Below are 57,671 nucleotides of genomic sequence, written 5' to 3' on the forward strand. Positions count from 1 at the left end.
TGGTTCTAAAGTAAGTGGGAAATTACAAGCTTTAACTAACTTACTTCCAAAAGTAGATAAGCTCATCATAGGTGGAGGTATGGCCTTTACTTTCTTAAAAGCTCAAGGTTATGATATAGGAAATTCTCTTTTAGAAGAAGATTTAATTGAAGAAGCAAATAAAATCTTACTCAAAGGTAAAAATCTAGGGGTAAAAATTTATCTTCCTGTGGATGTTACAGCAGCACAAACTTGCTCTCAAGAAGCAGTGATGAAATACACCCCTGTACAAGAAATTCCTGCCGGTTGGATGGGACTTGATATAGGTCCTGCTAGTGTAAGATTATTTAAAGAAGCACTTTCTGATGCTCAAACTATATGGTGGAATGGACCTATGGGGGTTTTTGAAATTGATAAATTCTCAAAAGGTAGCATTAAAATGAGCCATTATATTAGCGAATCTCATGCAACAACTGTAATAGGTGGTGGTGATACTGCTGATGTTGTGGCAAGAGCAGGTGATGCTGATGAGATGACTTTCATTTCAACTGGCGGTGGAGCATCATTAGAACTTATAGAAGGCAAAGAGCTTCCTGGTGTAAAACCTTTAACCATAAAGGATAATGAATGATTTTTGCAGCAAATTTAAAGTGCAATCATACAAGATCAAGCTTTGAACTTTATGCTCAAGAATTAAATCAAAATTTAAACAAAGAAGATGAAATTTTCATCTTCCCTCCTAGTATAGCTTTTTTAAAAGAAAATTTTTCCTTTCAACAAGGCGCGCAGAATTTCTACCCTTGTGAAAATGGAGCCTATACCGGAGAAATAGGTAAAATTCACTTAGAAGAATTTAACATCAAGAGTGTTTTAATCGGTCATTCTGAAAGAAGAACTTTAAGTGAAGATGAAAGCTTTTTAAAGGCTAAATTTGATTTTGCAAAAAATCTTGATTTTAACATCATTTATTGCATAGGTGAAAGTTTAGAAACTAAGAATGCCAACAAAAGTTTGGATTTTTTAAAAAAACAAATTGAAAATATTGACTTATCTTATAAAAAACTTATTATAGCTTATGAGCCTATTTATTCTATAGGCACAGGAGTTAGTGCTAATCTTGATGATATTAATACCATACTTAATTTTTTAAGAGAATTTACTAACGCTAAGCTTTTATATGGTGGAAGTGTTAATCAAAGCAATATTAAAGAAATTTGTGCTTTAAAAAATTGTGATGGAGTATTGATAGGTTCAGCTGCATTAAATGCAAATGATTTTTTAAATATGATACAAATAGCTAAAGGTTAAAAAATGTCTTTAAGCAATGAAGAGTTAAAAAGCATATTAGAGCATAAAATCGCTCTATTAGAAAACTCACACAAAGAAGAAAAAAATATCTCATTAGAGGCTGTAAATTCTATCATTAAAATTTTAGGTTTGCCAAGTGATTTTAACCCTTTGGCACATAGATATTTCCAACTTCACACCCCACCTAGCCTTATATGGCTTCATTTAAGCGAATGTACAGGGTGTAGTGAAAGTTTGCTTAGAACTTCATTGCCTGACTTTTTAGATCTGATTTTTGATTTTATTTCTTTAGAATACCATGAAACCTTCATGAGTGCAAGTGGGCATCAAGCAGAATCGCATTTAGAGGAAGTTTTAGAAAAAAAAGATTTTCTTTTAGCTGTTGAAGGTGGGGTTTGTGCTATAGATCCTTTTTATCTAACTATAGGAGCACATGGTGAAAATGGATATGAAATTTTACAAAAATGTGCTAAAAATGCTAAAACAATCTTTGCTATGGGAACTTGCTCAAGCTATGGAGGAATTCAAGCTGCACATCCAAATCCCACCAAAAGCATAGGAATTTCTAAAGTCTTAGAAGAAAAAGTAATCAATATACCAGGTTGTCCCCCAAGTGATGTAAATATCATCGCAGCGCTTTGCTTTTATATATTATTTGAACAAGACATGGCTTTAGATGAGCAAAATAGACCTTTAGCCTTTTATGGAAAATGCTTGCATGATTTATGTGAAAGAAAAGCTAAATTTGAAGCAGGAAATTTTGCTCAAAGTTTTGATGATGAGAATATAAAACAAGGCTATTGTCTTTTTAAAGTAGGTTGCAAAGGACCTTATGCTTACAATAACTGCCCTAAGGTTAAATTTAACTCCAAAACCTCTTGGCCAGTAGCTGCAGGACATGGCTGTATTGCCTGTAGTGAAGAAAATTTTTGGGATGATTTTGGTTTTTATGAAAAACCTATGAGTAATGAATTTGCTTATAATGATTTTTCTATTATATTAGATGATAAAATAATTCATAATAGTTCTATCAACGAGCTTAATTCAGATAATATTTTACTAGATTTAGAAAGCGAAATTAGTGGGATTTTTTATCAAAATGATACAAAGATTAATTTTTTAGATTTTAGTTTTGAAGCTAATCCTAAAGTTTTTTTAAATAATTTCGCAAAAACCAAAATGGCTATGACTTTAGTACAAAATTACCAAGAGCAATTTAAAACATATTATGATTTTATACAAGAAAATTATGATGATGAAAGCAAAATTAGCAATAATATCTTAGATTTATTTTATTTTATCTATCCAATTATTAGCGGAAAAAAATTAAGCCATTTAGATGAGTTTTTAGATCTTGCTTTAGCTTATAAGTTTAAACATCCTAGCAAATTTGATTTTAAAATCACAATTAATGAACAAGCAAAGCTTGATGTTTCTAAATCTATGCGTATGCCTTTGATTTACATTTTAGGTGGCTTAGATAAAGAAGCTATTGCTTTTGGATTGATTTTTTCTTTAAAAGAACATTTAAAACAAGCTTTAAAAGCATGCAAAAAAATACACAATAAAAAGCAAATTTTAATATGTGCAAAAAATGAAAAATTATTAAAATTATTTTGGGATTTAACGAGCATTTAAAGACTTAATGTTAAAATATTTATCTCCCTAATATTTGAAATTTGCAAAGTATAAAAACTTTGCAAATTTGTTTAAGATTGAGTTATTTTGACGATATAACTTTATCTTGACTTGAAAGGAATGTTATGCAAATTTCTAGTTATAATTCTCAAAATTTTTCTATGGATATTAAAACAAAAAATGGCAATCATCTTTCTTTTTCCATGTATGACAAAAAAGAAGCAAAATTAGACAAAGATGGTAACTCGGCTTCTTTAAGTCTTAGAAATCAATTTGGTTTTTCATTCTCATATAATGGAACCAAACTTTCACAAGAAGAAATTGAAGAAATAAAAGAAGCAGTAGCTAAAGTACAACCACAAATAGATGAATTTATGAAAAACTCAAGAGTAGGAACCTTAAAACCAAAAGAGCTTATCACCACTGCAATGAAAATCGGCAATGCCTTACCTGAACCAAAAAATGAAGAACATAAAAAAGCTACTTTACATGAATTATTTAACACCATGGATAAGAGTTTAAACAAAGAAATAAATAAAACAGACCTTGAAGATATTAAAAAGCAAATTTTCCAAGATAGTGCTAAATTATTAGAAGAAATTTGGGAACAATACAACAAGCAAAAAGAAGAAAAAAAAGAAGATAACAAAGAATTTGGATTTTATGCTTAAAAAGGAAATGCAATGGAAGTAAAAGATATTTTAAAAAGCATGCTAGAACTCCAGCAAAAATTAAACGATGATACCAATGGCATAGGTTGGGAAAATGGTTATACTAAAGAGGGTAAATTAATTAGTTTTAGAAGATGCATTTATATGGAGTGCGCTGAGCTTATTGATTCTTTTGCTTGGAAACACTGGAAAAGCATATACACTCCTGCAAACTGGGACAATGTACGCATTGAAATAGTGGATATATGGCATTTTATTTTAAGTTTGATTTTAGAAGAATATAAAGAAAAACAAATCAATGATAAAAATTTTATCGCAGAAGAAGTTTCTTCTGTAACTTTTTTTGATGATTTTTGTAAAGAAACTTCCAATCCAAATGAAGCAGATATTTATGGAATTTTAAATGATATTGAACTTATTATCCATAAGTGCAGTGGTTTTGATTATGATTTAGGCGAGCTTTTGGGTGTGTATTTTGTTTTAGCTAGAAAATGTGGTTTAAATTTCTATGAACTTTATAAAATCTATATTGGAAAAAATATTTTAAATCAATTCAGACAAGAAAATGGCTACAAAGAAGGTACTTATAAAAAAACATGGAATGGCACAGAAGATAACGAAGTTTTAAATCGAATTTTAAAAGAAACACTAGATTATAAAGAAATTTATCGAAAACTTCAAGAAAATTATAATCAAATAAAATGAACATATTATATCTAAGCTTGCAAGATTTTCTTAGCAAGCCATTTTTAAAATTTTCTCTTTTGCCTTTCTTAATCAGTGTAATTATTTTTGCTTTTCTTATATATTATAGTTATGATATATTTTTTTCTTATATAGAAGATGTAGTTAGCGGATCTTTTATGGCTTGGTTTTTTAGTTTTTCCATAGTGCAATTTTCACTTGCATTTTTGAGTGCCATAGGTGGGTTTTTTATAGTGATATTTGCCTCAGTGTTTTTTACCATGCTGATAATTTCTTTTTTAACTCCTTATATTGTTAAAAAGATTAATCAAAAATATTACAACTATCCCATACAAAAAGCAGTAAATTCTTTAGAAGTTTTACTTAAAACATTCAAAATTATACTCATTTCATGTGTGTTATTTGTGATAGCTACTTTCTTGTTAATTATACCTTTTATTAGTATTGTGATTTATTATGGAGTATTTTATTATTTATTTCACAAACTTTTATTATTAGACGTATTAAGCAATGTTTTAGATAAAAACAACTTTGATGATTTTTATAAAGACTCATCACCTTTATACTTTAAAATCATCACTCTAATCTTTTTTGCTTTATCAAGTATTCCTTTGCTTGGTTTATTTTTGCAAGTATTTTATGTGATTTTTCTAACTCACTTAAGTTATCAAAAAATTTTAAAACTTAAAGCTAGTAATAATGGATGAAAGAATTAAAAATTTCATCCTTTCTCAAAAACTTTTAAATTTAAGTATGCTTGATGAGGATGGTGGAGTATATTGTGCAAACTGTTATTATGCCTTTGATAGTCAAAATTTAGCTTTAATCTTTGCTAGTGAAGAACGCACTAAACACGTTCAGCTTGCTCACAAAGCACCCAAAGTAGCAGTTAATATAGCATTAGATACAGATATTATTAATCTCATTAAAGGAGTGCAAATTAAAGCTCTTTTTCAAAAAGCTACCAAAGAACAAGAAAAAATATATTATGAAAAATTTCCCTTTGCAAAACTTGCAAAAGCTTGTGTTTTTGCTCTAAATATACAATGGGCAAAATACACTGATAACAAAATTCTACTCTCCAAAAAATTAGAATTTTTTATTTAAAATAATATTAAAAATATAATATTTTTTAATTAAAATAAACATTTTTTATAATTATTTAAATGTTTTTTGAATAAAATCTTATAAATTATTATAATCACAAAGCTAAAAATTAGCTTTCCAAGGAGAAAATATGCTCTCTTCAGCAAAAAAATATCTACTAGGTAATTTTTCTAATAAAATAGCCTTTTTGGTTTGTATCTTTGTTGTAGTTTTACTATGCGTTTTAGGTATTTTTAACTATGTTAAGTCTAAATCCAATAGCCATACACTACTAGTTCAGTTTCAACAAAAAGTTGCCTTTGATGTGAGTAAAAGATTTGATTTATATGCAAGCGACAGACGCAATGTGATTAATTCCTTAACAAAATACATTAAAGAAAATAAAAACAATCTAACACCAGAACAATACACTAGTTTACTAAAATCCATAGGAGATTCTTTAGGTTTTGACTTAACTTATGTAGGCTTTGAAGATGGTAAAATATACAGATCCAATGGAAACAACCAAACTCCAGAAAGTGGATATGATCCTAGAGCTAGAGGTTGGTACAAAGAGGCTAAAGAAAAAAAAGAGTTAATTGTTACAGAACCTTATATATCATCTAGTATGAAAAAACCTACAATTTCTTATGCTAGTCCTATTATAGAAAATGGAAAAGTTATAGGAGTAGTGGCTGCTGATTATGATTTGAAAAAATTCTCAGAGGAAGTTTTAGCCATAGGTAAAACACCTTATTCACATGCAGCGGTTTTGGCTCATGATGGAACTTATCTTTTTCACACTGATTCATCTAGAATTTTAACATCGACTGAAATTAGCAAAGATATTATTTCAAGTTATTTTAAAACACCTGAAGGTTTAAATAAAACTCTTTCTAAAGACATTTTCAAAGTTCAAACTAAAGAAGAAGGAATTAAAGCTTTAATTTGTAATGGTAGTATTAATCCAAAATATACTATTTGTAGTATAGCTGATTATGACTTTTATAGTGACACAGCTAAACAAACACTAATAGAACAAATTATTATTTCATTAATTGCTATTTTCATAACTTTAGTATTTATTAGAATGATTATTTCTTATAATCTTAAACCTATTGCAATTATTTCATCAGGATTACATAATTTCTTTAACTATCTAAATCATAAAGATGTCCATTCTCATCCTATCAAACTTAAAACACAAGATGAATTTGGAAAAATGGCTGATGAAATCAATGAAAATATTGAAATTATTAAAGAGGCGTTAAGCAAAGATGCAAAAGCTATTGAAGAATCTGTAAGTGTTGCTAGAAAAATAGAAACAGGTGAGCTTGATTTGCACATTAGCTCTCACGCCAACAACCCTCAAATTCAAGAACTCATAGAAGTTTTAAACAAAATGCTTACCACCTTACAAGCAAAAATAGGTCGTGATTTAAACGAAATTCAAGCCGTGTTTGATAGTTATAAACATTTAGATTTTACAGCAGCTATCAACACACCAAAAGGCGATGTAGAAAAAGCAATCAATGCACTAGGAAATGAAATTAAGAATATGCTCTCACAATCACTTAATCAAGGTGAATTACTAAATCAAAAAGCTGAAGCACTCAAACAAAGCATGCAAGAGCTTACCAATGATGCTACCCATCAAACATCATCATTACAAGAAAGTGCAAGGGCTTTAGAGCAAATGAACTCAGCAATGAGTGAAATTTCCATTAAAGCACAAGATGTGGTAAAACAAAGCAATGACATCAAAAGCGTAACCACAGTAATTTCAGATATAGCTGAGCAAATTAATCTCCTTGCATTAAATGCTGCTATTGAAGCTGCACGTGCAGGTGAGCACGGTAGAGGCTTTGCTGTTGTTGCGGAGGAAGTTAGAAACCTAGCAGAAAGAACTCAAAAGTCTTTAGGTGAGATTGAAGCTAATACTAATATCTTAGCTCAATCCATTAGCGATATGGGAGATTCTATCAAAGAGGAAGCAAATGATATTAGTCAAATCAACGAATCGGTTGCAACTATAGAAAAACTTACACAGCAAAATTCTCAAACAGCTATACGAACTAATGCTATTGCCAATGAAGTAGATTCCTTAGCACAAGATATATTAAGCGAAACTAAAAAAAGAAAGTTCTAAAACACAAAAGATGCCTTTTAGGCATCTTTTTTATTAAGAAAAAGAAGGTCTAATTTGCTCTAGCCAAGCATCAATTCTACTTTCTGTTAAATCTTCATGATTGTCATTGTCCAATGCTAATCCTACAAATTTATCACCTTCTACAGCATCACTTGCTTCAAAAGTATAACCACCTGTAGAAACAGCACCAACTAAATTTGCGCCTGCTGTTTTTAAAGCTTGAGCAAGTTTACCCATAGCACTACAATAAGTATCTGAATAACTTTCACTATCTCCCATACCAAAAACTGCAACAGTTTTGCCACTAAGATTTAAAGCAGAAAAATCAAAACCATCCCAATCATCTTGAAAATCTCCACTTCCCCAAGTAGAAGTACCACAAATTAATTTATCATAAGAATTTATTTTTTCTGCATTAATATCTGCAATATTTAATACATCAGAAATTCCTAATTTTTGAGCAATCATATTTGCTGCACTTTCAGTATTACCCATAGAGCTACCATAAATTACTGCTATTGACATTTAACATCTCCTTAAAATTTGATTATTAATAGTATAGGGGACTAATTTTAGCAAAGTTTTGTTATTTTCACATAAATTATGTCTTATTTCTTTGTGTTGAGTGAAATTTTTATTTCTTGGATACACAATATAAAACCTTTCAAAAGAATTATCTTTTATAAATTGCAAGGCAAGCTCTATATCTTTATCATTATCTTTATAAAATAAAGGCATAACCGCTATTTTTTCATTGATGATAATAATGTTTTTACAAATCTTTACTTTGGATTTAGTATTGCTTTTACAAATTTTATCATACACAAAAGCTTCAAAAGCCACTTGCAAAGGCAAAGTAAAACTAGATGATAAAAACACATTTTGTATTAATTTAGCTAAAGCATATTTTGGTATATTTGATTTAAGCTGTATTTTATTTAAATTTCCTTCTTTATATGCTTTGATGATTTTATGAGAACATGGACAAAATTGTTTTACTCTACCAAATCTCAAAGTTCTTTCTGTACTCATATTTTGAATTTTTAACTCAAAAATATTTCTTAAACAACTAGCTTGTTTTGCATAGATATAAGGTATTTTTAATTCGTTTTCAACCAAAGAATTATATAAATTTAAAAAAATATAATGAATACTTTTTCGCTCTAAATCTCTAAATATTTTAGGTATAAAATCCTCTTTTTCATTAAATCCAAACATATTAATCCTTTTTTGAACACTCATATGTTTGATCAAGACCAAAAACCTTACAGTATTCACAATACACACAACTCACACTGCGTTTAGCACAAACTAAAGGTATATTGCGTTTTTTTGCCTCTGTTTTGATTTTTTTCATAGTATTATGGTTTAAAAAACTAGTAAGCATAACTATACATTCAGTATTTTGAGGAATGGGTTTTCTATTTACCCTATTTTCATTTCTAGCATCCCAATGCTCTATATTTTTTGCACCTAGGTTTGTTAAAACTGCCTTAATTGGAGTTATTTCATCTGCTCCGATAACCAAAACTGACATTGAGCTTTCCTTTTTATAAAAATGATAATTGTTATTATAATTTATAAAAGATAAATTTTAACTGATACTCAATATCATTTTTAATTATATATTATGGGTTTGTTCAAAGATATCTGTATGTAAAATTTCTTCTAAGACTACCGTAGCATACGAGCCTTTTTGTAAGAAAAATTCCAAAGTAAAATGAGCTTTTTCTTCATCATAATGACTTTTGCAATCTTGCAAATAAGACCACATAAAGCGTCTTGAACCTTGTATCTTATCTTTAAACTCATATGCAAAAGAAAAAATCTCATCTTCTAATTTTTTAGCTAAACCTTCGTTTGCCTCATAAGCTTTAGAACCTATTAAAAGACCCATTGCGCTAATATCTTTTTGATTAAATCTTTCTACTTCACTTGATAAATCTTCACATATAAAACATTTACCAAAAGGATAATGTCCTAAAACTTCGCCCTTTAAAAGCTTAAAAAACTGCTTTTGATTTTTTAAACTTTTGATTTCTTCTTTTTCTAAATCATAAATTTGTTTTATTTCTTTTTCACTAAAATCATTGATAAAATGTGATAATTCTACTCTTTTGCTCAAATATCTATTAAAAAGCTCACTTTGAAAAGCAGAAATTAAAAATTCTTGCATTTTTTTATTTTTGATTTTTTTACCTTTTAAAATTTCTAGTCCTTGTGAAAAATTATCTTGAAATTTACCAAAACGCTGATATCCAAAATAATTAGCAAAACCTTGTTCTTGGATATTTTTGAAAGCTTGTTCTATTTTTAAAGCATCTACTTTTGAAACTTTTTTTAATCTTATAAAAAATGAATTTCCTTTTAAATGCCCTATTCTAAGTTTATTATCATGGTAAAAACTTTCTAAAATTTTCATCTTTTCATGTTTAAAATTTTTTAAACCTTCTTCAAATTTTTTAGGCATAGAAATATATTGAAAAGTTAAACCTTGTTTATCTTTTAAACCACTATAACCAAAATCTTTCATTTTAACACCACTTTGCTCACTTAAAATTCTCAAAGCTTCACTAGTGCTAAGATCCTTTTTTTGTATATGCAAAATTAAATGTTCACCTTTACCACTAAATTCATACAAAGGCTTTTCTCTTACTACAAAATCATTGCTATTTTTCGAAAAATACACATTTATCGGACTATGTTTTAAAGCATATAAGGGTTTAAAAATGATGTTCTCTTCCATAAAATTTATACCTTCCTATTGTTGTTTTTGCAAAAATATTTAGTTTAACTCTATGCTTTTTAGCTATATTTTGTATAAATGCTTTATGTTTTTTATCAAAAGCAAATAAAATTTCATACTCTTCTGCACTATTTAAGCTAAATTTATCTAATTTTTTAAGGAATTTTATACTAAGTTGGTTTTGAAATAACATTCTTGATAAGTCTTTATTCAAACCATCTGAAATATCCATACTTACTCTGACTTTTTTTGCTATATCGTAAAAAAATTTCTGCCTTAAATTTGGTTTTATAAAACGATGTTTAGAATGTAATTTTCCACCGCGAAATAGTATATTTAAACCTTTTAAACTCTCACCTAATTTCCCACTAAAAGCAAACAAATCTCCTTTTTTTAAACCTTTTCTAAAAATAGCCCTTTTATTTACTTTAGAAATAATAGTTACACTAATATTAATTTTCTTATCTGCTATGGTATCTCCGCCTATAATTTGCACCCCAAATTCTTTTGCACTATCTAGCAAACCTTTTTGCAAAGCTTTAACTTGTTTCATATCTAAACATTTTGGTAAAGAAAGCCCCAAAAGAGCATATTTTGGTGTAGCATTCATAGCAATTGTATCAGAAATATTAACAAGCATAGCCTTTGCACCAATTTGCTCTAAACTCATCCAAGAGCGTTTAAAATGCACATCTTCACAAAATAAATCTTTAGAATAACAATATCCATCGATGATTGCCCCATCATCTCCATTGATAGGATTAGCAAAGGCATTGATAATAAATTTTTCTTTATCCATGTGAGTATTTTATACAAAAAGCTTTTAATTTTATATAATAATCAAATTTTTATAAGTTTAAAATGTATATAATGAAAAATAATACCAAGGATAAAATATGCAAATAACTTTAAGAATTTTTCGTTTTGATAAAGATAGTGATTATTTAGCTTATTATAAACCTTATGTTTATGATAGTAAAAATTTTAAAAGTGTTTATGATATTTTAGTGCAAGTGAAAAAAGATGATATATATTTTGACTTTGAAGAAAATCCAGAAAGTTGCATCAAAATCAACCAAGTTGCTATTAGACAAAGAAGAGATTTAAATAATATCATTGAAAAATTTGGAAAAGAACTCATCATAGAACCACTCGATACTAAAAGAGCTATTAAAGATTTAATCATGGATAAAGGCGATTTTTTAGAAAAATTAGAACTTTTTAAAGGACTTATTGATATACACGATGTAGAACTTTACAAACAATATGATTTTTTATATTATACAAGTGAAGCTAGAGAATTTTTACCTGAATATCTAGGTGATAGCTTTTTTATATTTGCTTATAAGATGTTACTTAAATATCCAGAAAAAGCACCGCAATTTTTAAAATTAGTCGCAGACGAAGAAAAAGGGATTTATTATCACACTAAATTTAAAAATTTTATTTCATCCAATGAACTTGATTATGAATCTTATATTAAAGAATTAAAAGTTATGCTTGTAAAATCAGGTCTTGCAAGAAATATATTTTAAGGAATAAAAATGTATAAAATTTATACTAACAGCAACAATGATTTATTCTGCCATTTTGATATTATCAAAAATATTTTAGATAAAATTAATGTTGAAAATGCTCTTTATGAAAAACCTTTAGGAAAAAATTATTTTATTATTGATTATGATCCTAAAGACATTTTAGATGAATATTCAAGAATGATGGGTGAGGATAATATCTTAGCTTGCGAATACAGCTCTTATGAGATTATGAGTAAAATTGAAAAAATTCAATATGCCCCAAAAGTTTTTTTAGATTACCTTAAACAAGAGCATATTAAGTATTTTTTTGATCAATTTAATATAGGCATATACCAAGGATTTTCGAATGCAAGTTGTTCTTTAGAGCTTGCTAAAATACTTAAAGCAAATATAATAGATTTTGAAAGAAAATACAAAAGTTGCGGTTATAGTTTTTTAAATTTAAACGCTGAGTTAGCTTATAAAAATGCAGCCGCTATTATGTTAGATGCTTATGATAGCGGTTGTGATTTTTTAGTAGTTGAAGATTTTTACTCTTTTTATATGTTTGATAAATGCTCCAAAGAACTACAAACTATTTCAAATAGGAATTTTGAAGATTTTTATATTTTAAGTTTTGCAGAACTTGCAAATTTAGCTCTAGGTATAGTACCATATACTTTGAAAAAACATAAATTAAAAGTGAGTTTAATCAATGAAAATCGCTCTTGAATGTAAAGATTTAATTTTAGAAAAAACTTTGGAAATTGCTTTAAAAGATTTTTTGGTTTTAAAAAAAGATTGTGATTTTTTGGTGTGCGATGAAAAAATCAACACGCAAAAACCACAATTTATCATTAATAAAAAATCAAACTTTTTATCTCATCCTTTTAATATAGAGGAATTAATTAATGCTTTAAATGATTTTAATACAAGTTTACAAAATATTGCCTATAAAATAGCTATGCGTGAGAAAAAAATCATGAATCAAAAATGTGAAGCCATTTTAGAGCAATTGCGTCAAGAAAGTCATGAAAAAATCGATGCAATATTTGATCTTTACAAAACAGAGTTAAAAAACCTCATCAAAGAAGAAAATAATAATGTATAAAACACAAGAATATCAAAGCGTAAAAGATTTTTTGAAAAATTACAAAGAAGGTAAAAAAACAAACTCAAAAAAACAAACTCAAAAAATTTACACCACCATAGAAAGTGGAATTTATAAGGGTAAAAAAATTTTACTTCCTAGCCTAGATACCACAAGAAGCACTAAAAGCATAGTAAAATCATGTGTTTTTAATGTTTTGCGTTTTTCTTTACAAGATAAGGTTTTTATAGAGGCCTTTGGAGGAAGCGCTTTGATGGCATTAGAAGCAAGAAGTAATGGTTGTTTAAAAAGTTATGCCATAGAAAAAGATAAAAAGGCTTATGAAATAGCTTTAAAAAACGCTTCTAGTGTTGATCAAAATACTCTTTGTTTTAATGATGATACTTTTAAAAAAACTCCTCAAATTATTCAAAATTCCAAAGAAGATATTATTTTATATCTTGATCCGCCTTTTGATATTAGAGAAGGTTTTTTTGATATTTATGAAAAAACTTTAAAATTGATAGAAAATATACAAAATTCAAATGTAAAAATCATTATTATAGAACATCACAGCACTTTTAAAACTCCAATTAAAATACAAAATTATGAAAAAACTAAAGAAAAAAAATTTGGCTCAACTACTCTAAGCTTTTACTCCTTTATATAAATTTGGAACTTTTTTTGCTTTAATTTATGTAAAATAGCATAGATTAAAGGAAGAATCGATGAGAATATTATTTTTAAGCTTAACGCTAAGTCTAAGTGTTTTTGCAGCTACTATCAAAGAACTTACTAATGTGGTAGGTGTTAGAGATAACCAACTTATAGGATATGGTTTGGTTGTTGGCTTAAATGGAAGCGGAGATGGTACAAGTAGCGAATTTACTCTACAATCTATTTCAAATATGCTTCAAGGTATGAATGTAAAAATTAGCCCGGGCGATATAAAATCAAAAAACACAGCAGCAGTAATGGTAACAGCAAAACTTCCTGCTTTTGCAAGAAGTGGGGATAAGCTTGATGTAAGTGTAGCTTCTTTAGGCGATGCAAAATCTTTACAAGGTGGAACCTTACTTATGACAGCTCTAAAAGGTGTTGATGGAGAAATTTATGCAGTAGCCCAAGGTTCTTTGGCAATAGGCGGACTTAGTCCAAGACCTGGTGCAGCAGGAACACACTCAACCTCAGCAAATGTTATTAATGGTGCAGTAGTAGAAAGAGAAATTCCACAAAATTTTAGCCAAAGTGAAGATTTAGTTTTAAGCTTAAAAGAAGCGGACTTTAAAACAGCTAACAATATAGAAAGAGTTTTAAATACTATTTTTGATACAGATATAGCAAAGGCTTTAGATTCTAGAACTATAAAATTAACAAAACCTGAAGAATTTTCTCATGTTGAATTTATGGCAAGAGTATTAGAACAAGATATAGCTTATACTCCAGAAAGTAAAGTAATCATCGATGAAAGAACAGGAACTATAGTAGCAGGTGTAAATATAGAAGTTGAACCTATATTAATCACTCATAAAGATATTACTATAAAAATTGATCCAAACAATACCGTAGCTTTAGGACAAAATGAAATCGATATGAAAGATGGTGGTATTTTAGATCCCGTATCTAATACTTTAAAAATCACAAACAATAAAACAACAGTGGCAAACATAGCTAGAATGCTAAATAAACTTGGAGCAGCACCAAATGATATCATAGCTATTATGCAAAATCTAAAAAGAGCCGGTGCAATTAGTGCTGAATTAGAGGTGATATGATGAGAGTTGATAATTATTTAGCGAGCAAAAATTATAGCAGTGAGCTTTATGAAAGTATTACTAAACACAACAATAGCTACAAGGCTGCTAAAAACTATGCAGATAGTGCTTTTAAAAACGATTTAACTCATATACAAGCATTAAACGATGAAGATAAAGCTTTAAAAGAACAAACCGATGCTTTTGAAGCTTTTTTAATCAAAAGCGTTTTGGATATTTCTTTAAAACAAGAAAATTCTTTATTTGGAAAAGACGCAAGTGATGAAATTTATTCATCTATGTATAATGATACTATGAGTAAAGCATTAAGCGGGGGGTTAGGTTTTTCAAAATTATTATTTGATTATTTAAAAGAAAGGGGTTAAGTTATTTTTTTAAGTGTCGATATAGTTCTTAGAGTTTTTCAATAGAACTGGAGGCTTAAAATGATAAACCCTATACATCAAAGTTATGTAGCTCAAGTTGCTACTAATGATTTAAATAAAACAGAAAACAAAGAAAACAACAAGGCAAAAGAAACTCAAAAAACAGAGGAAAGTAAAGCATCTTTGATTGCTTCACAAATAAAAAATGGCGCGTATAAAATAGACTTACAAGCCACTTCTAAAGCAATAGCAGATTCTTTATTATAATTTTTATCCTTTTTTGGGTTAGTGCCTAAGAAAGGATAAAAAATGGTTAAACAACACTTAGACGAAACAAATTCTATTTTAGAAAAACTCATCAATCTTACTTTAGAAGATATAACCCAAATTCAAGCTGCTAATCACCAACATGTAAGCAAAAGCGTAGAGGAAAAAACTAAACTTGTAAATGACTTTCAAATTGCTAAAAAAAATCTTGATAAGGCTTTAATAGAACTTAGCAATCAAGGAAATAATAAAGGCTTAGATGAGCTTTTAGACGATGAAGATAAAGAAAAACTTGCACTTTTAAAGCAAAATTTAAACACCTTACATCAAAAAAATAAAGAATACGCTAAATTAGCTCTTATTATTAAAAATTTTTACGACAATCTTTTAAATACAATGTTTGAACAAAATGGAACAAATAATGCTTATGGAGATAATAAGACAATTCCAGATTCATTATTTAAGATCAATGTTTAAAGGTTAAGTCATGGGAATTTTTGATAGCTTATATACAGGGGTTAGCGGTATTAGAGCTGCTGAACTTCAAATTAACACAACAGGTAATAATATCTCTAATGCAAATGCGGTGTTTTATACTAGACAAAGAGCTGTGCAAAGTTCGGGCATGTCTCTTGATAGAGGTGGCTTACACCTAGGAACAGGTACACAAATTGATACTATTAAAAGATTACATGATGAGCATTCTTATTATGAGTTAAAAAACGCTACCACCCAGCAAAACTATACAAATTACTTAGGACAAATTTTACAAGAAGCAAGCCAAAGATTTCCTGATATGCAAGGAACTGGTATTTTACAAGATTATAAAAACTACTATGATGCGTGGAATAATTTTGCTTCTAATCCAAGTGATGGAGCAAGTAAAATAGATCTTGTTAATAGCGCAAATACATTAACTCAAAACATACAAAAAACCTTACAAGATCTTAATAAAATGCAACAAACTGTCAATGAGCAAATTCAACAAACTGTGGATGAAATTAATAACATTGGTCAAGAAATTGCAAATATTAACAAACAACTTGAAAATGAAGAAGTTTTACCTACCGATAATGCAAATCAATTAAGAGATAAAAGAGATGAGCTTGAACTTAGACTTTCAAAATTAGTCAATGCAGTAGCTTGGAAAGGAAAAAGCTCTCAGGATAGCACTTTAGAATCTACCATGACTGATTCTGGAAGATACTATGATTTAAGCATTCAAGGCTTTAGTATAGTCAATGGCTCTAGCTTTCACCCTTTAAAACTAGACAATAACAACCCTAATGGTTTTTATCAAATTTATTATGAAGTAAATGATGAAAACCGCTATGATTTAACAAGCAAAATTTCAGGCGGACAGCTTGGAGCTCAACTTGATCTTAGAGGTAGAAATTATGATGGCAATCACGATACTTATAGCGATGGAAAATTACAAGAGTATAAAGATATGCTCAATACCTTTACAAAAACACTTATAACTCAAACTAATAATGTCTATGCTCAAGCAGCTACAGATAGAGTCAATTCAGATGATTTAAAAGGTTTAAAACCTGATACTTCTTTAATGAGTTATGACAAAAACATTCAAGCAGGAAGTTTTGACATTACAATTTATGATGAAGAAGGTAATGCAGTAGCCACAAGAACTATAAAAATTGATGTTAATACTACTATAGAAGATGTTGTCAAACAAATCAATGCAGATATAGATGATAATAAAGATGGTGTTAGCGGTAATGATTTAAATGATTATTTTCAAGCCTTTTATCATTATGACGGAAAAAGTGATAGTGGAAATTTCCAAATCAATGGCTTAAAAAAAGGCTATAAAATAGCTTTTAAAGACAATGGCACAAATTTCCCAGGCGCTTTAAATGTATCTTCATTTTTTAATGGTCAAGATGCAAGCAATATCAATGTAAATTCAAGCATTAGAAATGACCCAAATAGCCTAAAAGCAAGCTCAAATGGAGTTGATGGGAATAATGATGTAGCAAATGCTATGTTACAACTTCAAAATCAAAAAGTAAATTTTTATAATAAAGATGGTACAGTAGATACTATGACTTTAGATGGATATTATAGAAAATTTACAGGTCAAATTGCTTCAGATGCTGAAAGTAATAGCTTTGCACATGCAACTAATATGACAGTATTTAATACAGCTTATGCAGAATATCAATCAAAAAGTGGTGTAAATACTAATGAAGAATTAGCAGCACTCATACAATATCAAGCAAGTTATGGCGCTGCAGCTAAAATCGTAACCACCGTTGATCAAATGCTTGAAACCTTGCTTGGTTTAAAATCTTAATGCAAATTAAAGCTCTTTTAGATGAAGCAATTTTAAACAAAAACACTCAAAAAGAGCTTTTTTCTCATCCTGATCCTTTGCAAATTGCAAGTGTTTATAAAGATGAAAATATAGCCTTGCTTTGTGCTTTATTTGCTTATGGAAATGCTAAAAATATTGTAAGTTTTTTAAATAAACTTGATTTTTCCTTGCTTGAAAGAAATGATGAAGTTATTAAAAAAGAATGTAAAAATCTAAAATACCGCTTTCAAAACTCTCAAGATATAGCTCAAATTTTCATCACACTCAAACGCTTAAAAAATGAAGATAGCATAGAAAATATTTTTACCAAGGCTTATCAAAAAGATCAAGATATCACACATGCAATAAAAACTTTCATAGAAACAATTTATAAACTTAATCCTTATAAAAGTTATGGTTATGAGTTTTTCTTTTCGAAAGAATTTCGCATTCCAAAAAGTCCTTTAAAAAGATACAATATGTATCTTAGGTGGATGGTGAGAAAAGATGAGTTAGATTTAGGTTTGTTTAAAAATATAGACAAAAAAGACTTACTCATACCCCTAGATACCCACACTCATAAAGTTTCATTAAAACTTAAGCTTTTAAAGCGTAAGATTTATGATTTTAAAAGTGTTTTAGAACTTACGCAAAGTCTTAAAAAATTCGATCCTATTGATCCTATAAAATATGATTTTGCTCTTTATAGAATCGGACAAAACAAGGAAAGCTTATGGAGCTTGAATTAACTTATTATGTGATTTTATTTTTTGTTGCAGCTTTTGCAGGTTGTGTTGATGCGATTGTAGGTGGTGGTGGACTTATTACCATACCTGCTTTATTTGCTTGTGGAATTCCTCCTCATTTAGCCCTAGCTACTAATAAACTCCAAAGCACTTTTGGCTCACTCACCGCAGTTTTAGCTTATAGAAAATCTATGCATATAGAGAAGATAGCTTTAGGAATTGTATTTACTGCTATTGGTGCAGCCATTGGAACTTATGCGGTTTTATTAATAGATCAAAATGCTGTCAAAATCATTGTATTAATTTGTCTTATTTTGATCTTTTTATATACTATTTTCAAACCTGATTTAGGCCATGTATATAATAAAGCTAAAATGAGCACCACAAGTTTTCAAATCACTTTTGGTTTATTACTTGGCTTTTACGATGGCTTTTTAGGACCTGGAACAGGGTCTTTTTGGATTTTTACTTGCGTGATATTTCTTGGTTTTAGTATGAAAAATGCAAGCATTAATACCAAAATATTAAATTTCACTAGCAATATAGTAGCCTTAGGAGTATTTTTATACTCTTATGAGGTACTTTGGAAAGTTGGTATTTTAATGGGTATAGGCCAAATTTTAGGGGCTTTTATAGGCTCAAAACTAGTCTTAAAAACACAAGGAACTTTTATCAAAAAACTCTTTTTAACTATGGTTGCTTTAACTATAGCTAAGGTTGCTTATGATTATCTTGCTTAAATTCCTTGACTAATTTGCCACATAGGTAAAAACACACCCAAGGCTAAAACTAAAATCAAACTCGCCATAAAAATTGTCATTAAAGGTTCTAAAATAACCAAAAGTCTTTGGGTGTAATTTTCTTTTTTATATTCATAAAATAAAGCAAGCTCATAAGTACTTTCATCTAACCTAGCGCTTTTTAAAGCTAAATTTAACATTCTTATCACAAAAGGATCAAAAAGCTTTATTTCGAAAAAAGCTTGAGCTAAATCAAGTCCTGATTCAAATGAAGTCTTTACAATAAGCATTTTATTTTTAAAGAATTGATTTTCTATACCTTCACAAGCAAGCTCAAAAGCTCTTTTTATATCCACCCCTGCTTTTAATAAATACGAAAAAATCAAGAAAAAACAAAATTTATCTTGATAAAATATTATTTTTCCAAAAACAGGAAAATGAAAAAGAATTTTATGAAAAAACAAAGATTTTCTAAAAGAATATAAAAGTATTATAAAAATTCCTGCGCTCAATAAAATAAATACATAAAAATGTTTAAAAAAATCTCCTACAATAAAAAGAATTTGAGTAATTTTTGGCAAATCTAATTCAAGCTGCAAAAATAAAGTTTTAAATTCAGGCAAAACCAAAATCATCAGCACAAAAAAAGCTAAAATAATACATATAAAAACGAAAAGCGGATAAGTTATAGCCTTTTTAAACTGCTTAAAACTATGAAGGTTTTTTTCTTTTAGATTAATGATAATCTCAAAAGCCTTATATAAATCCTCCTTACCATCGCAAATTTTTAAAATAGCGCATTCTCTAGAATTTAAAATATCCCTAAAAACTTCATTATAAGAACTTCCATTTTTGAGTTTATTATAAATTACACTAAATATCTTGGTTATACGCATATCATAATTTGATCTTGCAAACTCTAAAATAGCCTCTTGCAAGCTTAATCCCGCTTTTAAAACCATATATAAATCTTTAAGGATAAAAATAAGCTCTTCTTCTTTAATTTTATGTTTTATTACTCCAAAATACTCTTCAACACTAATAATATTTTCAAATGATTTTTGCGCAAGATTTCTAGCTTCATATAAATTTTTAGCTTTAATTATACATTGTTTTTGTTCTTGATTTAAAATGTAAAAAATTATAAATTTTTTCAAAAACTAATCTTTCTTAACTCATCTATACTTGTTAAACCAAGCTTAACTTTTTCCAAAGCATCCATGCCTAAAGTTAAAAAACCTTTTTTTAAAGCATAAGTTAAAATATTTTCATAATTTGCATTATTTTCTATCATACTTTTTAAATTGCGATCTAAAAATAAAAACTCAGCCACCATTAAACGCCCTTTATATCCACTATACATACACTTAGAGCAACCTTTTGCTTTATAAAGTTTTCCTTCAAAAACTTGATTTTGAAAATGAAATTTTTCATCACTAGCTTCTTTACATTCGCATAGCTTTCTTACCAAGCGTTGGGCTATGATCAAATTAAACGCATAAGCTATTAAATATTCTTTTGCACCCATGTGCTTCATTCTAAAAATAGCTTCTATAGCACCATTAGTATGCAAGGTACTCAAAACTAAATGTCCACTTAAAGAAGCTTTTAAAACTATATCCAAACTCTCATCATCTCTAATTTCACCTACCATAATCACATCAGGATCTTGCCTTAAAACCGCTCTTAAAGCTTTATGAAAATCAAAGCCGGTTTTAGAATTTAACAAAATTTGTTGAGCATGTTTAAGTTTGTATTCTATAGGATCTTCCAGAGTAATAATTTTTTTATTTTGATCAATCTCGCTTAAAATAGCATGCATAAAAGTGCTTTTACCACTTCCTGTTGGTCCACAAAATAAAATCAAACCATAGGGTGCATTCATATATGTTTTTAACGAATTTAAATTTTCTTCTTTAATAAAAAGTCTATCAAGTTTTAAAACATGCTCATCTTGTTTCAAAATCCTAAGCACTGCACTTTGTCCAAACAACAAAGGCATGATTGAAACTCTAAAATCATATTTTTGCTCTAAAATAATCTTAGAAAAACTCCCATCTTGAGCTTGTCTTTGCTCAGCTACATTAAGCAAGGCAATGATTTTTATATGCATTAATAAAGCCTGATAAGAACCTGCATCAAGACTATGGATATATTTTAATTCTCCATCTATTCTAAATCTTATCAAAACTTCATTTTCCAAAGGCTCCAAATGAATATCACTTGCTCTTAAAAAACAAGCATAAGTTAAAATTAAATTCAAAAACTGCTCTAATAAAAACTCATCTTTATTTTCATCACTTGTCAAATTAAGCTCTAATTTATCAAGATAGTTTTGAAAACAAATTAAAAATTTAATTCTTTCTAACAAGAATTTAAATTGTGTAAAGTCACAAAGAAAAATTTTAATCATCTTTAGGCGGTATAAATTTTGTATTTTTTCTAAAATATTCTCATCTAAAGGTTTAGAAGAAGCTATATGAATATTTTCATCATCTTCATAAAAACAAAAAATGTTATATTGCTCTATTAAAGAAAAAGGTAAAACATGAAGATACTTTTCTATTTTAAGAGATTGATCTAAATCTAAAATTTCTAATTTATACTCTAAAGCCAATTCTTGTAAAGTAAATTTATCTAAAGTTTTTATTGCTTTTGTGTCATTCAAAATAACTTCCTAAAAGTTTTTCATACTCTTCTTTAGCTCTTAAAGCATCTTCATGTTTTCCAAGTTTTAATTTAGCATTAATAAAAACCAGCCATGCTTCTTTTTCTAACAACTCAAATTCATTTGCCTCAACAGCCCAAAAGATAGCCTTTTGATAATCTTTGATCTGATAGAAATACTTAGCTAAATTTAAAGCATTTTCATAACTTGGGTGATTAATAAATTTTTCATAGAATACATTTTGCTCAAAACTTTCATTTTGAATATTTATTGCATTTAAAAAAGACAAACAAATTAAAAAATTAAAACATATCATCTTCATGTTCAAAACCTAATTCTTTTAAACTTAATACTTTTTTATCAGCTCTTATTAGACTTGGCTTGATAATAAAAACTATTTCGCTAATATCTTCTAAATTTTGCTTTCCTTGAAATAATACTCCAAAAAGCGGTATTTTAGATAAAGCACTTACTTCATTATGATTACTAATCGTATTTTTACTAATCAATCCACCCAAAATTAAAGTTTGCCCATCATCAACTTCAACTACAGTAGAAAGCTTTTTTTGTATGGTATCTGGCGCTATATTTCTTGGTTTATTTTGTCTATGGTTATCAACACTATATTTAAAATCACTCAAACTAGGATTAATTCTAAGCATGATTTTGTGATCATCTGAAATTTCAGGCAAAATATTTAGTAAAATTCCTACAAAAATAGAATAATTATTATAAGTCTCACTAATGGTCGTACCATTTTCAGTACCCTTAGAGCTTTCTTTTACTTGATAATTAATCGTATCACCTATGGAAATAATAGCTTGTTGATTATTAAGTGCCATGAGCTTGGGATTTGAAAGCACAGTGGTTTTGCCATTTTCTTGTAATAAATTTAAAATAGCTTTAGTTTCAACATTGGCTTTAAGATTGATATTTCTAACACCGCCTTTATTGATTATAAAATCATTATCATCTCCATTAAGTTTAAAAGCAAGCTCTTGCCAGTTAATCCCACTTGAATGACTTTTATTTAAATGTACGGCAACTATACTTACATCAATTAAAACTTGCTTTTTAAGTCTTTTATTTAAATCTTTTAAATATTTTTCAACTCTTGTAAGCTCATATAAAGTAGCATTTAAAGTGATAATCCCTGCATTAGTATTAATAATAGGCTTAGTTGTATTTTCATCTAATAAAGCTTGTATTTCTTCTGAAATTTTTTCCCAAAAATCAAATTTATCTGTGCTAATAACTAGATTATCTGCTTCTTTAGTACTATCATAATCACCTTGTTTAGGTCTTGAATCTACTGAAGCTTTAGTAATACTTTGCCCTTCTCTAATAGAGCTTATATAGTGCACTTTAAAAGTTTTAACTTGTCTTCCATAAATTTTTAAAATATTTTTTTCATACTCATAAGCAAGATTATTCTCCATCAATAAAAGTTTAAAAATTTCTCTTAAAGACATCTTTCTTATGTGTAAATAATTTTGAGTATAATTTAACTTTTCTCTAGCTAATGAATCTTTTATTATAATACTAAAACCACATTCTCTACCAAGTTCATTTAAAATTTCGATCAAAGAAGTTTTATTTTCTACACTTATATCAAAAAAGCGCTGATGACACTGTGAGGCAAAAACATTTGTAAAAGTTAAAATACTAATAAATAAAAATATTATTTTTTTCATACAATTTTAAAACCATGATTTTTTCTTCCTTTATCAATATAACTTGAGAATTTTTAATCTCGACAATCTTAAAACCTTCAATATCATCATTCAAAGCATACCATTTATCATTAATCTTAACTTTATTGGAAACAATAGCTTGCAAAGAAAAATCAGATTTTATATTTGTAGTTTTTTGAAAAAAAGGATCTTGAATCAAAGAAAAATCAACATTATTACAGCTTTGATTCAAAAATGGGTACTTAGCGCCAAAAGCACTAAGTACCCATAAACTCACAAGTAAAAATCGAAGCAAATTTTAGTTTTCATTACTAAAGTCAGCACTTGCTAAGCGTTTAAGTTGTCTATAACGGCGTTGTGCTTCTGCTTTATTTTTTTCAAACAATTCTTTTGCTTGCTCAGGATTTGATTTTTTAAGTGAACTATAACGTACTTCATTCATTAAAAAGCTTTCATATAAATCCCAATCAGGCTCTTTAGAAGAAATTGTTAAAGGATTTTTACCTTCAGCTTCTAAACGCGGATCATAAATATAAGTTGGCCAATATCCACATTTTGTAGCAAGTTCTGCTTGATTTCCTGAATTTCCAAGTCCACCTTTAATACCATGAGCTATACAAGGAGAATAAGCGATAATCAAAGAAGGCCCATCATAAGCTTCTGCTGCTATTATTGCTTTTAACAATTGCGCATAATTTGCATTAGAATTTACTTGAGCTACAAAAATATAACCATAAGTCATAGCAATTTGACCTAGATCTTTTTTCTGTACTGGCTTACCTGCTGCAGCAAACTGCGCTACTGAACCTGTTCTTGAAGATTTTGAACTTTGACCACCTGTATTTGAATAAACTTCAGTATCAAGCACTAAAATGTTAACATTTTCACCACTTGCTAAAACATGATCAAGCCCACCATAACCTATATCATAAGCCCAACCATCACCACCAAAAATCCAATGTGATTTTTTACTCAAATAGCTTTTAAGCTCCAAAATATCATTTACAGTTTTAATCTGTTTATTTTCTTCTAATAATGGAACTAATTTATCTCTTAGTTCTAAAGAAGCTTTAGAATCTTCTTTATTTGCAATCCATTCTTTATATAATGCAGAAAGTGCATTAGGAACTTCTTGCATACTTTCACTCATGATTTGCTCTATTTTATGTCTTGTTGTTTCAGTTGCTATTTTCATACCAAGACCAAATTCAGCATTATCTTCAAATAAAGAATTACCCCAAGCAGGCCCATGACCATTTTTATTACTTTTTCTATATGGAGTTGAAGGAGCTGAACCACCATAAATAGAACTACAACCCGTTGCATTAGCAATAATCATTCTTTCACCAAATAATCTAGTAATTAAAGTGATATAAGGAGTTTCCCCGCACCCTGGACATGCACCATGGAATTCAAATAAAGGTTGTGCAAATTGAATACCTTTTGCATTTTCTCTATTTAAGATATTATCTTTATAGCTTACTTTTTTGAATAAATAATCTGCATTTTCCTGCTCACCATGATCAAGCTCTTCACCTAGTGGCACCATTACTAAAGATTTTTCTTTAGTAGGACACTCATGCACACAAAGCTCACAACCTGTACAATCAAGTGGTGAAACTTGAATTTTGAAATTTAATTTTTGCTCTTTTACGCCTTTTGCGTTTAAGCTATGTTCTTTTACACCTGCTGGAGCTTTTTCTAATTCTTTTTCATCTATTAAAAATGGTCTAATAACTGCATGTGGACATACTGAAGCACATTGATTACACTGAATACAATTAGTTTCTATCCATCTTGGCACCATAACACCAACGCCTCTTTTTTCATACTCAGTTGTACCATGCTCAAAACTACCATCTTCATAGCCCAAAAATGCCGAAACTGGTAAATCATCACCCTTAGCCGCATTCATAGGTTTTGCGATTTTTTCAACAAACTCAGTGCCTTTATAAGCTATAGTTTCTTCTTTTGCTTCATCGGCTAAATTTGCCCAAGAAGGATCAATATCAACTTTTACAAGTCCATCTGCACCTACATCAATAGCTTTATAATTCATCTCAACTATAGCATCACCTTTTTTGCTATATGATTTATAAGCTAATTCTTTCATATATTTTTGTGCATCTTCAAAAGGAATGATATTAGCAAGCTTGAAAAACGCTGATTGCATAATTGTATTTGTTCTACTACCTAGTCCTATTTCCCTAGCAAGTTTTGTAGCATTAATGATATAAAAATTAATTTCTTTTTGCGCCAAAACTCTTTTTACTGCATTTGGAATTTTTTTAATAGTCTCTTGCGCACTCCAAATACTATTTAAAAGGAAAGTTCCACCTTTTCTAATACCTGCTAAAACATCATAAATTTCTAAATATGCAGCCACTGAACACGCTACAAAATGCGGTGTAGAAACTAAATAAGTTGAAGTGATAGGTTTTTTAGAAAATCTTAAATGGCTTCTTGTATAACCACCTGATTTTTTAGAATCATATGCAAAATAAGCTTGTGCATAAAAGTCTGTTTTATCCCCTATGATTTTAATAGAGTTTTTATTTGCTCCTACAGTACCATCAGCACCAAGTCCATAGAATAAGCACTCTATAGTACTTTCATCGCCTAAAGAAATTTTTTCTCCCACAGGCAATGAAGTAAAGGTTACATCATCATTAATTCCTATAGTAAAACCATCTTTTGGATTTGCTTGATTTAGATTTTCAAAAACTGCTATTAACTGAGCAGGATCAACATCTTTTGAAGAAAGCCCGTATCTACCACCAACGATTAAAGGTGCTTTTTCTTTTCCATAATATGCACTTTTTAAATCCAAATAAAGTGGCTCACCTAAACTTCCTGGCTCTTTAGTTCTATCTAAAACAGCTATTTTTTCAACACTTTGAGGCATTACATCAAATAAATATTTTAAACTAAACGGTCTATATAAATGAACTTTTAAAACCCCTACTTTTTCGCCTTTACTGTTTAGATGATCTACAACTTCTTTTAAAGCTTCGGTTACTGAACCCATTGCTACTACAATGCGTGTTGCATTTTTATCCCCATAATACACAAAAGGCTTGTATTCCCTTCCTGTGATTTTTGAAATTTCTTGCATATATTCATTAACAATATCAGGAATAGCTTCATAGTATTTATTTGCCAACTCTCTTGTTTGAAAATAAATATCATCATTTTGAGCCGTACCTCTTGTTTTTGGATTTTCTGGATTTAGACAGGAATTTCTAAATTCCAATAAAGCCTTACGATCCAATAAGCGATCAAAATGCGCATAATCCATTACTTCAATTTTTTGGATTTCATGGCTTGTTCTAAAACCATCAAAAAAATGCATAAAAGGCACTCTACCTTTAATAGCTGCTAGGTGCGCAACACCTGCTAAATCCATACTTTCTTGCACAGAGTGTGAGCAAAGCATAGCAAAGCCTGTTTGTCTTGCAGCATAAACATCTTGATGATCTCCAAAAATAGATAATGCTTGAGAAGCTAAAGCCCTAGCTGCCACATGGATAACCCCAGGTAAAAGCTGACCTGCGATTTTATACATATTTGGTATTTTTAATAAAAGCCCTTGAGATGCTGTATAAGTAGTAGTTAAAGCACCTGCTTGTAAAGAACCATGAACTGTCCCTGCTGCTCCTGCTTCACTTTGCATTTCTACGACTTTAACCGGTACTCCAAAAAGATTTTTTTTACCCTGAGAAGCCCATATGTCAGTATAATCTGCCATAGGAGAGCTTGGGGTAATAGGATAAATTCCAGCAACCTCTGTGAATGCATAGGCAGCATAAGCTGCCGCTTCGTTACCATCCATCGTTTTCATTATTTTACTCATTTAATTATCCTTATAATTAAAATAATTACTTAAAATCAATAGCTACTTTATCTTTAATTGTCTTAAACAATGATAAAAAATTTTTATATTTAGGTATATAAAGCTTGAATGTGAAGTTATCGGATATTTTTTATATGTTTTATAGCCTCATAGGTGTTTTCAAAAAGTGGAATTTTAAATTTAGCTAAGCTTTCTCTGCTTTCATAACCACTACTTACTGCTATGGGTTTAATACCTGCATTACAAGCTGCTTGAATATCTAAATGAGTATCTCCGATCATAAATGCATTTTCTTTGCTTTTAGATAATTTTTCTAAAGCTAATAAAATAGGTTCAGCATTTGGTTTTGGGTAAGTTACATCATCTCTACCTATGATAACTTTAAAGTATTTTCCTATACCCAAATGATCAAGCAAAGGTTTGGAAAATTTAGAGCTTTTAGTTGTTACAACGGCTAAATCAGCAAACAAACTAGCCTCGCATACACTTTCTTTTGCCAAAGAAAGCAAAGAAGTTTGTTCTATATAGATTTTTTGATATACACTTCTATAAGCATTAATATACTCACTTGTTTTTTCTTTTGGCACTCCAAGTTTTTCAAAAGCTACATCTAAAGGAAAGCCTATTAAAGCTTTAATGGCTTCATGATCTCTTAAAGGCTCACCAAAAGCTTTAAAAGCAACATCAAAACCATCTAAAATGGCACTTGTAGAGTCTATCAAAGTGCCATCTAAGTCAAATAAAATCGTCTTTTTCAACAAAGCTTATTCTTTAATGAAAAATTTTGATTCCACACGTCTATTTTGCGCACGGCCTTCTTTAGTATCATTGCTTGCTTTTGGCTTATCAAAACCATAGCCTTTAGTTGCAATTTTTTCTTTAGCAACACCTGTTTTTTCAAGTTCTTTTGCAACTACCTTAGCACGCTCTAATGATAATTTTTGATTATAAGCTTTAGGGCCTATGTTATCTGTATGACCTTCTAAAATAGTATAATATTGAGGATTTTCCTCTAAAACCTTACCTACTTCTTGAATTTTTTGCGCAAACTCAGGATTTATATCAGTCTGATCAAAACCAAAATGCCCTTCGAGCGCTATTGTTTTTTCACAACCTATATGATCAAGCAAAGCACCCTTTCTTGGTTCTGGACATGATTTATCTATTTGTTTTGCTTGCGGTTTTTCTTCGATTTGTTTAGTTGTGGTTTGAGGAGTTTTTGGAGCTTTATTGCCAAAATAAAAACTCAAGCCAACACTAGAAATCAAATTATGTTCACCATTATTGAATTTAATTTGATTTCTTGCTTCAAGTCTTAAAGCTAAGTCTTCGCCAAGTGCAAATTTAAAACCCGCACCATATTGAGCAAACATACCACTTTTATTTTCATAAACTCCATGGCTTAAATACTCATAACCCGTTCCTAATAAACCATATAAATATACATGATTAGCTAAATCAATTCCTTTAATAGCATTTATATAAAATCTTGAAACACTAGTATCTGTATGTGTATTATCATTTGGATTATTATATTTTGCATTATCATAATACTCTAAGCCAAGCTCAGCTTGATCTATCCATAAACCATCATAATGATAACCAAATCTTAAACCCACTCCACCATAATTTTTAAGATCTAAATTTCCTTCTGGGGTTGTATAATTAAAAGTTGGAGTGATTTCTATTTTGCTAACATCAAAAGCAAACAAAACACTAGCTAAACTAACTAATCCTATAATTTTTTTCATAAACTATCCTTAAATAATGAAAATAAATGGGATATTATATAAAAAGAAGATTAAAATAAAATAAGCCCCTTTTTGGGAAAGGGGCTTAAATTTACTACAAAAAGGAGGTTTCCCTGATCGGACTTTGAAATTATAAAAGTTTATTCTAAACAAAAAATCCTTTGATTTTAAACAAAACAAAAATATATGAAAAAATGTGATTTTAAAAATAAAAGAGAGAGTGGATCCAAAAATGGATCCAAAAAAAATTAACGTTTAGAGAATTGTGGACTTCTTCTTGCTTTTCTGCGACCGTATTTTTTACGCTCAACAGTTCTACTATCTCTAGTAAGAAGTCCTTTTGGTTTTAATAATGCTCTAAAATCTGCATCCATAGCAGCTAAAGCTCTTGAAATACCATGTCTTAAAGCTTCAGCTTGAGCACTGTAGCCACCGCCTAAAGTTGTTGCTTTAATGTCCATAGAAGTTTCTTGTTTAGTTACTAATAAAGGCTGAACTACTTTTAATTTTATAGCTTCATGTCCGCCAAGCCAAGTGTTTAAATCCATACCATTAACGATGATTTTACCACTACCAGCTTTTACCCAAACTTTAGCTACAGCGGTTTTTCTTTTACCTGTTGCGTATGTTGTTGCCATGATTATTTTCCTTTATTAGCAATTTGAGCAGTATGAGGATGTTCGCTACCTGCATAAATTTTTAATTTTTTAAGCATAGCTCTACCTAGGTTTGTTTTAGGTAGCATACCACGAACTGCTAATTTATATAATTTAACTGGATTTTTTTCTAATAAATCACCAAATTTTTCACTTTTTACGCTTCCAAAATACCCTGAATGTCTGTGATATAGTTTATCTTCTGCTTTATTTGCACCTGTGAAAACTGCTTTAGAAGCATTGATAATGATTACATAATCTCCACAATCAACATTTGGAGTATAGCAAGGTTTATTTTTACCTCTTAAAATAGTCGCTACTTCTGTTAAAAGACGACCAAAACGCTTTCCTTCAGCGTCTAAAACGATCCATTCGCGTTTTACTTCGTTTGGCTTTGTTATCTTTGTCATCATCTTACCTTTGCCAAAAATTTTTTTTAAAAATGAGATTATAATTATTTTAGCTTAATTAATACTTAATTTAAGAATACTTAAAGCTTAATAATACTAATTATTTAACCATCAGTTTTTATAACAAATCAATTGTATAATTTAACTTATAATTCTATAATTTAATTTTCTGTATATAAGGTTTCATAACAATTTCAAATTTTTTCATATTTTCTATCATAAAGTCTATCATCTCATTCCAATTTGTTTCATCGTAGCTATCGTATTCTTTTTCAAATTTAATCCTACAAGCTCTTTTTTCATCAAGCCTTTCCCATATTAAATTTTCAAAGGTATTGTTTATTTCTTTTTCGTTTTCTTTAAGCTTATCAAATATAATTTTATTTTTATCTTTATCTTTACTATCTATATAAAGCTCTATTCTGACACAATCTTTATTAAAAATAAATCCATATTGACAAAAACCAAAACCGCTTCTAGCCGCTATCCAATTATCTTTTGATGGGCTTATATTCGAAAATAACTCAAAATTTTCTTCTTTAATTTTGTTTAATAATTTATTCCAAAAATTTAATCTTATAATATGCCTTTGTTTTTCAGAATTATTGATTAAATTTTGCTCTTGTTCTTTCTTTGCCATTTTAATTATATAATCTTGTGCTTCTTTTATAGGTATAATTTGTTCTACATTTAGAAAACATTCTTGATTGAATTCGTATGGAGTAACTTTGAAACATTGCATATATAAACCTTGATTTATAAGCCATAAAACTGCTGAAGTTACTTCTTTTCTAAAATTTGCTGCTACCAAAATAATGCGCTGTTGTTGATTTTCTATTTTTACATCATCATAATTTTCTATACCAAAAAAATCACATAATTTTTCTTTATAATTTTCATTTTTTATATATTCTATATAAATTCTTTCTATATCACTTTTAGAAAAAGTAGAACAATAAGAAGCGTATTTAACAGCTTGCCAAGTAACATCTTTTCCACTATCATCTAGTTTATTTTCTATAATGACTAAATTTCCTTCTTTATCCAAAGCCAATAAATCAAATCTTTCTTTTGTACCATCAAAATCATCAAATTTTTTTTGAATAATAAGCAAATCCTCGCCTAAACAACTAGGATTTTTAGCTATCCATTCTTGTAAATGTTTCCTTTCTGTAAATTCTAATTCTTTAAAAGTCTTTTCAGCTAATTTTGTTATGGAATTTTCTAATTTATTTATTTTATACATTTTACACCCTCATGAAAATTTTTATCTATTTTATATAAATAAAAATATTTAATATTTTGCAATACATTCTATTTAATAATTAGGATTATGTGTTTTTTCTAAACCTCCGCTATCTCCACTTTATCCTTTAAAACATATACCAAAAAAGCCTTAGTGAAAGTCTTAGCTAAGATTTTTTCTATGGCTTCTTTGTAAAGTAAAACTTGCTTTTTATGTTCGTTTAAATTTAAGCCTGTTTTATAGTCTATAATGATAGCTTCATTATCATCAAATGCAAGCATATCAAGTTGTTTTTGTTCGCCTTTATAAGTGATGATTTGCTCTTTTAGTAGCTTTTTACCCACTAAAAGCGCGTTAAAGCTCTCATCTTTTAAAAGCATAGTAAGTCTTTTAAAAAGCTCATTAAAAGCTTCATCATCTAAATAAAAACGATATTTTTTATACACTATTTGCTTGCAAAATTCAAAATTACTTTTAGTGTTAAAATCAAAATATTGCAAAAACTCATGTAAAGCCAAGCCAAAATGTATTTGCGTGCTTGAAAGATGACTTTTTGCTTTAACTTCCTGCAAATTTACCTTTTGAAATTCTTCAAAGTTTTCTATTTGTTCTAAATTTTCTAAAGGCTCTTTTGTTTTTGAAAGCTGTTCTTCCATAATGCCTATTTGCTTTTCCTCGTAGTCTTGAAAATAACTCTTAAAGGTTTTAAAACTCTCATCGTTTTTTATGATAAAAAGAGAATTTTTAGCTCTAGTAAGCGCTACATATAGACAATTTATCTCATCTTCTGCTTGAAGTTTTTCTCTTTTAGCTAAAAAGGCATTATAATTTTGATCTTCAAGATATTTTCTAGCACTATACCTGTATTTTACTTCCCAACCTTGCTCTAAATCATACTCAAACATTAAAGTTTCATTATCCGGAGCTTTTTTACTAAGTCTATCAAGTACGATTAAATTTTCAAATTCAAGACCCTTAGACTTATGCACGGTCATAATACTTACTCCATCATCTTGAGCTTGCAAAGACTTTAGCTCACATGGAGCAAATAAAAAATCAAAAAAATTATCAAAAGTACTTGCATACTCTAAATATGCGATGAGATTAACATCGCTTAAATCAAGCTTTAAAACATGTACTAAGTATTTTAAAATCTCACCTACACTGCGGTTTAAATCAAGCGTTATAAACTCAAGCTCTTTTTCTAAAATACTGCTTGCAAAGTACAAACTAAACTCATCTTTAAGTACACAAGCCTTTGCATACTCAAAAAGCACTCTTACGCTAATACAATCCATCAAAGCCACATTGCTTTGCGTATAAGCTTTAATGTCATTTTCTTCAAGAAATTCTTTCATTAAAGTAGCGTCTTTGTTAATCCACACCAAAATGCAAATTTCACTAAGCTTTATACCTTTTTCTAAAAGCTTTTGGATGATTTTTAAAACTTCTTTGCCACTTGCTTCATGTAAAGAACTTTTTGGCGGGATATGATTTTGTAAAACTTCCACATATCCACCATCTTTAACGCTTTTTTGCAAAGTAAAGCTAGGATTTAAAAAGCTATCAAAAAATTTATCTTTAAAGACTTCATTTATATAATCAACAATAATCTTTTTACTGCGATAATTAGTATCTAAATGCTCTAATTTAATTTGTGGAAAATCTTTTAAAAGCTTATCAAAAAGCTCTTTTTTACCCCCTCTAAAACCATATATGCTTTGCTTTTTATCCCCCACATAAAAAAAGCTTCTGTTTTTTTTCACTCCCTCGCCTGAAACAAGCTCAGCGATAATAGGTTTTAAAATTTGATACTGCAAAACATTAGTATCTTGAAATTCATCAATTAATAAATGCGAAATATAACCATCAAGTCTAAAATAAATCAAATCTTTGTTAGTTTCATCACTAATTAATTCATAAGTTTTTAAAGCTATATCTGAAAAAGTCAATGCATTTTGCTTGGCATTATTTTCATTTCTTGCTTTTTTAAAATGCTTCAAAAGCTTTGCAAGCATACTAATGCGATAATTTTCCATTTGAGTAAAATACTCTTTTGCGCTTTGTAAAAACTCTGCTCTTTTTTGTAAAAATTCACTATCGATGACTTTTACAAAATATTTTTTATCTAAATCACAAATAATAGGTTTAGTAAAGAAATCTTCTATGTTTTCAAATTCGAAATTTTTTTGATAGTTTTTATCTGTGCTTAAATTTCTTGCATAAGCTATAAACTCACTTAAGCTTTTTTCTAAAAAAGTTTTATTTGGAAAATGTGCATTTTGTATAGATTTTATCTCACAAGATCTTTCATACAAGCTTTCAAGATTTTGCAAAAAGTCACTCTTGCTTTTTGTCTGAACAATATAATAAGCCAAAGCCCTTAATTCTTCTTCGTCTAATTTAGCGATAAAATTTTTATAACTATCTTGACTTTCTATAATGTCAAAATCGCTCATAAGACCTAAATTTAAAGCAAAAGAACGAATGATTTGCGAAAAAAAGCTGTCAAAAGTGTAGATATTAAGCTTAGATCTTAAAAATTCCTCTTTATATTTTTCTCTTAAAGCTATAAGCTCATCTTTGTTTTTACCTAGCATTTTCATAAGCTCATTACACTCTGCTTTATTCTCTCCATTTTCAAGCACATCAAATTCTAAAAAGGTTTTAAAAACTCTTTCTTTCATTTCACTTGTAGCTTTATTAGTAAAAGTAAGGGCTAAAATTTCATTAATCTTAGCTCCCATTAAAACCAAAGCTACAAAACGCACACTTAATGCAAAAGTTTTTCCACTTCCTGCACTAGCTTCTAAAGCTAAAAAAGGCTCAAAATGATAACTCAAAGCTTAAACTCCTTTTTATAAAGCATGGTATAAGGGCTGTAAGTATTGTCGTTTTTTTGATTAAAAAATTCTTTTTCCAAAGGTTCTTTAGCAAGCTCATTAAGTAAATCTTTCAGTTCTTGCACGCTCTTGCTTTTAGCATTTTCATGTATGATTTTGATATTTTTTAGATCATAAAAACAAGCTTTTGTGTTTAATAAGGTATTTTGATTTTCTAATAAAAACTTATAAAAAGCAAGTTGATAAGACTTTTCATCTGCTTTGCCACTTTTATAATCTATAATCAATCTTTCATTACCATTATTATCTACTCTATCTAAAAAGCCTATGGCGTGAATTTTCACTCCATTTTCTGCAATAAATTCTTTTCTTGGTGGATTAAATTCACATTTTTCTACCACATAACCTTGCTTAAAATGCTCATTTTCAAGTGTTTGAAATTCTTTAAATATAGTTTGTATTAAAGCTAAATTTAGCGCATCAACTCGGTATTGTTTAATGTTTTTTACCACTTGCATAAAAACTTCATAATCAAAATGATTTTTAGATTTTTGTGTATAATAAAGCTCTAAAGCCTTATGAATAAAACTCCCCAACTCATTTGCTCTAAGTGTATCATCTAAAGTCTTTGGCTCTTTTAATTTTAAAACATACTTATAATAATAATCCAAACCATAATGTACAAGAAGATGAAATCTTGAAAAAGAAAGATCACTTTGAAAATAATCATGTTTTGCTTTAATACTTACAATAGGTTCAAGATTAAAAGCACATGGATAAGTTTGAAAATATTTCACATAAGCATTATTGCTATAAGTTTTATCTTCATAAAGTGGAAGTTCAAGTTCATTTAAAAATCTTGATTTGATTTTTTCTTCATTTTCCACATAAGAAATTCCAACTAATTTTGCCTTGGCTATTAAAGTATAATAATAATGTCTTTGTAAATTTTCTCTTTGAGCATGAGTGATAAGTCCTGCTTTTTTACGAATTTCATTATTTAAAAATAACTCGCTTGAAACTCTTTTTGGGATAAACTCATCATTAAAATCAACTATAATTACCCCATCATATCTAAGCCCCCTACTTTCTAAAAGTCCCATTACAGTAACTTCACCACCACCAACACTACTTAATTTTATACCATCAATTTGCATAAAAAATAATTCTAAAATTTGCATAAAGCTTAACTTGTGTGTTTTTACAAGTTCCTTGATAAAAATAAGCTCTTGAAGTATATAATTTTTTAACTCCTCATCACTATCTTCTAGCAAATTAAAAATAAAATTCTCAAAAAAATCGTAAGAAATATTTTCATCAAAAAGCTTTTTAAACTCTGCAAAATCAACGTTAGAAGAGAAAAAATGCAAATTGCACAAATGTTTGTTTAAATTACACCTTTCATAAAATTCTTCATTTTCTTCATACTCAAACTCATCATCTTTAGCACTTTCATACAAAGACTTTAATCTATGATAAAAAAGTGTGTTTTTAATACTTTCTCCACTTGCATAGTTTAAAACATTGTTTTTATCATAAAGTCTTAAAATATCTACAAAATTCTCATCAGGAGTAATCACTACAATATCTTTTGCACTTATACCGGATTTTAAAAAAGAATTAATTTTTTCAAAAACAAAAGCAGCTTGTAAAGATCTTAAGTGAAAACTTTTATAACTAATTTTACTTTCCTTAAAAAAGCACTCTTCTTTTAAAATTGTTTTTTGATTTAAATCAAACAAATAAGCATAATTTTCCTTAAGAGAAAGTCCTTGTAAAAAGCCAAGAGTATTTAAAAAATCTTTATTAAATTTAGTACAATTAAACTGCACTTTAAGAGGAAGTATTTCCTTAACTTTTAACAAAAGCTCTACTTCAAAAGCATTTAAAAAACCTTGAAAATCAAAAATAATCTCATCATAATTTTTCAAAAAATCACTATTAATTTCATAATCTAGCGGCAAAGAAATATCATCATATAAATTTTGTTCATTTAACAGAGTAAGATAATTTTTAAAAAGTTCTTCTAAAATTTGCAAATGCTCTTCATACTGAGCATAAGCATCATGAAATTTTAATGAGTTAATATCTTTTTTTTCTAAACTAAGCTCTTTAAAGAAACTAAATAAATAAGCATTGTTTTTTAAGAAAGCAAAAAAATTACTCGGTATTTTTAAACTTTGCTCTAAATTTTTAGTTTGCTCGCAAGCCTTTTTCATCAAAAGCAAACATTCATAATGAGTTGCTTGAAAATGTGGAGAAAAAACTAATTTTTGCATAAATTCGGCTATACTCATAGCTGGTTCTACTAAACTATCAATCTGTAGTTTTTTCTCATAATACTTTCTTAAAGCTCTTAGTGAGCTAAATACAAAAAGCTTCATTATTTAGTTTGTAAAAAGAATTTAAAAAATCCTACACTATTTTCATCTTGAGTGATTTTTAAAAGTATTTGCCAAACACCTTTTTCTTTGATATTAAAATCAAATACCAAATCACTTCCTTCTAATCTAGCTTGCAAATTCTCATCATTTACATTTGTATGTGGACGCGAAAGTAAAGTTTGAATTTGAAGTTTATTTAAGTCATAATCTTTTAAATTTTCAATTGCAATCCTAAGTTCATTTTGCCCTTCATTGATATAATAAACTTGATTTTTCTTATGTATAAAGCTTTCTTTGTCTTTAATGCTTAGTTTAAAATTTTCATCAAAAATCTTTTGTCTGTTTTGAATTTCATTATAATTTAACTCTACATTTTGATAAGAATCAAAATAAAAATTATCTTCGTACACAGGCGCCTTGCTTGCAACAAAAATCGTAACAATACAAGCTATAACAATAAGCCCTAAAGAAATCAAAATACCATAAGGCCAAAATGTTTTTTGATTTTGCATTTATCTTCTCCTTTTGATTTTTCTTTGAACTAGCATTAAAATCACAACACACAAAAATCCATAAATTAAAATTCTCATGATATTTAAAGTATCACGATTTGAATTTCCATAAAAAGGCTTTATATTAAAATGATTTGCCACTTGATCAGCAATATCTGCATAACCATTTAAAATAGCAGCGTTATAAATGTCTTTTTGTTTAGGATTTGCAAGTATAGGTAAAATCGTTCCTTTTTCAGGATAAGGACTTAAGACACCTTCTTTATCAAAATACTTCATAGCATCATCACTTGCAAGTATATCTACCTTATGCGAAGCTTTAGAAAATACAAGTAAAATATATGGCTTGCTCAAATTAGCTTCATAGCTTTTTAAGCTTTCAAAGTCTTTTTTATCGCTTAATGCCAAAGCGATATTTACTCCAGTTAACTCACGAATTTGTTTAGAACTTGAAGTGATATTTTGCTCTATTGCAGTGTTTAAGATGTTATCATTTAACAATATTTCAGCATGTAAAAAATTAGCAAAACAAATAAAAATGGCGGTTAAAAAACCGCCTTTAAATGTATTTTTCATCCTATAAAAAGATGATTTACAGTTAAAACTGACCAAGCAGTAATTCCTGCTGCTACAACTAAGCCAGCTATGATTAAGTATTCAAGAACTTTTGCCATGATCATTCCTTTATGATGATATGTTCTTCTCTTTTAGAGTCAAACATTTTAATTTGCTCTGCATTTTCTAATTTATAAGGTTTTTGCATTACATCTTGTTGTGCTTTTAAACCCCAAATAGTAAGTCCAGCTAAAATTGATAACAATAAAACAGTTGCTATTAACATTCCACTAACACCTGAAAGTGAAAATACACATCTATTTGAATTTTCCATTATTCACCCCTTGAAAGAGAAATTGTATATTCGCCAACTGCTTCTTTTTGAAGCTCGTTTAATAAACCATTATTAAAATGAGGCATTACACCTATACTACCTGCTTTACCACGATTTAAAACTTCTACCACAAATTCAGCACTACCATATTTTGTTAAATCTGGAGCCACTAATTGACCATCAATAGTTCCTTTTCCATCTTCGCCATGACATACTGCACAAGTTACAAAAAGTTCTTTTCCTTTTGCTACAAGCTGAGGATTTTCAGTTTTTTTAATCACTGAAATTTCAGAAGCAACATAAGCTGCAATTGCAGGGATATCAGCTTCATCTATGCCATTGTCTGCTGCACTTAACATTTCACCCATAGGATAATTCATACCCTTAGAACCTTTAGTAATTACTTCTATAAGTCCTTCTTCTGAACCCCAAATGTTAAGATTTTGTGCTTTTCCATTGATACCATCACCAGTAATTCCATGACAAGAAGAACATTGAACCAAGAAAATATTTTTACCCATTTCTTGTTTATCTTGCGCACTTAAATTTGCAAATTTCTGCGCAAATTTTTCATTATGTGCTTGTACTTCTTTATTATACTCACCAATTTGAGAATAGCTATTTAAAGGATATCCCCAAAGAAAATACCATATACACCATACTATAGCTAAGAAAAATACAACAGCCCAACCAAGTGGTATAGGATTTTTAAACTCACCTATACCATCCCAACTATGCTCGCTTAGCTCACCTTGGCTTTTTTCTTCTTTCATACTTTTAAATAATTTTCCTACCACAACAAGTGTAATCAAGATGATAAGAATTGCTCCAATAAAAGATAATAAATTAACATTATCTTGTAAGTTCAACCATTGCATTAAGCACTCCTTTTATTTTGCTCTAAAACACGATCGCTGATTTCATCATGCAATGCTAAATCAGCATATTTTTCATAGTTTCTTCTACCTGTTTTTTCAGATCTATATAAATGAAACCAATAAGAATACAAAACTACCACTAAAAACACTACAAGAGCAAAAAAACCATAAGCTTGTAGCTCTCTTATTAGTTCTAAATCCATAGTTTTTCCTATTTTAAGCTATTAAGATACGCGATTAAAGCTACAATCTCTCTAATTTCGCCTCTAGCAAACGCATCTTTAACATCTTGATTTTTCATTTGATCTACTATAGCTTGAGCTTCTGCTTTAACTTCTGCTTGAGCCTCTTCCCAAGTACCAAGTTTTGTACCATTTTCAACATCATAAGGCACATTGAAAACTTTTTTTACAGTTAGCGCTTCTGCATAAGCTGTTTCTATGTTTGCATTATTGCTAAACATATGTTTATAAGCCGGCATAATAGAACCAGGAACGACTGAAACTGGATCCCACATATGATTTTCATGCCAATCTGTAGTTCTAAAATTACCTATACGCAATAAATCAGGTCCGGTTCTTTTTGAACCCCATAAAAATGGTCTATCATAAGCATATTCACCACTAACTGAATACATACCATAACGATCTGTTTCTGATTTAAAAGGGCGAATAAGTTGCGAATGACACGCATTACAACTTTCTTTAATATAAGCATGGCGTCCTGCAAGTTGTAAAACCGTATAAGGCTTTTTACCTTCAATTGGTCTTGCATTTTGAGCAAAATCAGGTAAAACCTCTACAATGCCTGCATACGCAATTACAATAAATACCGCTACAGCAAAAAAGAATGGATTTTTTTCTAACCAACTAAACATATTTTTCCTCCTTATGCTGCCATAGGTGAAGCACTTTTTGGTTCTTTATCAAGTACTCTACCCACTGCGATTGATTTGTAAATATTATAAATAAACATGAAAAATCCTACTAAGTATAACAAGCCACCCACAGCTCTAATCCAATAGTAAGGAATAATAGCTTCAACAGTATCGATGAAAGTATAAAGTAAGTTACCATACTCATCTGTAGCTCTCCACATCATACCTTGAGTAATACCTGCTATCCACATAGAACTAAAGTACAATACTATACCTGTGGTTTGAATCCAAAATTGAGCTTCCATTAATGATTTGCTATATAACTCTCTTTTAAACATTCTAGGTACCATGTGATAAAGTGCAGCCATGGTCATAAAGCCAACCCAACCTAAAGTACCATCATGAACATGTCCTGGAATCCAATCTGTAAAGTGCGCTAATGCATTAACTGATTTAATAGAAAGAATAGGACCTTCCAAAGTTGAGAACATATAGAAAGTTGAAGCTAAAATCATAAATTTGATTAATGGGCTTTCTCTTAATTGACTCCACTCACCTTTCATAGTAAGTAAGATATTAATTGCTGAACCCCAAGAAGGTAAAATAAGCACAATTGAAAAAACTGAACCCATAGTTTGCATCCAATCAGGTACAGTAGAATAAATCAAGTGGTGTCCACCTGCCCATAGATAAACAAACATTAAGCCCCAAAATGCAAATAAAGATAATTTATAAGAGAAAATTGGTTGACCGCTTTCTTTTGGCAAGAAATAATAAATTTGAGCAATAATACCAACAGTGAATACAAATGCAACAGCATTGTGTCCATACCACCATTGAACTAACGCATCATTTGTTCCTGCATACATAGAAACACTATGCCACCAATCGCCCATTCCACTTACAAAGTATGTTGGTACAGCCATATTATTAAATAGATAAAGCATTGCTATACCTAAAAAAGTAGCTATATAATACCAAAGTGAAACGTATAAAGTTTTTTCACGGCGAATTCCAATAAGTCCAAAAATGCTTACACCCCATAAAACCCAAACTAAAACTACCAATATATCAAGTGGCCATTCAAGCTCTGCGTATTCTTTTGAAGTACTAACACCTGCAAACAAAGTAATAACAGCTATAATCATAGTAATCATATAAAGCCAAAAATGTAATTTACCAACAAACATTAAAAAGCTTGATTCTGCCATACTAACTTTTAGCACGCGTTGACCAATATAATACCAAGTAGCCCAAATTCCTGAGAGCATAAAACCAAAAATTACACCTGAAGTGTGCAATGGTCTAAGTCTTGAAAAAGTACCATACTCACCGGCTAAATAGTTTAAATCCGGATAAGCCATTTGAAAGGCAATAAGCGTTCCAATAGCCATACCAATAACACCAAACAATAAGGTAGCAAACATAAAATATTTAGCAACCGTATAGTCATAGTTTAATGCATTTCCTGGGTGCATTTCCTCTCCTTAATTTTTTTTCTGCAAATATGCAATCTTTATATTATATGATATTTAATATCTTTTTTAGCTTAAATTATGTCTAATTATTTATTATTTATTAATAAATAATAATGTTATCGCGTGAGCATAAAACCAGTATAAGAAAAATACATACCGTAAAAAAAGATTAAAATATAAGAAATCAAACTAGCTATTTTTTGAAATTTTTCATTTAGTGTTTTAGAAAAATAAGCAAAAAATATCAAAGCAGGTAAGGTTGAAAGTCCAAAAATAAGCATAATTAATGCCGCTAAATAGACATTTTGCGCACTCATACCAAAGGCTATATAAAAATACACCAATCCACAAGGCACAAAACCATTTAAAAATCCCAAAAAAAGAGTACTTTTTAAAGACTTGTTTTGAATTAATCTTGAAATATTTTTTTTAATGACACAATCAAAAATTAAAGAGCTTTCAAAAAAAGCTAAAAATTTTCCTTTAAAAATTAAAGCAAAAGCTAAAACTACCATAAAAATCCCAATAGCAAAAAGCATTATACCTTTTGCAAATTCACTAAAATAAAATAAATTTCCAAAAAATCCAAAAAACACGCCTAAACAAACATAAGCAAAAATTCTAGATAAATGATAAGAAAAGATTAAAAGAAAAAAAGGAAGTTTTATTTGCTTTGAAAGCTGAGTATAAGCTAAAACAAAACCTCCGCACATTCCATAACAATGTCCAAAGCTAGAAAGAAAAGCTATACTCACTAAAGCAATGAAATCTAAATTCACAAAAGCTCTAAAAATTCTTTAAAAATATACTTGCTCTCATGTGGTCCTGATGAGCTTTCTGGATGGTGTTGTACTGATATAATAGGATAGTTTTTATATCTTACACCCTCTACATTATCACCAAATAAATTTCTATGAGTAATAGTTGCAACCTCTGCTATTTCTTCAGGAACATTATAGTTGTGATTTTGTGCTGTAATTTCTACTGTATTATTTGTAAGATTGATTACTGGATGATTTGCACCATGTTGACCAAATTTCATCTTATAAGTTTCATAACCAAAAGCATTACTTAAAAGTTGGTGGCCTAAACAAATACCTAGCATAGGAATTTTTGCTTCTGCTAATTTTTTTATCTCTGCAATTTCATCTTTTAAAATTTTTGGCTCACCTGGTCCATTTGATAAAAATACCCCATGAATTACACCTTTTTGATATAAATCAATCAAATCTTTTGCTTTTGTATTATAAGGAAAAACTTCTACTTCAAGTCCTACACTTACAAGTTCATTTAAAATATTTTCTTTTACACCATAATCAATCACAGCTACTTTTTTACCACTTGCTTTTACGTTCTCATAAGCTTTTTTGCTATGATCCCAAGCACCTTTACTATGCTTATAAGAGCTTTTAGTGCTAACTTGAGCTACATAATTTACCTCATCGATTTTAGCACTAGAAAGAAGCATTTTCTTAAGTTCTTCTTTGTCTTTGATTTCAGTAGAAACAACGGCTCTTAAATTGCCTTGATCTCTAATCATTTTAACTAAAAATCTTGTATCAATTTCACAAAGTCCTATTTTGCCATGGTTTTTCAAATAAGCATTTAAAGAATTATTAGCTCTAAAATTAGAATAATCTTCATTTAATTCTCTTATAATCATACCGCTAGCAAAAATTTCTTTACTTTCATTGTCTTCATCATTAACACCAACTATACCAATTTCTGGCATTGAAAAAACTACAAATTGACCCGCATATGAAGGATCGGAAATAATTTCTTGATATCCTGTCAAAGAAGTATTAAAGACAAGTTCGCCAAAAAAAGTTCCACCTTCCCCAAAAGCTTTTGCGCTTAAAAAAACATCATTTTCTATATAAATATATGCTTTCATAAAAGTCCCTTTTTTCTAAGCTCTTCTTGATATAACTTTTCAAATACCAATTCATATTCTTCAGAACCTGGGATAAGTTTTCTTTTATAATTTGAAATTTTTTCATAGACTAAATCTTCTAAATTTTCATACTCTTTTAAATAAGACATAATACTTGAAAAAATCAAATTTTTCACACGATTTTCTGATACATTATAATTTATCAAGTCCTCTTCTACTAAATTTTCTAAAATTTTATGAGAAAGGTTATTATATCTATCTTCACTATCAAGCATAAATTTAAATTCACTTGCTAGTTTTTTCTTAATCATCCAAAACATACTTTTTCTATCTATTTGCATAAACTCTATTTCATCCTCTTGACTTTCTAAAAGCTCTTTTGCTTTTTCATCAAGTTTACGCTCGTTTAAAACATCTATTTCTATAATTTCTTTTGCTATTTTTAAAAGCTTTTGACTATCATCTTTAATTTTTACAAAAGAAGAGTGCATTAAATCAAGTATTATTTTATTTGCTATATAAGGTATGTGAGCTGGTTTGATACGCATTTATTCACCTTTTTATTTTTATTGAAATAATACTAAAAAAAAGGTAAAAACTGCTTAAAACTTACTGCGAACTTGCATTTTGATCTAAATTTTTCAAAAGTAGTGTTAAATCCGAAGCTTTTTTAGGTTCCATTTTTGCCATAATAGATGAAATTTTTCTAGGATCTAATGAAAGTAGAATTTTTGAAGCTTCATCAGGTTCCATTTCACTTAATATACCTGCAACAGCCACATCTTTCATTTTTGCATAGATTTCTGTAATACGCCCCATGGTTTTATCATTAATCGCTTGAAGATTTTGCCTAGTTGCTTCTAATATACGCTCATTTTGTTCTTTTAGGCTTTTAATTTGTTCTAAACTTGCATTAATATCAGCTTCTTTTTGTATTAAAGCTTGCATTTTTTCTTTTTGTAAAGCTTCAAAAGATGCTCTATAAGCTTCCAAGCTCTGTTTTGCTTCATCATATTCTCTAATTTGTTCTTGCATTTGCTCTTTTCTTGCTTCAAAATATTGCTCACAATTTTGCTGTGCATTTACAAAATTTAAAAAAATTAATAAAAATATTATTTTTTTCATTATTTATCCTTATTAAAATGTCTTGTTATAGCAAGCTCGTCTATAAATTTTTCCTCTTCTTTTTGTAAAGCCTTTTGAATCTTTTTTAATTCTTCATTTTCTAAAACTTTGATTTTTTCAAATTCCAAATGAGCTTTTTTATATAAATGCTGATGGTGTGCTAATTCTTTTTTGGTTAAATCTAATTTTTGTTTAACTCTTTGCTTGCCCTCTCTTGCGATTTCTTGCATTTTTAAAGACGATCTTAACAAAGCTATCGAACCCTTTTCGGCCAAAGTTAAGCTTTCGCAAGTTTTTGAGGCTTCTTTAAGCTCTTCCTCGCATTGCAAAAGCTTTTGTCTTGTTTTAGTTAAATTTGCTTCTGCTTTATCAAGCTGTTGTTTTCTAAGCTTAATCACAGAAGAATATTTGCTTTTCATAAAATGATAGTATCTTCTCTTTCAGGGCTTGTAGAGATATAGCCTACTTTAACACCACTTAATTCTTCCAAACGTTTAATGTATTTTTTGGCATTTTCAGGTAGCAAATCATAATCCCTAATCCCTGCAACTTTATCCCAACCTTCCATTACTTCATAAATAGGTTTAGCATTTTCTAAATCACAAGGCACATAATCTATTTCTTGTCCCTTATACTCATAAGCTTTACAAATTTTAACACTTTCAAAACCATCTAATACATCAAGTTTCATTAATGATAAAGTATCTAAGCCATTTAATCTTGCGGTATATCTTACCGCAACCGCATCAAACCAACCACATCTTCTTTTTCTACCTGTACTTACACCGATTTCTTTACCAATAAGCCCTATTTTTTCACCATCTTCACCTAAATCTTCACTTGGAAAAGCTCCATTTCCTACTCTTGTTGTATAAGCTTTTACTATACCTATAACTTTTCCAATTTCTTTTGGATTTAACCCCAAACCACTTAAAGCTCCAGCTGAGATAGTCGTTGAACTAGTAACATAAGGGTAAGTTCCATGATCAATATCAAGCATTGATCCTTGCGCGCCTTCTAATAATACTTTTTTATCCTCATCTAAAGCCTTCCAAAGCATTCTTGTAGTATCTGTAATATATGGCGCTAGCACTTCTTTGAAGCGTTTTAAATCTTTTAAAATTTCATCATAACTAGGCATTGTAATGCCTAAAATATCAAAATAAGTTTTTTTAAGTTCAAAATCTTTCATTAAATTTTCACAAAGTTTTTCAGGCTCTAGTAATTCCCCTACTCTATGTCCATTACGACTTATTTTATCTTCATAACTTGGCCCTATACCTTTGCCTGTTGTTCCTATAGCTTTATCACCTTTAAGTCTTTCTCTTGCTTGATCAATCAAAGCATGATGATTTAAATTTAAATGAGCCCTATCACTTATAAATAATCTTCCTTCTAAATTTTCAAATTGAGCCATTTCGCTAATTAGCACATCAGGATTAACTACAACTCCATTACCTATGACATTAATACATTGCTTATTTAAAACACCTGATGGCATTAAATGTAAAGCATATCTTATACCATCAACCCATATGGTGTGACCTGCATTATGTCCACCTGCACTCCTGCAAACATAATTATAATTTTCACATAGCTTATCAACTATCTTACCTTTACCCTCATCACCCCATTGGATACCAACGACAATATCTGCTTTACTCATAAAAAACTCCATTTTGACTTAAATTTGGCGAGAAGGTGAGAGAATCGAACTCCCCAAAAAGTAGTCAACTACTCTTTCATCTGATTTGAAGTCAGTGGCCATCACCAGATAAGCTAACCTTCCAAAAAAGATATTATATCTTAATATTTTTAATTGAAATAAAAATTAAATAAACAACTTTGTTTTAAAAACAACAACTGCCTCACCTGTAATTTTAACTTTATTTTCTTTAGGGAAAAATTCTACTAAAATCTTTCCTTCTCGTCCTATAGCTTTTCCTTGTTTAGCATAAAATGAAAAAGTATCTTTTATGTTTGAAAATTTATATTTGTGCAAAAAGGGAGCTAAAGGTGCATGTGCATTTCCAGTAACTGGATCTTCATTTATACCAATAGCTGGCGCAAACATCCTTCCTTGTGTTAAAATATTTTCTTCTTTAGTATCAAAAGTAAAAACAAAATATCCATTACAGTCTATACATTCACTAAGCTTTGCTAACTCTTGCATATTAGGCTTTAAAGCATTTAAAACATGATAATCTTTTATAGCTATTAAAACTTTAGAATGTCCTGTAGAAACTACTTGTATTGGTAATTCCTTAATCAAATCCTCTTCTTTTAAACCTAGTGCTTTGGTTAGAATTTCTATCTCTTTTTGATTTAATTTATTTAAAAATTCAATCTCGTCATAAGTCATAGTCATAAAATAATTATCATCTTCTATTTTTACTTCAACATCAAAAACGCCTGCCTTGCATTTTTGTTCAAAAATAGTATTTTGACTAATATTTTTTTCTAAAGCTAAAGCATAATGCGTTGCAATAGTAGCATGCGAACATACAGGAACTTCAGTACTTGGAGTGAAAAATCTTACCTCGTGTGAAAAATTATTATTTGGATTTTTAAAAACAAAAGCTGTTTCTGAATTATTAAGTTCTCTTGCGATTTTTTGCATTAAATCATCACTTAAACCATCTGCATTTACTACGACTCCAGCAGGATTTGCATAAAATTTTTCTCTAGTAAAAGCATCAATTTGGTATACAATATATTCTTTCATAACCAATCTCCAACTATTTAACAACCATCGCTAGATTAATAATTATTATATCTTAATATTTTTAATTAAAATAAAAATTAAATATCTAAAGTTATGGGAGACTTTGTTTTATTTTCTTATCAAATTTCTTAGCTATAATAACACTTTATTTTAGTGTCAAGTTTTGACAATCACAATTTTTGGATACAACAATGCATTCTTTCAAACAATCTTTTTTTATAAATTTTTGGGATAATTCCAAAGGCATGATCATGCTTGGAATTTTAAGTGCTATTTATTTTGGAATTTTTGGTAGTGTTTGGGCAGTCACTGGCGAAATGACGCGTTGGGGCGGAGAACTTTTAGAATTTTTCGGCATGGATTTAAGCTCTTATTCTTATTATCAAAAGCAAAATTTAAGTGGCACTCCCTTAACAAGAATTGATGGTATTATGCTTATAGGTATGTTTATAGGGTGTTTAAGTGCTGCGTTTTTAGCAAATAAATTCAAATGGCGCTTACCTGCTAGCAAAATTCGAATTTTTCAAGCTATTATAGGCGGAATTTTATCTGGATTTGGTGCAAGACTTGCCTTTGGTTGCAACCTAGCAAATTTTTTTACAGGCTTGCCTTATTTTTCTTTACATACTTGGGTTTTTACTTTGTTTATGATTTTAGGGATTTATTTAGCTGTTAAAGTTTGCAACCTAGCACTTTTTAAGCCAAAAGCCAAATTACAACGCGTTTGTAAAGAAAACCAACCATTAAAAACACAAAATAAAACCGCAAAGATATATTTTTATATAGGACTTATTTTATTTATAATTTTTATTGCTTATGTTGGATTTATAATACAAAAACAACCTTTAAATATTAAAAACAAAGAAAGTATTCTCCCCTTAGCGCTAATATTTGGCTTTGTTTTTGGTTTTATCATATCTAGAGCTCAAATTTGCTTCACTTCTTGCTTTAGAGATTTATTTTTATTTGGTAGAGATAATGCTATAAAAGGTGCTTTAATAGGTATGATTATAGCTTGTTTAATAGCTTTTGCATTTATCTTACAAGGACACACTAGCAAAATAATAGAAATATCACCAAATATTGCTTTGGGTGCTTTTTTATTTGGCTTTGGGATAGTTTTTGCCGGAGGATGCGAGTGTGGCTGGATGTATCGAGCTTGTGAAGGACAAAGTCATTTTATTATAGTGGGTATTGCAAATATTATTGGTACTATGATATTAGCTTTAAGTTACGATTATTTTCCAAATTTCTTAACAGATGGAGTAAAGATTCATCTTTTAAATGAATTTGGTTATTTTAATGGCTTAGTAATCAATTTAACTTTATTTGCAATTTTATTTTTATTTATATTAAAGTTTAAAAAATCATTCTTTTTCAAACAAAATAAAAAAGGAAAAATATGATTATTCATTATAGTTTAAATTTAGAAGGTGAAGCTTGCCCATACCCTGCTATAGCTACTATTGATGCCTTAAAAGAACTAAAATCAGGTGAAGTTTTAGAAATTTTATGCGACTGTCCGCAAAGTATCAATTCTATACCTCAAGATGCTAAAAATCGTGGTTTTGAAATTCTAGAAATAAATCAAGATGGCCCAACACTTAGATTTTTAATTCAAAAGCCTTAAAGGCTTTTGAATATATATTAAAGATGTTTTAACATTGTTTCATAAGCTGCTTTAGTTCCTGGGCGCACTTTAGTTACCAAACTCACTAAAACAATCACAACAGAAGCAGCTAAAAATCCCGGAATGATTTCATAAATAGGAAAATTAAGCCACTCGGCCAAGAAATTTTTATATGCTACAACTACAACTGCACCAGTAATCATACCTGCAATAGCAGCATATCTTGTCATTTTTGACCAAAATAACGAAAAGAGCATTACAGAACCAAAACTTGCTCCAAATCCTGCCCAAGCATAAGCTACTATACTTAATACACTTGAGTTTTTATCAGTAGAAATGATAAAAGCTATCACAGCTACTGCTAAAACACCAAATCTACCCAAAGTCATCACTGTTTTATTAGATGCTTCTTTATTAAAAATTCTTTTATAAAAATCTTCTGCTATGGTTGAACTTGAAACAAGTAATTGTGAACTTGCTGTACTCATGATAGCTGCTAAAATAGCACTAAGTAAAATGCCTGCTATCCAAGGATTAAAAAGTAATTGTGACATTACGATAAAAATCTTTTCAGGATCTTGCAAACTAAGCTCAAATTTACTCACATAAGCTATACCTAAAATACCTATCAAACAAGCACCAATTAAAGATATAACCATCCAAGAAATTCCTACAAAAGTAGCAGTTGGGATATCTTTAGTTGATCTTATAGACATAAAACGCACCAAAATATGCGGTTGACCAAAATATCCAAGTCCCCATGAAAGTGCTGAAACTATACCCAAAAAGCTCAACCCTTCTCCCATGGAAAAAGTATTTGGCTTGATTTCTTTAACTATATTAACAGCTTCACTAAAGCCACCTAAATGATAAATCATCACTATAGGCACAACAATCAAGGCGCTCATCATTAATAAACCTTGAATTAAATCTGTCCAACAAACTGCCTTATATCCACCTAAAAATGTATAAGCAACTATAATCACAGTTCCTGTAGTAAGTGCATAATCATATTGAATTCCAAAAGTTGCTTCAAAAAGTTTTGCCCCACCTACAAGCCCCGAAGAAACATAAAAAGTAAAGAAGATCAAAATAACAATAGCACAAACCACTCTTAATATATGCTTATCATCATCAAATCTTGTTTCAAAATAATCAGGAATTGTAATAGAATTTGCAATCACACTAGTATAAATTCTAAGTCTTTTTGCTACAAAAGCCCAGTTTAAAAATGCTCCTATACTAAGACCTATTGCAATATAACTTTCAGCCAAACCACTTACATATAAAGCTCCTGGTAAACCCATTAAAAGCCAACCGCTCATATCAGAAGCTCCTGCACTAAGTGCAGAAACCACCGGTCCCATAGAACGCCCACCTAAAAAATAGTCCTCTGAATTTTTATTTTGTTTATAAAAATAAAATCCGATAAAAAGCATTAATGCTGAATATGCGACAAACATTATCGCAATTTGAGTATTAATTTGAACAACCTCCATTTTATCTCCTTTTTATATTATTTTAAAGCACGAATGCCTAGATTTCCATAACGATGGAAAGATATACTTAAAGCTTTCTCATTGTGATATAAAAGCAACTCAAAACGCCCATTTATTAAAGGCTTAGCATTAGCGATGATTTTTGCACAACTTGCTGCTTTTATGAAAATTTCATCATTAACATCTAATGGAGCAAAATAACGAATTCTCTCATAATCAGCTATTTTGCTAATGAAATTTTCTTTACTTTCTTTAAGGAATAAAGTTTTTGAACTAATTTTTTGATTAATCTTTTGCACAAGATCTATTTTTTCATGCTCATCATAACTTAAAACAAGATCAATATTTAATACACTAGCTGCTAAAATAACTCCTAAAATATCTTTTAAACTATCATCTTTATGCACTCTATAAGCGATATTTTTAACCTTTGTATAGGAGAAAAGATTATCCTCACCTCTTATATTGACATAATCTTTCGCACTTGCAAATTCATATTTTGCATGGTAAGCATAGCTTCTTGCCATAGCTTTAATGACTTCAAAATCGGCTTTATCTTTTTCATTTAAATCTAAGCTTAAAGCATTTAAATTTGATACTAACTCATTGTCCAAAACATTTTGATCAGCTTGACTTTGCTCTATATCTAAAAATTGGGTAATGTAATTATAAATTCCAACTTTTCTACCAAAACCAATGGCTGATTTTTTAATACCACCAAAAGGCTGTCTAAGAACTATAGCTCCTGTTGTTGGTTTATTAATATAAATATTTCCTGCCTCTATGTGAGTGTGAAAATACTCCCATTCTCTCTCATCTAAACTTTCAAATCCTGCTGTAAGTCCATAGCCTGTTGAATTTACTATATCAATAGCTTCTTTTAAATCTTTTGCTTTCATTACAGTTAAGATTGGTGCAAAAAGCTCATTCATGTGCGTAAAATCACCTTTTTTAGTACCATACTTAATCCCTGGAGTTAAAAGATAAGGATTATCATCTACAAATTTAGGTTTTAAAGCCCAACTTTCATACGGAGCTAGCTCATCTAAAGCTTTTTGTAATTTCACATCTGGTTTATCTGCTAAAGCTCCAAGTTTATTTTTAAATGCAAAAGGATTTCCAACCGCCATAGAACTAGCAGCATCTACCAAAGTCTTTTTGAACTCTTCATCTTCATAAACTTCCTCTTCTAAAACAAGTAAAGAAGTAGCAGAGCATTTTTGACCTGAATTTGAAAATGCTGAATGAATGATATTTTTAATCGCACTATCACGATCAGCAAATTTAGAAACAATAGTTGCGTTTTTACCACCTGTTTCAGCACTTAAAAGTAAAGTTGGATTGGCTTTGAGCATTGCATAAGCAGTTTCTTCCCCACCGGTTAATACTGAAAATTTTACACTTTGATCAACGAGCAAGTATTTTGATATATCACTACCTTTAGCAGGTAAAAAAATCAAAGCATCTTTAGGAATTCCTGCATCCCAAAAACATTTACAAAGCATATAACCTGTTAGCATTGATAAAGATGATGGCTTATATATCACTCTATTGCCTGCAGCTAAAGGTGCTGCTATGGTTCCTACTGAAATACCCACTGGGAAATTCCATGGCGCAATCACCACGCCTATGCCTTTTGCTTTAAAAGCAGTATTAGGGTTTTGCTCTTTTAGTTTCTCCAAAGAATGTGGGTAAAATTCTAAAAAGTCTATAGCCTCACTAACTTCAGGATCAATTTCTAAGAAAGTTTTTCCTACTTCTAAAGCTGCTATACCTATTAAATCTCCTCTACGATCTCTAACAAGTTGAGCAGTTTTTGCTAAAATTTTATAAATTTCATCGTGACTTAAATCACTAAAATTTGAGCTCTTAGCTACATCTAAAGCGTATTTAATCTCTGCTTGGCCTGCTAAATGTGCTTTACCTATAGTGCGATTTTTGATTTTATCTTTAACTTCTACCACTTGTAAATTTTCGTTTTTAATTTCCTCTTTTGCAACCGGATAGACATCATAATTTTCTAAATTTTCATATTTAGTTCTTATATTTTTAGCCCACTCTCTATTTGCTTTTAAGATAAAATCTGTATCAGGTTCGTTTTTAAATTCTTTACTCTCATAAGAACTAATAGCCTTTGTTTCATTGTTTCTATCTTGAGTTCTATGAGTAGAATTATCCAAACTAGCAACGCCTTCTAAGGATTTTATAAATAATTCTTTTTGCATTTGCCAATTTTTATCATTAACTTTAAGATTGAAAAAATATCTCATGAAATTATCTTCACTAGTATTTTCATCAAGTCTTCTTACTAAATATGCAATAGCATTATTAAAATGTGCTTCATCACAAACTGGAGCATAAAGTATAAGATCATGCATTTTAGAAAGCTCATAAGAACATTGCAAACTCATACCCTCAAGCATTTCAAAAGTAAAAGATGATAAAGCTCCAGCTTGTGAAATTCTAGTATAAGCATAAGCAATTTCAAACAAGTTATGGCTTGCAATACCTACATTAATATATTTATGATTATCTCCCTCTAAGACAAAATCAAGCATTTTTTTATAGTTACTATCTGTATCAATTTTTTTATAAAAAGTAGGCAGAGCCCAACCTCTTTGTGAAGCTATAGTTTCTTCACTTTCCATATTCGCTCCTTTTACAAAGCGAATTTTTATAGGCTTCATACCTTTTAAAACTCTTTCTTTTGAAAAAGCAAAAAGTTTTTTCAAATACTCATAAGAATCAGGTAAATAAGCTTGCAAAACAATACCTGCTTTAATATCATATTTTGCAACACTCTCCATAAAAGCTTCAACGGTTAATTCTAAATCTCTAAATTCTTCCATGTCAAGATTGATAAATTTAGACACACCTTGCTTTTTTTCTTCCTCTAAAGCAAGAGCATATAATTTATCCAATCTTTTTACCACCTCATCTTTAGAGTATTCAAAATCAATAATATTGATTTGGGAAAAAATGGTAGTAATTTTAATAGAAATATAAGTAATATAGCTTGTTTTTAATGCTTCTTCGTATTTTTTCATCCTATAAGCACTCTCAGCTTCACCCAAAACCTCTTCACCAATTAAATTTACATTTAAGGTGATTTTATCTTCATCTTTTCTTTTACGCATATGAGGCTCTAAAACACTAGGATTTGCATCTAAAACCATAGCTTTAGTATCTTCTCTTAAATGCTTAATGAAAAATGGCACACTAAGAGTTGGTGCAAATTTTCCAAAATTTAAAAATGAAAAAAGTAAAAATTTTTCAAAAGCACTAAAAAAATCTGCTATGCCATATTTGTTTAAAGTATATTCTATCAGCTCAAAACTAGCACTTTTATCTTTACATCTAAAAGAGCGATCTAAAAGCTCGATCAACATTACTTTATTTTTAGGGTTGTTTAAAAGTTTTTGCATTTTGGCATGAAATTCTTTTTCGCTTTGAGAGATATTACTTTCTATCTTTCTTTGTAATTCTTCAGCTAATTGCAAAGCTTTTTGTATCATTTTTTCCTCCACTTTAATAGTTAATATGTATTTATGATACAAAAAATGCAACGAAAATCAACATATATTTATTTATAATTTATTTTTTTATGTGAAAAAGTAACAAATATAAACATATATTTTTAATTGTAAATAAAATATTAGCGTAATAATAAATAATTATGAGTATTTTTTACACATCTAGCAATAATCTTTGCTTCAATATTGTGATCTTTTAGGATTTTTAAAGCTTTATTTGCTTCATTTTCATTTATGGTAGCTAAAAGTCCACCTGAAGTTTGAGGATCAAAATATACTATATCCTCATCTTTTTCGTTTAAATTTTCAATCCAATTTTTTAGACTATCTTTATTTTTATAAGCTCCTGCTGGGATAATCCCCATATTAGCCATTGACAAAACTCCATCCATCAAAGGAATTTCATTTTTATATACTTCTATCATAATCTCTTTATTTAACATTTCTTTTAAATGCCCCAAAAGACCAAAACCTGTCACATCACTTAAAGCACTAAGACTTTTAAATTCCCTTAAAATACGACTTGCGTATAAATTTAAAAAGCTCATTTGCTCTATTGCTTTTAAAATATTTTCTTTTTCTAGCAAACCAGCCTTAATAGCAGTGCTAATAATACCACTACCTATAGGCTTAGTAAGTAAAATCACATCACCATCTTTTGCACCATTGTTAGCTATAAATTTTTTAGGATGAACTACACCTGTTACACTAAGACCAAAAATAAATTCATCATTTTCTATAGTATGCCCACCTACTAGCACAGCTCCCGCTTCTTCAACCTTAACTCTAGCACCTTCTAAAACTTCAAGTAAAATTTCATTATTAAAATGACAAGTATCAAAGCCTACAATATTTAAAGCATTAATCGCCTCAGCGCCCATAGCAAATACATCACTTAAGGCGTTTGCAGCAGCTATAGCGCCAAAATGATACGCACTATCAACCACAGGTGTGATAAAATCAAGAGTTTGCACTAAAGCTAAATCTTCATTTAGCTTATAAACACTTGCATCTTCGTTATTATTAATACCACTTAAAATATTTTCATGCGGTTTTAAAATGCCAAGAATTTTGTCAAGACCCACCGAGTCTAATTTGGCAGCTCAACCCGCAGCTTTTACGTATTGAGTTAGTTTTTGATCTTTATATATCATAAAGAAATAATCTTTGCCTTTCCAAAAAGTTCATTTAAAATTTCATAAGCATTACCTATTTTACCTATTTTAAGCTCTTTGCTTTTGCCAAAAAATTCCAAACATGCCCCGCAACTATAAATTTCAACTCCTAAATTTTCAAGTTCTTTCATAGCTTCAAATGCCATATGAGAGCAATCAGTATTCATCAAAACACTATCATTAACACAAAGGATTTTTGCGGGTTTATTAGGTAAATCTTTTAAAGTTTTTAAAAAGCCTAGCATTAAATTTTTTCCAAGCTCCCCTTCGCCTACTTTATCACTTTTTAAAAATAATACATTGTATTCTTGTAAATTTTGTTCTTGAGTTTGAGCTATATTGCCATCTTTTACAATGCTAATAATACTCTCATCATCTAAATCTTTAACGCTAAATTCAAAATTTAAAGATTTTAAAAATCTCATTACATTTTCTTTAGAAGCTTGAGAATTTAAAAGAATTTCTAAATTTTCATTTTCTTTTAACTCTTCTAAGGCTTTTTTTGTTTCTATCACAGGACGTGGACAAGCTAAATCTCTACAATCAATTTTCATTTTTTACCTTTTTTATTTAATGATATATTGTTATAACTTGTATTCAAATTAAGTTTTGTCTTTTTCTTGATTTTTTTTGAAAAATAATTCTTTAAAGCGTTTATTGGTGTATTCTTCTACATCTTGTTGTAAAATTTTAAAATTTTGAATTAACTCATAAGCTCTAGGAGTAAGTTTGCTACCTGATTGACTTCCCCTTCCTTTTTTAGCAATAAGTAATTCTTCTTTCATATTTTTTTCTAAATCCTGTATATAAAGCCAAGCTTTTTTATAATTAATCCCTAGTTGTTTAGCCGCTTGGGAAATACTTCCACATTCTCCAACTAATTCCAAAATATCTGTTTTCCCTTTACCAAAAAGCAACTCTCCATCAGGATTTTCTACCCAAATTTTGCTTTTTATATGAAATTTTTTACCTTTTTTTTCTTCAAAACAACCAAGTTCGCAATATTTAACATCAATTTTATAAGTTTTAAGTGTAGCTCTAATATCAGCCATATTAAAGTTTTTAGCACATTCTAAAGCATCTTTACATGATATGCGACGCTTAGAATCTAGTTTTGTTTCTAATTTTTCTAAAATTTCACTTTTTGCTATATTTTTATTTAACTTTCCAAATTGACCTAGCTCACAATCTGAAATTTTTATACTTAATTCTTTTATAGCAGTTTGAAAATCTTCTTTAGAATATTGTTTTAAAAATTCTAGTGCTTTTTTACAAGTAAGTTTATTATTTTCATCAAGATTTTTTTGAATTTGTAAAATTAGCTCTTCCATGAATTAACCTTGGATTATAAGTAGTAAAAAAGGGTGTTTGTAAACACCCTTTGAGTTATTTTGCATCAAGTCCTAAATTTTGACCCTTAAGTAAAACTCTTTTTCTATACATCGCACTAACTTCAGCTGCATCACCAACCAAAAGTGCATTTGTAGAACAAACCGCAGCACACATAGGTACTTTACCCTCTGCGATACGGTTTTGTCCATAAAGTTCTCTTTCTTCATGAGAGTTAGTAGGCTCAGGACCACCTGCACACATAGTACATTTATCCATTTCACCTTTAATACCAAAAGCACCATCTCTTGGAAATTGTGGAGCACCAAAAGGACACGCATAAAGACAATACCCACAACCTATACAAGTTTTTTTATCATGTAAAACAATACCATCAGCTCTAATATAAAAGCATTTTACAGGACAAACTTGCTCACATGGAGCATCTGTACAGTGTTGGCAGGCAAGAGTTGTTGAAAACTCTTTACCTTCTATACCTTCATTTAGAGTGATTACCTTTCTTCTATTAATCCCCACTGGCACTTCGTGCGCACTTGAACAAGCTACTTGACAAGCAAAGCAAGAAATACAGCGATTATTATCTACATAAAATTTCATTCTAGCCATAACTTACCCCTTAAGCCTTTTCAAGTCTGCAAAGTCCTGCATTAAACTCAGAAATTTGCGTATTTATATCAAAACCATAGTTAGTAACCGTATTAGAACTTTCCCCTATAGTATAAGGTTTAGTACCTTCAGGATAATTATAACTTAAATCCACCCCTTGCATAATACCCGCAAAGTTATAAGGCAAGCAAATTCTATCTGGTGTAACTGAATGATTATGCACACATTTTACTTTAATCTTAGTGCCTTGTGGTGAGTGAATCCACATCATATCCCCATCATTTATGCCATATTTTAAAGCAAGTTCAGGGTGTACATTAGCAAACATCTCAGGTGTAATTGCAGCAAGATATTTACTAGTTCGCTCAAGCATACCCGCACCACTTAAATTTACTAAACGCATACTTGAAATAATAGTTGGAAATTCTTTACTCCAATCTGTTTTTTGTTGCTCGCTGATAAATTTACTCTCAACTCTAAAGTTTTTCTCTTGATCACCCCAAGTAGGATATTTTTTAACCAAATCCCAACGAGGTGAGTGAATAGGCTCTCTATGTAGTGGAATAGGATCAGCAAATTCCCAAACTTTCATTCTAGCTCTTGCATTACCTAAACAACAAGCACTTTTTTCCCTGCATTTTTCTAAGATTATACCTGAAATATCTGTACTCCAGCTAGCACCCATTAATTCTTTTTCTTTATCGCTTAGTTTGATATTAAACACTTTTTCGATATTTTCTTTAGTAATTTGTGGGTAGCCACCTTTAACTTTACATCCTTTTGGAGTAAAGGCTTCATCTGCTAATTGAGAATGCCCTTCATGCTCTAAACCAAAGCGATTTCTAAAGCCCATACCACCTTCTTCATAAGGTATATCAACATTCCACATGATAGAA

General features: G+C 29.5%; 60 protein-coding genes, 1 tRNA gene and 2 pseudogenes (1 of these 63 running past the window's edge). 22 read left to right on the plus strand and 41 right to left on the minus strand.

Annotated elements, in window-relative coordinates; all coding sequences use genetic code 11:
• The 9 genes and pseudogenes from CAMP5053_RS04050 to CAMP5053_RS08635 all read left to right on the plus strand — a co-directional run.
• Nucleotides 1-610: phosphoglycerate kinase (locus CAMP5053_RS04050; protein WP_337217325.1), on the plus strand; the 610-nt coding region annotated here is incomplete at its 5' end.
• Nucleotides 607-1,287: a triose-phosphate isomerase gene (locus CAMP5053_RS04055; protein WP_337217326.1), complete on the plus strand. Its 681-nt coding sequence runs from the start codon at nt 607-609 to the stop codon at nt 1,285-1,287. The genes CAMP5053_RS04050 and CAMP5053_RS04055, both read left to right, overlap by 4 nt.
• 3 nt (nt 1,288-1,290) lie before the next feature.
• Nucleotides 1,291-2,925, plus strand: coding sequence for a hydrogenase small subunit (locus tag CAMP5053_RS04060; protein ID WP_214125872.1), 1,635 nt, complete (start codon nt 1,291-1,293; stop codon nt 2,923-2,925).
• Between the two features lie 125 nt (nt 2,926-3,050).
• Nucleotides 3,051-3,596 carry an ATP-binding protein gene (locus CAMP5053_RS04065; RefSeq protein WP_214125874.1) on the plus strand — a complete coding sequence of 182 codons (546 nt, stop codon included), beginning with the start codon at nt 3,051-3,053 and terminating at the stop codon, nt 3,594-3,596.
• Between the two features lie 12 nt (nt 3,597-3,608).
• Nucleotides 3,609-4,301 (plus strand): dUTPase, encoded by a 693-nt coding sequence (gene dut / locus CAMP5053_RS04070; protein WP_261529472.1) that lies wholly within the window; start codon nt 3,609-3,611, stop codon nt 4,299-4,301.
• A complete protein-coding gene (locus tag CAMP5053_RS04075; protein ID WP_337217327.1) occupies nt 4,298-5,008 on the plus strand; it encodes an EI24 domain-containing protein in 711 nt (236 codons plus the stop codon). The genes dut and CAMP5053_RS04075 overlap by 4 nt, the downstream gene beginning before the upstream one ends.
• A complete protein-coding gene (locus CAMP5053_RS04080; protein WP_337217328.1) occupies nt 5,001-5,408 on the plus strand; it encodes a pyridoxamine 5'-phosphate oxidase family protein in 408 nt (135 codons plus the stop codon). The genes CAMP5053_RS04075 and CAMP5053_RS04080 overlap by 8 nt, the downstream gene beginning before the upstream one ends.
• A gap of 130 nt (nt 5,409-5,538) precedes the next feature.
• Nucleotides 5,539-6,192 (plus strand): annotated as a pseudogene (locus tag CAMP5053_RS08630) (cache domain-containing protein); the annotation flags it as partial.
• Between the two features lie 951 nt (nt 6,193-7,143).
• Nucleotides 7,144-7,536: pseudogene (locus tag CAMP5053_RS08635) on the plus strand (methyl-accepting chemotaxis protein); the annotation flags it as partial.
• A 33-nt stretch (nt 7,537-7,569) separates the two neighbouring features.
• Here CAMP5053_RS08635 and fldA read toward each other — a convergent pair.
• The 5 genes from fldA to CAMP5053_RS04110 all read right to left on the minus strand — a co-directional run bounded on the left by fldA (nt 7,570) and on the right by CAMP5053_RS04110 (nt 11,081).
• Nucleotides 7,570-8,061, minus strand: coding sequence for a flavodoxin FldA (fldA, locus tag CAMP5053_RS04090; protein ID WP_087700459.1), 492 nt, complete (start codon nt 8,059-8,061; stop codon nt 7,570-7,572).
• Entirely contained in the window at nt 8,062-8,754 is a 693-nt protein-coding gene (locus CAMP5053_RS04095) for a hypothetical protein (RefSeq protein WP_337217329.1), read from the minus strand.
• 1 nt (nt 8,755) lies between these two features.
• Entirely contained in the window at nt 8,756-9,073 is a 318-nt protein-coding gene (locus CAMP5053_RS04100; RefSeq protein WP_087700457.1) for a DUF2325 domain-containing protein, read from the minus strand.
• 84 nt (nt 9,074-9,157) lie between these two features.
• Nucleotides 9,158-10,291, minus strand: coding sequence for a tRNA pseudouridine(13) synthase TruD (truD, locus tag CAMP5053_RS04105; protein WP_337217357.1), 1,134 nt, complete (start codon nt 10,289-10,291; stop codon nt 9,158-9,160).
• Nucleotides 10,260-11,081: a thiamine-phosphate kinase gene (locus CAMP5053_RS04110; protein WP_337217330.1), complete on the minus strand. Its 822-nt coding sequence runs from the start codon at nt 11,079-11,081 to the stop codon at nt 10,260-10,262. Before CAMP5053_RS04110 ends, truD begins: the two co-directional genes overlap by 32 nt.
• Nucleotides 11,082-11,178: 97 nt before the next feature.
• Here CAMP5053_RS04110 and CAMP5053_RS04115 point away from each other — a divergent pair, with 97 nt between their 5' ends.
• From CAMP5053_RS04115 to CAMP5053_RS04165, 11 genes are read left to right on the plus strand one after another with little or no spacing between them, the layout of a single operon-like run.
• Nucleotides 11,179-11,817: a DUF5644 domain-containing protein gene (locus tag CAMP5053_RS04115; protein ID WP_087700455.1), complete on the plus strand. Its 639-nt coding sequence runs from the start codon at nt 11,179-11,181 to the stop codon at nt 11,815-11,817.
• Nucleotides 11,818-11,826: 9 nt separating this feature from the next.
• Complete coding sequence (locus CAMP5053_RS04120) at nt 11,827-12,531, plus strand: HdrB C-terminal domain-containing protein (protein WP_337217331.1); 705 nt, start codon at nt 11,827-11,829, stop codon at nt 12,529-12,531.
• Nucleotides 12,515-12,910 carry a hypothetical protein gene (locus CAMP5053_RS04125; protein WP_337217332.1) on the plus strand — a complete coding sequence of 132 codons (396 nt, stop codon included), beginning with the start codon at nt 12,515-12,517 and terminating at the stop codon, nt 12,908-12,910. The genes CAMP5053_RS04120 and CAMP5053_RS04125 overlap by 17 nt, the downstream gene beginning before the upstream one ends.
• Nucleotides 12,903-13,559 (plus strand): RsmD family RNA methyltransferase, encoded by a 657-nt coding sequence (locus CAMP5053_RS04130; protein WP_214099934.1) that lies wholly within the window; start codon nt 12,903-12,905, stop codon nt 13,557-13,559. The genes CAMP5053_RS04125 and CAMP5053_RS04130 overlap by 8 nt, the downstream gene beginning before the upstream one ends.
• A gap of 58 nt (nt 13,560-13,617) precedes the next feature.
• Nucleotides 13,618-14,664 carry a flagellar basal body P-ring protein FlgI gene (locus tag CAMP5053_RS04135; RefSeq protein WP_087700451.1) on the plus strand — a complete coding sequence of 349 codons (1,047 nt, stop codon included), beginning with the start codon at nt 13,618-13,620 and terminating at the stop codon, nt 14,662-14,664.
• On the plus strand, nt 14,664-15,029 hold the full coding sequence (locus CAMP5053_RS04140; protein ID WP_039617679.1) for a rod-binding protein: 366 nt from the start codon (nt 14,664-14,666) through the stop codon (nt 15,027-15,029). Before CAMP5053_RS04135 ends, CAMP5053_RS04140 begins: the two co-directional genes overlap by 1 nt.
• A gap of 60 nt (nt 15,030-15,089) precedes the next feature.
• Nucleotides 15,090-15,296 carry a hypothetical protein gene (locus CAMP5053_RS04145; RefSeq protein ID WP_039625456.1) on the plus strand — a complete coding sequence of 69 codons (207 nt, stop codon included), beginning with the start codon at nt 15,090-15,092 and terminating at the stop codon, nt 15,294-15,296.
• Nucleotides 15,297-15,338: 42 nt separating this feature from the next.
• Nucleotides 15,339-15,773 carry a flagellar export chaperone FlgN gene (gene flgN, locus CAMP5053_RS04150; protein ID WP_214125879.1) on the plus strand — a complete coding sequence of 145 codons (435 nt, stop codon included), beginning with the start codon at nt 15,339-15,341 and terminating at the stop codon, nt 15,771-15,773.
• A gap of 10 nt (nt 15,774-15,783) precedes the next feature.
• Nucleotides 15,784-17,613: a flagellar hook-associated protein FlgK gene (flgK, locus tag CAMP5053_RS04155; RefSeq protein ID WP_261529487.1), complete on the plus strand. Its 1,830-nt coding sequence runs from the start codon at nt 15,784-15,786 to the stop codon at nt 17,611-17,613.
• Nucleotides 17,613-18,362 carry a TIGR02757 family protein gene (locus CAMP5053_RS04160; protein ID WP_263667048.1) on the plus strand — a complete coding sequence of 250 codons (750 nt, stop codon included), beginning with the start codon at nt 17,613-17,615 and terminating at the stop codon, nt 18,360-18,362. The genes flgK and CAMP5053_RS04160 overlap by 1 nt, the downstream gene beginning before the upstream one ends.
• Nucleotides 18,347-19,099, plus strand: coding sequence for a TSUP family transporter (locus CAMP5053_RS04165; RefSeq protein WP_337217333.1), 753 nt, complete (start codon nt 18,347-18,349; stop codon nt 19,097-19,099). The genes CAMP5053_RS04160 and CAMP5053_RS04165 overlap by 16 nt, the downstream gene beginning before the upstream one ends.
• Here CAMP5053_RS04165 and CAMP5053_RS04170 read toward each other — a convergent pair.
• The 29 genes from CAMP5053_RS04170 to CAMP5053_RS04310 all read right to left on the minus strand — a co-directional run bounded on the left by CAMP5053_RS04170 (nt 19,096) and on the right by CAMP5053_RS04310 (nt 46,982).
• On the minus strand, nt 19,096-20,256 hold the full coding sequence (locus CAMP5053_RS04170) for a type II secretion system F family protein (RefSeq protein ID WP_337217334.1): 1,161 nt from the start codon (nt 20,254-20,256) through the stop codon (nt 19,096-19,098). The genes CAMP5053_RS04165 and CAMP5053_RS04170 overlap by 4 nt on opposite strands.
• A complete protein-coding gene (locus tag CAMP5053_RS04175; RefSeq protein WP_214099929.1) occupies nt 20,253-21,767 on the minus strand; it encodes a GspE/PulE family protein in 1,515 nt (504 codons plus the stop codon). Before CAMP5053_RS04175 ends, CAMP5053_RS04170 begins: the two co-directional genes overlap by 4 nt.
• Nucleotides 21,760-22,089, minus strand: a complete 330-nt coding sequence (locus CAMP5053_RS04180; RefSeq protein ID WP_087700443.1) for a hypothetical protein — start codon at nt 22,087-22,089, stop codon at nt 21,760-21,762. Before CAMP5053_RS04180 ends, CAMP5053_RS04175 begins: the two co-directional genes overlap by 8 nt.
• Nucleotides 22,070-23,461, minus strand: a complete 1,392-nt coding sequence (gene mshL / locus CAMP5053_RS04185; RefSeq protein ID WP_337217335.1) for a pilus (MSHA type) biogenesis protein MshL — start codon at nt 23,459-23,461, stop codon at nt 22,070-22,072. Before mshL ends, CAMP5053_RS04180 begins: the two co-directional genes overlap by 20 nt.
• A complete protein-coding gene (locus CAMP5053_RS04190; RefSeq protein WP_337217336.1) occupies nt 23,433-23,756 on the minus strand; it encodes a hypothetical protein in 324 nt (107 codons plus the stop codon). The genes mshL and CAMP5053_RS04190 overlap by 29 nt, the downstream gene beginning before the upstream one ends.
• 3 nt (nt 23,757-23,759) lie before the next feature.
• Complete coding sequence (nifJ, locus tag CAMP5053_RS04195; protein WP_337217337.1) at nt 23,760-27,314, minus strand: pyruvate:ferredoxin (flavodoxin) oxidoreductase; 3,555 nt, start codon at nt 27,312-27,314, stop codon at nt 23,760-23,762.
• Nucleotides 27,315-27,430: 116 nt separating this feature from the next.
• A complete protein-coding gene (locus CAMP5053_RS04200) occupies nt 27,431-28,072 on the minus strand; it encodes an HAD family hydrolase (protein ID WP_337217338.1) in 642 nt (213 codons plus the stop codon).
• Between the two features lie 6 nt (nt 28,073-28,078).
• The gene (locus CAMP5053_RS04205) at nt 28,079-29,065 is read right to left on the minus strand and encodes an OmpA family protein (protein WP_337217339.1); all 987 of its coding nucleotides are present in this window, start codon (nt 29,063-29,065) and stop codon (nt 28,079-28,081) included.
• 248 nt (nt 29,066-29,313) lie between these two features.
• Entirely contained in the window at nt 29,314-29,703 is a 390-nt protein-coding gene (gene rpsI, locus CAMP5053_RS04210) for a 30S ribosomal protein S9 (RefSeq protein WP_039617655.1), read from the minus strand.
• 2 nt (nt 29,704-29,705) lie between these two features.
• The gene (gene rplM / locus CAMP5053_RS04215; RefSeq protein WP_039617653.1) at nt 29,706-30,131 is read right to left on the minus strand and encodes a 50S ribosomal protein L13; all 426 of its coding nucleotides are present in this window, start codon (nt 30,129-30,131) and stop codon (nt 29,706-29,708) included.
• 154 nt (nt 30,132-30,285) lie between these two features.
• The gene (locus CAMP5053_RS04220; RefSeq protein ID WP_337217340.1) at nt 30,286-31,377 is read right to left on the minus strand and encodes a DUF4268 domain-containing protein; all 1,092 of its coding nucleotides are present in this window, start codon (nt 31,375-31,377) and stop codon (nt 30,286-30,288) included.
• A 98-nt stretch (nt 31,378-31,475) separates the two neighbouring features.
• The gene (locus CAMP5053_RS04225) at nt 31,476-34,220 is read right to left on the minus strand and encodes a RecB-like helicase (RefSeq protein ID WP_337217341.1); all 2,745 of its coding nucleotides are present in this window, start codon (nt 34,218-34,220) and stop codon (nt 31,476-31,478) included.
• A complete protein-coding gene (locus tag CAMP5053_RS04230) occupies nt 34,217-36,604 on the minus strand; it encodes a PD-(D/E)XK nuclease family protein (RefSeq protein ID WP_337217342.1) in 2,388 nt (795 codons plus the stop codon). Before CAMP5053_RS04230 ends, CAMP5053_RS04225 begins: the two co-directional genes overlap by 4 nt.
• Nucleotides 36,604-37,116: a FixH family protein gene (locus CAMP5053_RS04235; RefSeq protein WP_214125900.1), complete on the minus strand. Its 513-nt coding sequence runs from the start codon at nt 37,114-37,116 to the stop codon at nt 36,604-36,606. Before CAMP5053_RS04235 ends, CAMP5053_RS04230 begins: the two co-directional genes overlap by 1 nt.
• Nucleotides 37,117-37,617, minus strand: a complete 501-nt coding sequence (locus tag CAMP5053_RS04240) for a hypothetical protein (RefSeq protein ID WP_250322411.1) — start codon at nt 37,615-37,617, stop codon at nt 37,117-37,119.
• A 71-nt stretch (nt 37,618-37,688) separates the two neighbouring features.
• Nucleotides 37,689-37,790, minus strand: coding sequence for a hypothetical protein (locus CAMP5053_RS04245; protein ID WP_087685197.1), 102 nt, complete (start codon nt 37,788-37,790; stop codon nt 37,689-37,691).
• Nucleotides 37,791-37,792: 2 nt separating this feature from the next.
• The gene (locus CAMP5053_RS04250) at nt 37,793-38,005 is read right to left on the minus strand and encodes a DUF4006 family protein (RefSeq protein ID WP_087700422.1); all 213 of its coding nucleotides are present in this window, start codon (nt 38,003-38,005) and stop codon (nt 37,793-37,795) included.
• On the minus strand, nt 38,005-38,883 hold the full coding sequence (gene ccoP, locus CAMP5053_RS04255; RefSeq protein ID WP_087700420.1) for a cytochrome-c oxidase, cbb3-type subunit III: 879 nt from the start codon (nt 38,881-38,883) through the stop codon (nt 38,005-38,007). Before ccoP ends, CAMP5053_RS04250 begins: the two co-directional genes overlap by 1 nt.
• Nucleotides 38,883-39,086, minus strand: a complete 204-nt coding sequence (locus tag CAMP5053_RS04260; RefSeq protein ID WP_039617636.1) for a cytochrome c oxidase, cbb3-type, CcoQ subunit — start codon at nt 39,084-39,086, stop codon at nt 38,883-38,885. The genes ccoP and CAMP5053_RS04260 overlap by 1 nt, the downstream gene beginning before the upstream one ends.
• Nucleotides 39,087-39,094: 8 nt before the next feature.
• Entirely contained in the window at nt 39,095-39,760 is a 666-nt protein-coding gene (ccoO, locus tag CAMP5053_RS04265; RefSeq protein WP_087700416.1) for a cytochrome-c oxidase, cbb3-type subunit II, read from the minus strand.
• A gap of 11 nt (nt 39,761-39,771) precedes the next feature.
• On the minus strand, nt 39,772-41,238 hold the full coding sequence (ccoN, locus tag CAMP5053_RS04270; RefSeq protein ID WP_337217343.1) for a cytochrome-c oxidase, cbb3-type subunit I: 1,467 nt from the start codon (nt 41,236-41,238) through the stop codon (nt 39,772-39,774).
• A gap of 116 nt (nt 41,239-41,354) precedes the next feature.
• Nucleotides 41,355-42,017: a sulfite exporter TauE/SafE family protein gene (locus tag CAMP5053_RS04275; protein ID WP_337217344.1), complete on the minus strand. Its 663-nt coding sequence runs from the start codon at nt 42,015-42,017 to the stop codon at nt 41,355-41,357.
• Nucleotides 42,014-43,132 carry a glutamine-hydrolyzing carbamoyl-phosphate synthase small subunit gene (gene carA / locus CAMP5053_RS04280; RefSeq protein ID WP_087700410.1) on the minus strand — a complete coding sequence of 373 codons (1,119 nt, stop codon included), beginning with the start codon at nt 43,130-43,132 and terminating at the stop codon, nt 42,014-42,016. The genes CAMP5053_RS04275 and carA overlap by 4 nt, the downstream gene beginning before the upstream one ends.
• Nucleotides 43,129-43,680, minus strand: coding sequence for a DUF507 family protein (locus CAMP5053_RS04285; protein WP_087700408.1), 552 nt, complete (start codon nt 43,678-43,680; stop codon nt 43,129-43,131). The genes carA and CAMP5053_RS04285 overlap by 4 nt, the downstream gene beginning before the upstream one ends.
• Before the next feature lie 61 nt (nt 43,681-43,741).
• Nucleotides 43,742-44,257: a MotE family protein gene (locus CAMP5053_RS04290; protein ID WP_087689536.1), complete on the minus strand. Its 516-nt coding sequence runs from the start codon at nt 44,255-44,257 to the stop codon at nt 43,742-43,744.
• The gene (locus CAMP5053_RS04295; protein WP_039617622.1) at nt 44,257-44,676 is read right to left on the minus strand and encodes a flagellar FliJ family protein; all 420 of its coding nucleotides are present in this window, start codon (nt 44,674-44,676) and stop codon (nt 44,257-44,259) included. The genes CAMP5053_RS04290 and CAMP5053_RS04295 overlap by 1 nt, the downstream gene beginning before the upstream one ends.
• Nucleotides 44,673-45,923: an adenylosuccinate synthase gene (locus CAMP5053_RS04300; protein WP_261529532.1), complete on the minus strand. Its 1,251-nt coding sequence runs from the start codon at nt 45,921-45,923 to the stop codon at nt 44,673-44,675. Before CAMP5053_RS04300 ends, CAMP5053_RS04295 begins: the two co-directional genes overlap by 4 nt.
• A 25-nt stretch (nt 45,924-45,948) precedes the next feature.
• Nucleotides 45,949-46,046, minus strand: a tRNA-Sec gene (locus CAMP5053_RS04305).
• 42 nt (nt 46,047-46,088) lie between these two features.
• Nucleotides 46,089-46,982 (minus strand): PhzF family phenazine biosynthesis isomerase, encoded by an 894-nt coding sequence (locus CAMP5053_RS04310; RefSeq protein ID WP_261529534.1) that lies wholly within the window; start codon nt 46,980-46,982, stop codon nt 46,089-46,091.
• Between the two features lie 191 nt (nt 46,983-47,173).
• Here CAMP5053_RS04310 and yedE point away from each other — a divergent pair, with 191 nt between their 5' ends.
• Together yedE and yedF (CAMP5053_RS04320) are read left to right on the plus strand one after the other, a co-directional pair.
• Nucleotides 47,174-48,388: a selenium metabolism membrane protein YedE/FdhT gene (gene yedE / locus CAMP5053_RS04315; RefSeq protein WP_337217345.1), complete on the plus strand. Its 1,215-nt coding sequence runs from the start codon at nt 47,174-47,176 to the stop codon at nt 48,386-48,388.
• Nucleotides 48,385-48,612 carry a sulfurtransferase-like selenium metabolism protein YedF gene (gene yedF / locus CAMP5053_RS04320; protein ID WP_012661107.1) on the plus strand — a complete coding sequence of 76 codons (228 nt, stop codon included), beginning with the start codon at nt 48,385-48,387 and terminating at the stop codon, nt 48,610-48,612. The genes yedE and yedF (CAMP5053_RS04320) overlap by 4 nt, the downstream gene beginning before the upstream one ends.
• Before the next feature lie 17 nt (nt 48,613-48,629).
• Here the strand turns inward: yedF (CAMP5053_RS04320) and putP are convergent, their stop codons facing one another.
• The 7 genes from putP to CAMP5053_RS04355 all read right to left on the minus strand — a co-directional run.
• A complete protein-coding gene (gene putP, locus CAMP5053_RS04325) occupies nt 48,630-50,111 on the minus strand; it encodes a sodium/proline symporter PutP (protein ID WP_039617615.1) in 1,482 nt (493 codons plus the stop codon).
• 17 nt (nt 50,112-50,128) lie between these two features.
• Complete coding sequence (locus tag CAMP5053_RS04330) at nt 50,129-53,626, minus strand: bifunctional proline dehydrogenase/L-glutamate gamma-semialdehyde dehydrogenase (RefSeq protein ID WP_337217346.1); 3,498 nt, start codon at nt 53,624-53,626, stop codon at nt 50,129-50,131.
• Nucleotides 53,627-53,766: 140 nt separating this feature from the next.
• The gene (selD, locus tag CAMP5053_RS04335) at nt 53,767-54,798 is read right to left on the minus strand and encodes a selenide, water dikinase SelD (RefSeq protein ID WP_337217347.1); all 1,032 of its coding nucleotides are present in this window, start codon (nt 54,796-54,798) and stop codon (nt 53,767-53,769) included.
• Entirely contained in the window at nt 54,795-55,373 is a 579-nt protein-coding gene (gene yedF / locus CAMP5053_RS04340; protein WP_214099912.1) for a sulfurtransferase-like selenium metabolism protein YedF, read from the minus strand. The genes selD and yedF (CAMP5053_RS04340) overlap by 4 nt, the downstream gene beginning before the upstream one ends.
• Before the next feature lie 48 nt (nt 55,374-55,421).
• The gene (locus tag CAMP5053_RS04345; protein WP_337217348.1) at nt 55,422-56,150 is read right to left on the minus strand and encodes a winged helix-turn-helix domain-containing protein; all 729 of its coding nucleotides are present in this window, start codon (nt 56,148-56,150) and stop codon (nt 55,422-55,424) included.
• A gap of 55 nt (nt 56,151-56,205) precedes the next feature.
• On the minus strand, nt 56,206-56,775 hold the full coding sequence (fdh3B, locus tag CAMP5053_RS04350) for a formate dehydrogenase FDH3 subunit beta (protein ID WP_039662920.1): 570 nt from the start codon (nt 56,773-56,775) through the stop codon (nt 56,206-56,208).
• A gap of 10 nt (nt 56,776-56,785) precedes the next feature.
• Nucleotides 56,786-57,671: the end of a formate dehydrogenase subunit alpha gene (locus CAMP5053_RS04355; RefSeq protein ID WP_261529549.1), read on the minus strand. 1,937 nt of this gene lie beyond the right edge of the window; only the last 886 of its 2,823 coding nucleotides appear in the window; its start codon lies off the right edge, out of view — the gene reads right to left on this strand; the stop codon is at nt 56,786-56,788.

The organism is Campylobacter sp. S4:11 (genome assembly GCF_024723695.1).
Lineage (GTDB): Bacteria > Campylobacterota > Campylobacteria > Campylobacterales > Campylobacteraceae > Campylobacter_D > Campylobacter_D jejuni_C.

What these genes read in the sequence shown, in the direction of transcription:
- CAMP5053_RS04055 (WP_337217326.1), top strand. Translation starts at nt 607, where the DNA reads ATGATTTTTGCAGCAAATTTAAAGTGCAATCATACAAGATCAAGCTTT.
- CAMP5053_RS04060 (WP_214125872.1), top strand. Translation starts at nt 1,291, where the DNA reads ATGTCTTTAAGCAATGAAGAGTTAAAAAGCATATTAGAGCATAAAATC.
- CAMP5053_RS04065 (WP_214125874.1), top strand. Translation starts at nt 3,051, where the DNA reads ATGCAAATTTCTAGTTATAATTCTCAAAATTTTTCTATGGATATTAAA.
- dut (WP_261529472.1), top strand. Translation starts at nt 3,609, where the DNA reads ATGGAAGTAAAAGATATTTTAAAAAGCATGCTAGAACTCCAGCAAAAA.
- CAMP5053_RS04075 (WP_337217327.1), top strand. Translation starts at nt 4,298, where the DNA reads ATGAACATATTATATCTAAGCTTGCAAGATTTTCTTAGCAAGCCATTT.
- CAMP5053_RS04080 (WP_337217328.1), top strand. Translation starts at nt 5,001, where the DNA reads ATGGATGAAAGAATTAAAAATTTCATCCTTTCTCAAAAACTTTTAAAT.
- fldA (WP_087700459.1), bottom strand. Translation starts at nt 8,061, where the DNA reads ATGTCAATAGCAGTAATTTATGGTAGCTCTATGGGTAATACTGAAAGT.
- CAMP5053_RS04095 (WP_337217329.1), bottom strand. Translation starts at nt 8,754, where the DNA reads ATGTTTGGATTTAATGAAAAAGAGGATTTTATACCTAAAATATTTAGA.
- CAMP5053_RS04100 (WP_087700457.1), bottom strand. Translation starts at nt 9,073, where the DNA reads ATGTCAGTTTTGGTTATCGGAGCAGATGAAATAACTCCAATTAAGGCA.
- CAMP5053_RS04110 (WP_337217330.1), bottom strand. Translation starts at nt 11,081, where the DNA reads ATGGATAAAGAAAAATTTATTATCAATGCCTTTGCTAATCCTATCAAT.
- CAMP5053_RS04115 (WP_087700455.1), top strand. Translation starts at nt 11,179, where the DNA reads ATGCAAATAACTTTAAGAATTTTTCGTTTTGATAAAGATAGTGATTAT.
- CAMP5053_RS04120 (WP_337217331.1), top strand. Translation starts at nt 11,827, where the DNA reads ATGTATAAAATTTATACTAACAGCAACAATGATTTATTCTGCCATTTT.
- CAMP5053_RS04125 (WP_337217332.1), top strand. Translation starts at nt 12,515, where the DNA reads ATGAAAATCGCTCTTGAATGTAAAGATTTAATTTTAGAAAAAACTTTG.
- CAMP5053_RS04130 (WP_214099934.1), top strand. Translation starts at nt 12,903, where the DNA reads ATGTATAAAACACAAGAATATCAAAGCGTAAAAGATTTTTTGAAAAAT.
- CAMP5053_RS04135 (WP_087700451.1), top strand. Translation starts at nt 13,618, where the DNA reads ATGAGAATATTATTTTTAAGCTTAACGCTAAGTCTAAGTGTTTTTGCA.
- CAMP5053_RS04140 (WP_039617679.1), top strand. Translation starts at nt 14,664, where the DNA reads ATGAGAGTTGATAATTATTTAGCGAGCAAAAATTATAGCAGTGAGCTT.
- CAMP5053_RS04145 (WP_039625456.1), top strand. Translation starts at nt 15,090, where the DNA reads ATGATAAACCCTATACATCAAAGTTATGTAGCTCAAGTTGCTACTAAT.
- flgN (WP_214125879.1), top strand. Translation starts at nt 15,339, where the DNA reads ATGGTTAAACAACACTTAGACGAAACAAATTCTATTTTAGAAAAACTC.
- flgK (WP_261529487.1), top strand. Translation starts at nt 15,784, where the DNA reads ATGGGAATTTTTGATAGCTTATATACAGGGGTTAGCGGTATTAGAGCT.
- CAMP5053_RS04160 (WP_263667048.1), top strand. Translation starts at nt 17,613, where the DNA reads ATGCAAATTAAAGCTCTTTTAGATGAAGCAATTTTAAACAAAAACACT.
- CAMP5053_RS04165 (WP_337217333.1), top strand. Translation starts at nt 18,347, where the DNA reads ATGGAGCTTGAATTAACTTATTATGTGATTTTATTTTTTGTTGCAGCT.
- CAMP5053_RS04180 (WP_087700443.1), bottom strand. Translation starts at nt 22,089, where the DNA reads ATGAAGATGATATGTTTTAATTTTTTAATTTGTTTGTCTTTTTTAAAT.
- mshL (WP_337217335.1), bottom strand. Translation starts at nt 23,461, where the DNA reads ATGAAAAAAATAATATTTTTATTTATTAGTATTTTAACTTTTACAAAT.
- nifJ (WP_337217337.1), bottom strand. Translation starts at nt 27,314, where the DNA reads ATGAGTAAAATAATGAAAACGATGGATGGTAACGAAGCGGCAGCTTAT.
- CAMP5053_RS04205 (WP_337217339.1), bottom strand. Translation starts at nt 29,065, where the DNA reads ATGAAAAAAATTATAGGATTAGTTAGTTTAGCTAGTGTTTTGTTTGCT.
- rpsI (WP_039617655.1), bottom strand. Translation starts at nt 29,703, where the DNA reads ATGGCAACAACATACGCAACAGGTAAAAGAAAAACCGCTGTAGCTAAA.
- rplM (WP_039617653.1), bottom strand. Translation starts at nt 30,131, where the DNA reads ATGACAAAGATAACAAAGCCAAACGAAGTAAAACGCGAATGGATCGTT.
- CAMP5053_RS04220 (WP_337217340.1), bottom strand. Translation starts at nt 31,377, where the DNA reads ATGTATAAAATAAATAAATTAGAAAATTCCATAACAAAATTAGCTGAA.
- CAMP5053_RS04230 (WP_337217342.1), bottom strand. Translation starts at nt 36,604, where the DNA reads ATGAAGCTTTTTGTATTTAGCTCACTAAGAGCTTTAAGAAAGTATTAT.
- CAMP5053_RS04235 (WP_214125900.1), bottom strand. Translation starts at nt 37,116, where the DNA reads ATGCAAAATCAAAAAACATTTTGGCCTTATGGTATTTTGATTTCTTTA.
- CAMP5053_RS04245 (WP_087685197.1), bottom strand. Translation starts at nt 37,790, where the DNA reads ATGGCAAAAGTTCTTGAATACTTAATCATAGCTGGCTTAGTTGTAGCA.
- CAMP5053_RS04250 (WP_087700422.1), bottom strand. Translation starts at nt 38,005, where the DNA reads ATGGAAAATTCAAATAGATGTGTATTTTCACTTTCAGGTGTTAGTGGA.
- ccoP (WP_087700420.1), bottom strand. Translation starts at nt 38,883, where the DNA reads ATGCAATGGTTGAACTTACAAGATAATGTTAATTTATTATCTTTTATT.
- CAMP5053_RS04260 (WP_039617636.1), bottom strand. Translation starts at nt 39,086, where the DNA reads ATGGATTTAGAACTAATAAGAGAGCTACAAGCTTATGGTTTTTTTGCT.
- ccoO (WP_087700416.1), bottom strand. Translation starts at nt 39,760, where the DNA reads ATGTTTAGTTGGTTAGAAAAAAATCCATTCTTTTTTGCTGTAGCGGTA.
- ccoN (WP_337217343.1), bottom strand. Translation starts at nt 41,238, where the DNA reads ATGCACCCAGGAAATGCATTAAACTATGACTATACGGTTGCTAAATAT.
- carA (WP_087700410.1), bottom strand. Translation starts at nt 43,132, where the DNA reads ATGAAAGCATATATTTATATAGAAAATGATGTTTTTTTAAGCGCAAAA.
- CAMP5053_RS04285 (WP_087700408.1), bottom strand. Translation starts at nt 43,680, where the DNA reads ATGCGTATCAAACCAGCTCACATACCTTATATAGCAAATAAAATAATA.
- CAMP5053_RS04290 (WP_087689536.1), bottom strand. Translation starts at nt 44,257, where the DNA reads ATGAAAAAAATAATATTTTTATTAATTTTTTTAAATTTTGTAAATGCA.
- CAMP5053_RS04295 (WP_039617622.1), bottom strand. Translation starts at nt 44,676, where the DNA reads ATGAAAAGCAAATATTCTTCTGTGATTAAGCTTAGAAAACAACAGCTT.
- CAMP5053_RS04300 (WP_261529532.1), bottom strand. Translation starts at nt 45,923, where the DNA reads ATGAGTAAAGCAGATATTGTCGTTGGTATCCAATGGGGTGATGAGGGT.
- CAMP5053_RS04310 (WP_261529534.1), bottom strand. Translation starts at nt 46,982, where the DNA reads ATGAAAGAATATATTGTATACCAAATTGATGCTTTTACTAGAGAAAAA.
- yedE (WP_337217345.1), top strand. Translation starts at nt 47,174, where the DNA reads ATGCATTCTTTCAAACAATCTTTTTTTATAAATTTTTGGGATAATTCC.
- yedF (WP_012661107.1), top strand. Translation starts at nt 48,385, where the DNA reads ATGATTATTCATTATAGTTTAAATTTAGAAGGTGAAGCTTGCCCATAC.
- putP (WP_039617615.1), bottom strand. Translation starts at nt 50,111, where the DNA reads ATGGAGGTTGTTCAAATTAATACTCAAATTGCGATAATGTTTGTCGCA.
- CAMP5053_RS04330 (WP_337217346.1), bottom strand. Translation starts at nt 53,626, where the DNA reads ATGATACAAAAAGCTTTGCAATTAGCTGAAGAATTACAAAGAAAGATA.
- yedF (WP_214099912.1), bottom strand. Translation starts at nt 55,373, where the DNA reads ATGAAAATTGATTGTAGAGATTTAGCTTGTCCACGTCCTGTGATAGAA.
- CAMP5053_RS04345 (WP_337217348.1), bottom strand. Translation starts at nt 56,150, where the DNA reads ATGGAAGAGCTAATTTTACAAATTCAAAAAAATCTTGATGAAAATAAT.
- fdh3B (WP_039662920.1), bottom strand. Translation starts at nt 56,775, where the DNA reads ATGGCTAGAATGAAATTTTATGTAGATAATAATCGCTGTATTTCTTGC.